The organism is Hansschlegelia plantiphila (genome assembly GCF_027922265.1).
Classification (GTDB): Bacteria; Pseudomonadota; Alphaproteobacteria; order Rhizobiales; family Methylopilaceae; genus Methylopila; species Methylopila plantiphila.
In genome coordinates this window covers 1-55,927 of the sequence record NZ_BSFI01000002.1, presented here as the reverse complement: position 1 = coordinate 55,927, position 55,927 = coordinate 1, and the positions used below count along the sequence as shown (strand labels likewise).

At 67.7% G+C, this 55,927-nt stretch carries 55 protein-coding genes, 1 tRNA gene and 1 pseudogene (1 of these 57 cut by a window edge); 31 read left to right on the top strand and 26 right to left on the bottom strand.

Annotation, left to right across the window (positions count from 1 at the left end; genetic code table 11):
* On the bottom strand, positions 1-1,464 hold the 5' portion of the coding sequence (locus PKE75_RS01685) for a PAS domain-containing sensor histidine kinase (protein WP_271166958.1). It extends 309 nt beyond the left edge of the window; 1,464 of the gene's 1,773 nt are visible here — the first part of the coding sequence; its start codon is at positions 1,462-1,464; its stop codon lies off the left edge, out of view.
* Between the two features lie 340 nt (positions 1,465-1,804).
* Between PKE75_RS01685 and PKE75_RS01680 the strand changes: the two genes are divergently transcribed.
* Complete coding sequence (locus PKE75_RS01680) at positions 1,805-2,191, top strand: DUF5330 domain-containing protein (protein WP_271166957.1); 387 nt, start codon at positions 1,805-1,807, stop codon at positions 2,189-2,191.
* Positions 2,192-2,271: 80 nt separating this feature from the next.
* Positions 2,272-2,712, top strand: coding sequence for a SufE family protein (locus PKE75_RS01675; RefSeq protein ID WP_271166956.1), 441 nt, complete (start codon positions 2,272-2,274; stop codon positions 2,710-2,712).
* Between the two features lie 122 nt (positions 2,713-2,834).
* Here PKE75_RS01675 and PKE75_RS01670 read toward each other — a convergent pair whose 3' ends face one another.
* Together PKE75_RS01670 and PKE75_RS01665 are read right to left on the bottom strand one after the other, a co-directional pair.
* Positions 2,835-3,605 carry a DUF6456 domain-containing protein gene (locus tag PKE75_RS01670; protein ID WP_271166955.1) on the bottom strand — a complete coding sequence of 257 codons (771 nt, stop codon included), beginning with the start codon at positions 3,603-3,605 and terminating at the stop codon, positions 2,835-2,837.
* Positions 3,606-3,675: 70 nt separating this feature from the next.
* Positions 3,676-4,830 carry an aminotransferase gene (locus tag PKE75_RS01665; RefSeq protein WP_271167251.1) on the bottom strand — a complete coding sequence of 385 codons (1,155 nt, stop codon included), beginning with the start codon at positions 4,828-4,830 and terminating at the stop codon, positions 3,676-3,678.
* Positions 4,831-5,265: 435 nt separating this feature from the next.
* Here PKE75_RS01665 and PKE75_RS01660 point away from each other — a divergent pair, with 435 nt between their 5' ends.
* Positions 5,266-6,333, top strand: a complete 1,068-nt coding sequence (locus PKE75_RS01660; protein ID WP_271166954.1) for an ATP-binding cassette domain-containing protein — start codon at positions 5,266-5,268, stop codon at positions 6,331-6,333.
* Between the two features lie 23 nt (positions 6,334-6,356).
* Here the strand turns inward: PKE75_RS01660 and PKE75_RS01655 are convergent, their stop codons facing one another.
* The 9 genes from PKE75_RS01655 to PKE75_RS01615 form a co-directional block, all read right to left on the bottom strand.
* On the bottom strand, positions 6,357-8,183 hold the full coding sequence (locus tag PKE75_RS01655; protein WP_271166953.1) for a sensor domain-containing diguanylate cyclase: 1,827 nt from the start codon (positions 8,181-8,183) through the stop codon (positions 6,357-6,359).
* 320 nt (positions 8,184-8,503) lie between these two features.
* Positions 8,504-8,794 carry a hypothetical protein gene (locus PKE75_RS01650; protein WP_271166952.1) on the bottom strand — a complete coding sequence of 97 codons (291 nt, stop codon included), beginning with the start codon at positions 8,792-8,794 and terminating at the stop codon, positions 8,504-8,506.
* A gap of 151 nt (positions 8,795-8,945) precedes the next feature.
* On the bottom strand, positions 8,946-10,316 hold the full coding sequence (locus tag PKE75_RS01645) for a carbohydrate porin (RefSeq protein WP_271166951.1): 1,371 nt from the start codon (positions 10,314-10,316) through the stop codon (positions 8,946-8,948).
* Positions 10,317-10,457: 141 nt separating this feature from the next.
* Positions 10,458-11,444 (bottom strand): protein-methionine-sulfoxide reductase catalytic subunit MsrP, encoded by a 987-nt coding sequence (msrP, locus tag PKE75_RS01640; RefSeq protein ID WP_271166950.1) that lies wholly within the window; start codon positions 11,442-11,444, stop codon positions 10,458-10,460.
* Positions 11,445-11,551: 107 nt separating this feature from the next.
* Positions 11,552-12,073: a DUF992 domain-containing protein gene (locus PKE75_RS01635; protein ID WP_271166949.1), complete on the bottom strand. Its 522-nt coding sequence runs from the start codon at positions 12,071-12,073 to the stop codon at positions 11,552-11,554.
* A gap of 75 nt (positions 12,074-12,148) precedes the next feature.
* Positions 12,149-13,351, bottom strand: coding sequence for a pyridoxal phosphate-dependent aminotransferase (locus PKE75_RS01630; RefSeq protein WP_271166948.1), 1,203 nt, complete (start codon positions 13,349-13,351; stop codon positions 12,149-12,151).
* Positions 13,352-13,430: 79 nt separating this feature from the next.
* Positions 13,431-13,784: a DMT family protein gene (locus PKE75_RS01625; RefSeq protein ID WP_271166947.1), complete on the bottom strand. Its 354-nt coding sequence runs from the start codon at positions 13,782-13,784 to the stop codon at positions 13,431-13,433.
* A gap of 51 nt (positions 13,785-13,835) precedes the next feature.
* A complete protein-coding gene (locus tag PKE75_RS01620) occupies positions 13,836-14,744 on the bottom strand; it encodes an NAD(P)-dependent oxidoreductase (protein ID WP_271166946.1) in 909 nt (302 codons plus the stop codon).
* 92 nt (positions 14,745-14,836) lie between these two features.
* Positions 14,837-15,148, bottom strand: coding sequence for an usg protein (locus PKE75_RS01615; RefSeq protein ID WP_271166945.1), 312 nt, complete (start codon positions 15,146-15,148; stop codon positions 14,837-14,839).
* Between the two features lie 223 nt (positions 15,149-15,371).
* Here PKE75_RS01615 and PKE75_RS01610 point away from each other — a divergent pair, with 223 nt between their 5' ends.
* Entirely contained in the window at positions 15,372-15,878 is a 507-nt protein-coding gene (locus tag PKE75_RS01610; RefSeq protein WP_271166944.1) for a hypothetical protein, read from the top strand.
* Positions 15,875-16,345 (top strand): DUF488 domain-containing protein, encoded by a 471-nt coding sequence (locus tag PKE75_RS01605; RefSeq protein WP_271166943.1) that lies wholly within the window; start codon positions 15,875-15,877, stop codon positions 16,343-16,345. The genes PKE75_RS01610 and PKE75_RS01605 overlap by 4 nt, the downstream gene beginning before the upstream one ends.
* Positions 16,346-16,365: 20 nt before the next feature.
* Here PKE75_RS01605 and PKE75_RS01600 read toward each other — a convergent pair whose 3' ends face one another.
* The 4 genes from PKE75_RS01600 to PKE75_RS01585 form a co-directional block, all read right to left on the bottom strand.
* Positions 16,366-17,982 (bottom strand): molybdopterin-binding/glycosyltransferase family 2 protein, encoded by a 1,617-nt coding sequence (locus tag PKE75_RS01600; protein ID WP_271166942.1) that lies wholly within the window; start codon positions 17,980-17,982, stop codon positions 16,366-16,368.
* Complete coding sequence (locus PKE75_RS01595) at positions 17,979-18,665, bottom strand: XdhC family protein (protein WP_271166941.1); 687 nt, start codon at positions 18,663-18,665, stop codon at positions 17,979-17,981. Before PKE75_RS01595 ends, PKE75_RS01600 begins: the two co-directional genes overlap by 4 nt.
* A complete protein-coding gene (locus PKE75_RS01590) occupies positions 18,662-18,940 on the bottom strand; it encodes an XdhC family protein (RefSeq protein ID WP_271167250.1) in 279 nt (92 codons plus the stop codon). Before PKE75_RS01590 ends, PKE75_RS01595 begins: the two co-directional genes overlap by 4 nt.
* A gap of 108 nt (positions 18,941-19,048) precedes the next feature.
* Positions 19,049-19,861 carry a serine hydrolase family protein gene (locus tag PKE75_RS01585; RefSeq protein WP_271166940.1) on the bottom strand — a complete coding sequence of 271 codons (813 nt, stop codon included), beginning with the start codon at positions 19,859-19,861 and terminating at the stop codon, positions 19,049-19,051.
* Between the two features lie 370 nt (positions 19,862-20,231).
* On the opposite strand from PKE75_RS01585, the gene PKE75_RS01580 reads away from it, so the two are divergent.
* The 7 genes from PKE75_RS01580 to PKE75_RS01550 all read left to right on the top strand — a co-directional run bounded on the left by PKE75_RS01580 (position 20,232) and on the right by PKE75_RS01550 (position 26,017).
* Complete coding sequence (locus PKE75_RS01580; RefSeq protein WP_271166939.1) at positions 20,232-21,146, top strand: ABC transporter permease subunit; 915 nt, start codon at positions 20,232-20,234, stop codon at positions 21,144-21,146.
* Complete coding sequence (gene livM / locus PKE75_RS01575; RefSeq protein WP_428979091.1) at positions 21,143-22,465, top strand: high-affinity branched-chain amino acid ABC transporter permease LivM; 1,323 nt, start codon at positions 21,143-21,145, stop codon at positions 22,463-22,465. The genes PKE75_RS01580 and livM overlap by 4 nt, the downstream gene beginning before the upstream one ends.
* Positions 22,466-22,530: 65 nt before the next feature.
* Entirely contained in the window at positions 22,531-23,334 is an 804-nt protein-coding gene (locus PKE75_RS01570) for an ABC transporter ATP-binding protein (protein ID WP_271167249.1), read from the top strand.
* Positions 23,331-24,053 carry an ABC transporter ATP-binding protein gene (locus PKE75_RS01565; protein ID WP_271166937.1) on the top strand — a complete coding sequence of 241 codons (723 nt, stop codon included), beginning with the start codon at positions 23,331-23,333 and terminating at the stop codon, positions 24,051-24,053. Before PKE75_RS01570 ends, PKE75_RS01565 begins: the two co-directional genes overlap by 4 nt.
* A gap of 82 nt (positions 24,054-24,135) precedes the next feature.
* Positions 24,136-24,492: a DUF6867 family protein gene (locus tag PKE75_RS01560; RefSeq protein WP_271166936.1), complete on the top strand. Its 357-nt coding sequence runs from the start codon at positions 24,136-24,138 to the stop codon at positions 24,490-24,492.
* Between the two features lie 103 nt (positions 24,493-24,595).
* Entirely contained in the window at positions 24,596-25,696 is a 1,101-nt protein-coding gene (locus PKE75_RS01555; RefSeq protein ID WP_271166935.1) for a branched-chain amino acid ABC transporter substrate-binding protein, read from the top strand.
* A gap of 96 nt (positions 25,697-25,792) precedes the next feature.
* A complete protein-coding gene (locus PKE75_RS01550; RefSeq protein WP_271166934.1) occupies positions 25,793-26,017 on the top strand; it encodes an alkylphosphonate utilization protein in 225 nt (74 codons plus the stop codon).
* A 12-nt stretch (positions 26,018-26,029) separates the two neighbouring features.
* Here PKE75_RS01550 and PKE75_RS01545 read toward each other — a convergent pair whose 3' ends face one another.
* The 3 genes from PKE75_RS01545 to PKE75_RS01535 form a co-directional block, all read right to left on the bottom strand.
* A complete protein-coding gene (locus PKE75_RS01545; protein ID WP_271166933.1) occupies positions 26,030-26,764 on the bottom strand; it encodes a cytochrome c biogenesis CcdA family protein in 735 nt (244 codons plus the stop codon).
* Positions 26,765-27,031: 267 nt separating this feature from the next.
* The gene (locus tag PKE75_RS01540; protein WP_428979090.1) at positions 27,032-27,634 is read right to left on the bottom strand and encodes an NADPH-dependent F420 reductase; all 603 of its coding nucleotides are present in this window, start codon (positions 27,632-27,634) and stop codon (positions 27,032-27,034) included.
* Between the two features lie 88 nt (positions 27,635-27,722).
* Positions 27,723-28,457: an SDR family NAD(P)-dependent oxidoreductase gene (locus PKE75_RS01535; protein ID WP_271167247.1), complete on the bottom strand. Its 735-nt coding sequence runs from the start codon at positions 28,455-28,457 to the stop codon at positions 27,723-27,725.
* Between the two features lie 253 nt (positions 28,458-28,710).
* Here PKE75_RS01535 and PKE75_RS01530 point away from each other — a divergent pair, with 253 nt between their 5' ends.
* The 11 genes and pseudogenes from PKE75_RS01530 to PKE75_RS01480 all read left to right on the top strand — a co-directional run bounded on the left by PKE75_RS01530 (position 28,711) and on the right by PKE75_RS01480 (position 41,373).
* Positions 28,711-29,607: a LysR family transcriptional regulator gene (locus tag PKE75_RS01530; protein WP_271166932.1), complete on the top strand. Its 897-nt coding sequence runs from the start codon at positions 28,711-28,713 to the stop codon at positions 29,605-29,607.
* Positions 29,608-29,840: 233 nt separating this feature from the next.
* A complete protein-coding gene (ettA, locus tag PKE75_RS01525; protein WP_271166931.1) occupies positions 29,841-31,490 on the top strand; it encodes an energy-dependent translational throttle protein EttA in 1,650 nt (549 codons plus the stop codon).
* A gap of 269 nt (positions 31,491-31,759) precedes the next feature.
* Positions 31,760-32,542: a trans-aconitate 2-methyltransferase gene (tam, locus tag PKE75_RS01520; protein WP_428979089.1), complete on the top strand. Its 783-nt coding sequence runs from the start codon at positions 31,760-31,762 to the stop codon at positions 32,540-32,542.
* A complete protein-coding gene (locus tag PKE75_RS01515) occupies positions 32,542-33,144 on the top strand; it encodes an MOSC domain-containing protein (protein WP_271166929.1) in 603 nt (200 codons plus the stop codon). Before tam ends, PKE75_RS01515 begins: the two co-directional genes overlap by 1 nt.
* 57 nt (positions 33,145-33,201) lie before the next feature.
* Positions 33,202-34,227 carry an ArsR/SmtB family transcription factor gene (locus PKE75_RS01510; RefSeq protein WP_271166928.1) on the top strand — a complete coding sequence of 342 codons (1,026 nt, stop codon included), beginning with the start codon at positions 33,202-33,204 and terminating at the stop codon, positions 34,225-34,227.
* Complete coding sequence (metF, locus tag PKE75_RS01505) at positions 34,227-35,141, top strand: methylenetetrahydrofolate reductase [NAD(P)H] (RefSeq protein ID WP_271166927.1); 915 nt, start codon at positions 34,227-34,229, stop codon at positions 35,139-35,141. The genes PKE75_RS01510 and metF overlap by 1 nt, the downstream gene beginning before the upstream one ends.
* A 57-nt stretch (positions 35,142-35,198) precedes the next feature.
* Positions 35,199-35,429 carry a hypothetical protein gene (locus PKE75_RS01500; protein ID WP_271166926.1) on the top strand — a complete coding sequence of 77 codons (231 nt, stop codon included), beginning with the start codon at positions 35,199-35,201 and terminating at the stop codon, positions 35,427-35,429.
* 12 nt (positions 35,430-35,441) lie between these two features.
* Positions 35,442-39,222: pseudogene (gene metH / locus PKE75_RS01495) on the top strand (methionine synthase).
* Entirely contained in the window at positions 39,219-39,719 is a 501-nt protein-coding gene (locus PKE75_RS01490; protein WP_271166925.1) for a GNAT family N-acetyltransferase, read from the top strand. The pseudogene metH and the gene PKE75_RS01490 overlap by 4 nt, the downstream one beginning before the upstream one ends.
* Positions 39,720-40,334: 615 nt before the next feature.
* Positions 40,335-40,568, top strand: a complete 234-nt coding sequence (locus PKE75_RS01485; protein WP_271166924.1) for a hypothetical protein — start codon at positions 40,335-40,337, stop codon at positions 40,566-40,568.
* 163 nt (positions 40,569-40,731) lie between these two features.
* On the top strand, positions 40,732-41,373 hold the full coding sequence (locus tag PKE75_RS01480) for a hypothetical protein (protein ID WP_271166923.1): 642 nt from the start codon (positions 40,732-40,734) through the stop codon (positions 41,371-41,373).
* A 1,127-nt stretch (positions 41,374-42,500) separates the two neighbouring features.
* On the opposite strand, the gene PKE75_RS01475 is transcribed toward PKE75_RS01480, so the two are convergent.
* Together PKE75_RS01475 and PKE75_RS01470 are read right to left on the bottom strand one after the other, a co-directional pair.
* The gene (locus tag PKE75_RS01475) at positions 42,501-43,232 is read right to left on the bottom strand and encodes an RlmE family RNA methyltransferase (protein ID WP_271166922.1); all 732 of its coding nucleotides are present in this window, start codon (positions 43,230-43,232) and stop codon (positions 42,501-42,503) included.
* A complete protein-coding gene (locus tag PKE75_RS01470; RefSeq protein WP_428979088.1) occupies positions 43,229-44,347 on the bottom strand; it encodes a Ppx/GppA phosphatase family protein in 1,119 nt (372 codons plus the stop codon). Before PKE75_RS01470 ends, PKE75_RS01475 begins: the two co-directional genes overlap by 4 nt.
* A 278-nt stretch (positions 44,348-44,625) precedes the next feature.
* On the opposite strand from PKE75_RS01470, the gene PKE75_RS01465 reads away from it, so the two are divergent.
* From PKE75_RS01465 to PKE75_RS01440, 6 genes are all read left to right on the top strand, one after another.
* On the top strand, positions 44,626-46,290 hold the full coding sequence (locus tag PKE75_RS01465) for an L-lactate permease (RefSeq protein WP_271166921.1): 1,665 nt from the start codon (positions 44,626-44,628) through the stop codon (positions 46,288-46,290).
* A 105-nt stretch (positions 46,291-46,395) separates the two neighbouring features.
* Positions 46,396-47,712: a glycosyltransferase gene (locus PKE75_RS01460; RefSeq protein WP_271166920.1), complete on the top strand. Its 1,317-nt coding sequence runs from the start codon at positions 46,396-46,398 to the stop codon at positions 47,710-47,712.
* A gap of 112 nt (positions 47,713-47,824) precedes the next feature.
* Positions 47,825-47,898, top strand: a tRNA-Gln gene (locus PKE75_RS01455).
* A gap of 181 nt (positions 47,899-48,079) precedes the next feature.
* Positions 48,080-48,655: a J domain-containing protein gene (locus PKE75_RS01450; protein ID WP_271166919.1), complete on the top strand. Its 576-nt coding sequence runs from the start codon at positions 48,080-48,082 to the stop codon at positions 48,653-48,655.
* A gap of 23 nt (positions 48,656-48,678) precedes the next feature.
* Complete coding sequence (locus tag PKE75_RS01445) at positions 48,679-49,107, top strand: thermonuclease family protein (protein ID WP_271166918.1); 429 nt, start codon at positions 48,679-48,681, stop codon at positions 49,105-49,107.
* A complete protein-coding gene (locus PKE75_RS01440; RefSeq protein WP_271166917.1) occupies positions 49,104-49,520 on the top strand; it encodes an HD domain-containing protein in 417 nt (138 codons plus the stop codon). Before PKE75_RS01445 ends, PKE75_RS01440 begins: the two co-directional genes overlap by 4 nt.
* Here the strand turns inward: PKE75_RS01440 and PKE75_RS01435 are convergent.
* Complete coding sequence (locus PKE75_RS01435) at positions 49,503-49,787, bottom strand: hypothetical protein (protein ID WP_271166916.1); 285 nt, start codon at positions 49,785-49,787, stop codon at positions 49,503-49,505. The two genes, PKE75_RS01440 and PKE75_RS01435, sit on opposite strands and share 18 nt — an antisense overlap.
* A 495-nt stretch (positions 49,788-50,282) precedes the next feature.
* Between PKE75_RS01435 and PKE75_RS01430 the strand changes: the two genes are divergently transcribed.
* A complete protein-coding gene (locus tag PKE75_RS01430) occupies positions 50,283-52,310 on the top strand; it encodes an AAA family ATPase (RefSeq protein ID WP_271166915.1) in 2,028 nt (675 codons plus the stop codon).
* A 370-nt stretch (positions 52,311-52,680) separates the two neighbouring features.
* Here PKE75_RS01430 and PKE75_RS01425 read toward each other — a convergent pair whose 3' ends face one another.
* From PKE75_RS01425 to PKE75_RS01410, 4 genes are all read right to left on the bottom strand, one after another.
* The gene (locus PKE75_RS01425) at positions 52,681-53,400 is read right to left on the bottom strand and encodes an SOS response-associated peptidase (protein ID WP_271166914.1); all 720 of its coding nucleotides are present in this window, start codon (positions 53,398-53,400) and stop codon (positions 52,681-52,683) included.
* Between the two features lie 3 nt (positions 53,401-53,403).
* The gene (locus tag PKE75_RS01420; protein ID WP_271166913.1) at positions 53,404-53,910 is read right to left on the bottom strand and encodes a hypothetical protein; all 507 of its coding nucleotides are present in this window, start codon (positions 53,908-53,910) and stop codon (positions 53,404-53,406) included.
* On the bottom strand, positions 53,907-54,122 hold the full coding sequence (locus tag PKE75_RS01415; protein WP_271166912.1) for a hypothetical protein: 216 nt from the start codon (positions 54,120-54,122) through the stop codon (positions 53,907-53,909). The genes PKE75_RS01420 and PKE75_RS01415 overlap by 4 nt, the downstream gene beginning before the upstream one ends.
* 144 nt (positions 54,123-54,266) lie before the next feature.
* Positions 54,267-54,563: a hypothetical protein gene (locus PKE75_RS01410; RefSeq protein WP_271166911.1), complete on the bottom strand. Its 297-nt coding sequence runs from the start codon at positions 54,561-54,563 to the stop codon at positions 54,267-54,269.
* A 274-nt stretch (positions 54,564-54,837) separates the two neighbouring features.
* On the opposite strand from PKE75_RS01410, the gene PKE75_RS01405 reads away from it, so the two are divergent.
* A partial coding sequence (locus tag PKE75_RS01405) for a calcium-binding protein (protein WP_271166910.1) occupies positions 54,838-55,927 on the top strand: 1,090 nt, incomplete at its 3' end.

The following is a 55,927-nucleotide window of genomic DNA, read 5'->3' as shown; positions in this document are numbered from 1 at the left end:
GGCGCCGGCGCGGGCCTGCACCTCGACGTCGACCTCGCCGTCGCGGGGGGTGAACTTGATCGCGTTGGCCACAAGGTTGAGCAGGATCTGGGTCAGCGCGCGGCGGTCGGCCTGAATCATCGGCGCGTCGGGCGCGACATGGGCGGAGAGCCGGACGCCCGCGGCTTCAGCCTTCAGCGCCATCAGGCTCACGCAATGGTCGACGACGGGCTCGATCTCGCAGGGCTCGGCCAGGATCGCGAAGGCGCCGCTCTCGATCTTCGCCATGTCGAGGATCGAATTCACCACCTCGAGCAGATGCGCGCCGGATTTGTGGATCAGCGCGGCGTAGTCGGCGCGGCGCTCTGGAGCGAGCCGGCAGAGCTGCTCGTCCGACAGGATCTCGGAAAAGCCGATGATGGCGTTGAGCGGGGTGCGCAGTTCGTGGCTCATATTGGCGAGGAAGCGCGTCTTGGCGAGGCTCGCGCGATCGGCCTCCACGCGGGCGGCGACCAGTTCCTCCTCATGAGCTTTGCGGTCGGTCACGTCGCGGAACACCGCGACGACGCCCGCGCCGGCCCCATCCCCCTGCAGGCGACGCGCGCGCATCTCCGCCCAGACGAAGCGCGGCGCTTGGCCGAGGGCGGGCTCCGCGCGCAGCCGGATCTCGACCGCGACCGGCTCGACCTCCCCGGCGGCGCCTGCAAGCGTCCTCAGATAGGCCGGGCGGTCGGCGATGTGCACGCGGGCGAGAAGGCCGTGCTCCATCAGTTCGCGCGCCGACACGCCGAGCAGCGTCTGGGCCGCGGGCGACACGAAGGTCGCGGCCCCGCTCGCGGCATGGCGGGTGACGAGGTCGCGGACCGAACCGGCGAACAGCTGGGCCAGCGCGCGGGCGTCGCGATCGGAGCGCTCGCCGGCTCCGATCAGGGCTGCGGCCCGAATCGCGAGCGTGGCCGCGTAGAGAGCCGCGATCATTCCGCCAAGCGGGCCGAGCGGCGCGCCCAGCGCGACGCCGGACAGCGAGAGGCAAGCCAATCCGGCGACAGCCGTGAGCGCGACGATCGCAGCGTCACGAATCGCGCGGCGCGAACCGGAGAGCGCAGCTTCGATCAGCGGCAGAGCGAGCCACGGCGTCGCAAGGGAGAAAAGCCCGCCCGTCGTGGCGGCGACGATCGCAGCGATGCCTGCGAAAGCGACCGCCGACTGCAGACAGGCGCGGGTCAGATCGCCGGTCCGGGCGAGGCCGAGGGCGATGAGGATCGGCACGACCGGCCATGCGAAGGCTGCAAATCCGAGGCCCTGCGGCGCAAGGCCGAAGGCGAGCAGCGCGGGGATGACGGCGAACGGCGCGACGCCGAGGACGAGATGCGCCGCGATGAAGCCGCGGTGGCGCAGCGCGTCGACCGGGTCGGCCTCGGCGGTTGCGTGGACGCGGCCCGCGACCTGCTCGGCGAGCGCCAGCACTTTCGCGAACTGAAGCAACGCGCTCAACTCCACCAGTCGGCGCCGTGCGCGCCGCGGCGGCTTTCGACGCCCCTCGGGGCCGATCGCCGCCCCACGACAATCGCAGTCCCGGCTTAAGCGAACGCTAAAATACGAAGCATCTCGACCACGGATCACGAACCTTTCACCCGCGCCGCGCCATCGCCTCAAGACTTTACGAAATCTTTTCATCTCCTTTCAAATGAATGAAACCGATCATGAGATTTGCGCGGCGAAGCTTCAGCCGGATTTAGCCCGCCGATGCTAGCGTCGTCTGCATGGGGCCAGGAAACGCCGCCGCTCGGACGAGCGCGGGGCCCGAGAGAAAGAGGCGTTCGATATGTTCTTCCTGCTGCGCACGGCCTTCTGGGTGTCGGTCCTGCTGCTGGTGCTCCCGCTCGGAGGCGGCCGCGGCGAGGGCCCGAGCGTCGACGAGAAGGCGTCGATCGACGCAATGTCGGCGCTGGCCGCCGCAGGCGCCACCGTCTCTGACGTCAGCGGGTTCTGCTCCCGCCAGCCGGACGCCTGCGCAGTCGGCGGCGAGGCGCTGAAGCTCGTCGGCGAGCGCGCCGGCGCCGCCGGCTCGATGCTGCAGGGCTACCTCGCCTCCAAGCCCGAGACCGCAAAGGCGAAGCAGGTCTCGACGACCGCCGCTCCGTCCGGACGCGACACCCTCAACGCCTCCGACCGCAAGCCCGCCTGGCGAGGTCCCGGCCGCCAGGCCTGAGGCCGCCCGGCCGAAGCTTTTTCCTTTGCTGCGCGCGCGTTCCCGCACTACCTCCCGTGTCGCGCGGAGAGGCGGTTGCGATGAAGATCGACGAAATCATCGAGGGCTTCGAGTTCATCGACGACTGGGAGGAGCGGATCCGCTTCCTCATCGAACTCGGCCGCGATCTCGAACCGCTTCCCGCAGAGGCCCATTCGCCTGCGAACAAGGTCAATGGCTGCACCAGCCAAGTATGGCTTGAGACGAGCGTCGGCGACGGACCCGACCCCGTGCTGTCGTTCCGGGGAGACAGCGACGCGCATCTGGTGAAAGGGCTGGTCGCGATCACGATCGCGCTCTACTCCGGCCGCAGCGCGAGGACGATCCTCGCCACCGACGCCGGCGAAGTGTTCGACCGCATCCGCCTTCGCGAGCACCTCACCCCCCAGCGCTCCAACGGCCTTCGCGCCATGGTCGAGCGCATCAAACGCGAGGCCGCCTCCGCCGCGCGGGGCGAGCTGTCGACGGCGGGGGAGGCCTGAGCGCTCGCTTCGGTGAAGGGCGCCCCCGTCGCCCGCTCGCTTCGCTGGTCTTCACCTCTCCCCACAGAGAGGTCGGGCCGAAGGCCCGGGTGAGGGTCTTCCTCGCCTATAGCTTCGGCGGGTCACTCCCCGTCGATCTCCGGTCTGCTGTCCGGCGTTCCCCAGGCGACGATCCGTCCCTCGGCCCGCGGCGCCGCCTCGCCATAGCCGTAGTGGCGGGCGAGGCGGGCGAGCGCGAGGCCAAGCACCAGCTTGGCGCCGCGGGCCGGCCATCGGCGGTCGCGTTCGACCTCCTCCAGGCCCTTGAGGAAGCAGCAGACGTCGACCAGCGCCCCCGACAGCTCCGGACCGACCGCCTCCAGCGCGCGGCCGACGCGGGCGCGGGCTGCGACCACGGCGTCGGCGAAGTCGAGGCCCGCGCCGCCTGCGCCGCGTTTGCCGCGCGAAATCGAAGCCTCCCAGTTCGCCGTCACCCGCGGCGACATCTGCCCGCGGGTGAAGTCGGCGCGCAGGCGCTCGCCGGCCAGCACCTCGTGCGGCTGGAGCAGCGGTTGACCGTCCCTGCCCTTGCGGCGCGCGAGCCAGGCGAGCGGGCTTTCGTCGAGATCGACCAGCGTCGCCGGCCCGCCGCCGGGCGCCGCCCGAAGCCCGAGCGTCCGGTGCTGGGCGAGAAATCCATGCTCGCCGCCAGCCGTCCGGGCGGCGCGGGCGCGGCCGTCATCGGTCGCGACGAGACGGCCGTCGGCCCTCTTGGTCGCCAGTCCGCGCGACAGAAGCGCCGCAGCCGCCGCTGCGTTCGATGCGACAAGTCCCTCGGCGCCCGCCGCCACGATCCGGGCCAGCAGCTTCGCCGATCCGTCGGGAAGGCGGTCGAGGCTGGACTGGCGGGACATGAGCTGGCTCCGGACCATTATAGGATCGAAAATCTATATAGTAGGATTTTTTACCTGTAAAGCCGAAACCCTATCCTCCCCGTCCGCCGAACGCCGCCAGCCGGGCCAACGCGTCGTCCAGCGTCGAGTCGTGCTTGGCGAAGCAGAAGCGCGCGATCGTCGTCACCTTGTCCTCGGCGTAGAAGCTCGACACCGGGATGGCGGCGACGCCCGCCTCACGGATCAGCCGCTCGCAGAAGGCCAGGTCGTCGGCGACGCCAAGCGGCGCCAGGTCGACATTCAGGAAATAGGTGCCGGCGCTCGGCAGCGGCGAGAAGCCGGCTGCGCGGAGGCCGTCGGAGAACCGGTCTCGCTTCGCCTGCAGGCCGTCGCGCATGGCTTTGAACCAGCCGGCTTCCTTGGCGAGCCCATAGGCGACCGCCTCCTGCAGGCTCGGGGGCGTCGTGAATGTGAGGAACTGGTGAGCCTTGGCCAGAATCTTCAGGATCCCCGGCGGCGCGCAGACAAAGCCGACCTTCCAGCCGGTCATGCCGAAAATCTTGCCGGCCGAACCGATCTTCACCGTGCGGTGGGCGAGTCCTTCGACCGACAGCGCCGACACATGCGCCCGCCCGTCGAAGGTGACGTGCTCCCAGACCTCGTCCGCCACCACCAGCGCGTCGGAGCCTTCGAGCGCGCGGGCGAGCGTCTCGAGATCCTTGGCGCCATAGACCGCGCCCGCCGGGTTGAGGGGATTGTTGAACAGCAGAGCTTTGGTCTTGGGGCCGATGGCCGCGCGCAGCGCGTGCTCGTCCAGCCGCCAGTGCGGGGGCTTCAGGCTGACGAAACGCGGCGTCCCGCCCGCGCGCAGCACGAGAGGCAGATAGGCGTCGTAGAGCGGTTGCAGCAGCACGACCTCGTCGCCGGGTTCGATCAGCGCCAGCAGCGCGCCGGCGATCGCCTCGGTCGCGCCGGAGGTGACCATCACCTCCGTCTCCGGATCGAGCGCGACGCCCTGCCAGCGCCCATAATGCGAGGCGACCGCCCGGCGCAGCGCAGGCAGGCCCATCATCGGCGGATACTGGCTCCAGCCGTCGAGAACCGCCTCGGCCGCCTTGCGGCGCACATCCTCCGGCCCGGGATCGTCCGGAAAGCCCTGACCGAGATTGATCGCGCCGGTTTCGCGGCAAAGTTGGGACACCGCCTCGAAGATGGTGACGGGCAGGTTCGCATAGACGGAATTCAGGGAAGCCACGGCGCGGCGTTCTTTCTTTAGAACGATTTGATCGCCAGCACGACGGGTGCAGCGCACACGTCACAACTGTCTCGCAGATTAATAAGATGTGCTCCAATTCAACATCAAGCACATCTCCGGGAACGGCTCCAAGCATGGCCGAACCAACCTTCGATGGGGTTGACACGTTCGATCGAACGAACGAATTTCAGATCGTCAAGTGGACCCGATCTTGCCGCGCCGTCGTCATTACGGCGTCGCACCGCTGGACGATGATCCGGCGCGTCGCCAAACGCGTCGCGGCTTAACCGGAAGCGACGCCGATGGCGAACGTATCGAAACGTCAGAGCTGTCAAAGCTCCTCCTGAACCGGCGCCGTCCGCGCCGCGTCGTTTCGCGTCGTCCCGCCCTTTGGGCCTATTTGAAGTCGTTACTCCGGAGTTCGCCATGAACGCTCCGCTGCGCCTTGCGCATCCCCCGGCAATTTCCGGCTCGCTGCTGGCTTTCGCCAACGTCCATAAGGCCTATCGCTCGCGCGACGGCCGTGAGCGGATTGCGCTCGATGGCGTCTCATTCGAGCTCGCCTCCGGCGAAGTGCTCGCCTTGATCGGCTCCGCGGCCTCAGGCAAGTCGGCGTTCGCGTCGCTCGCCGCCGGGATTGAACAGCCGAGCGCAGGCGTCATCGCGATCGACGGCGCTGAGATCGGCGCGGGCGGCGGACGCCGCGATATCGCCCTGCTCGGGTCGCGGCCCGATCTGCCGCATTCCCGGCCCGTTCGCGAGATCGTCACCGAACGGCGCGAGCGCACGCTTGGCGCGACCTATGACGCCGTCCGCAAGATCGACCGGCTGCTCGACCTGCTCGAGATCGGGGACGACGCAGACCGCTACGCCGACGAACTGTCGGACGGGGCTCGACGGAAGGCGGCTCTCGCCTGCGCGCTTGCGGCGGAGCCGCGGCTGCTGATCCTCGACGAGGCGACGTCGGCGCTCGATCCCGAGATCGAGGAGACGTTCCTCGCGGCGCTTTCGCGGGTCAATGCGCAGACCGGCGTGTCGATCCTGCTGATCACCCACGACATGACGGCGGTCACGGCGCTGGCCTCGCGCGTCCTGGTGCTCGACGCCGGACGCATCGTCGAACAGGGCGCGACCGCGAAGATCTTCGCCCATCCGGCGCACGCCGTGACCCGGCGCTTCGCGGCCGCGGCGACCGGCGCGGTGCTTCCGCCCTTCATCGTCGACAAGCTTTCCGACACGCCCTCCGCCGGCGGCCGGGCGCTGGTCCGCCTCGCCTTCGAGGGACCGGCGGCCACCAAGCCCGTGCTGACCAACGTCGCGCGCGAGCTCGGCTTCGATCTCGGCATCGTCGCGGGCTCGCTGGGAGCGGCGGGCGGAGAGCCCTATGGCGTGCTGATCGTGGCCGCGCCCGCGGACGAACCCTACTTCACCGCCGCGGTGGAGCGGCTGGAGGACGCAGGGCTCGGCGTCGAGGTGCTGGGCTTCGTCGCCTGATATTTGAGGCCGCGCCTGACCTTTCAGGCGACAACCTTGCCTGCTGCGCCTCCGAAGAACCGCCACGTGCCACGGCCGGCGCTCTTGGCGGCGTAGAGCGCGCGGTCGGCGCGGGCGACGAGCTCGTCGCCGGCCTGGCCGCCCGAGGTCGCGACCGCGACCCCGATCGACACCGTCGGGCGCAGCGAATGGCCGGCGCCTTCGAACGGCTCCGACAGCGCGACGTTGACGCGTTCGGCAAGCGCGTCGAACTCCGCCGCGCTATGACCGGTCGCGATCACCGCGAATTCGTCGCCGCCCAGCCGTGCGGCGACGTCGCCGATGCGGGCGGTCGCCTTCAGCCGCATCCCGATCGCGATCAGCAGCGCGTCGCCGGCGGCGTGGCCGAAGGTGTCGTTCACCGCCTTGAAGTGGTCGACGTCGATCAGCAGCACTGCGAGCCGCCCGCCCTGCCGGTCGAGCCGGGCCCCGGCCTTTTCGAGGTCGCGTTCGAACACCGCGCGATTGGCTAGTCCGGTCAGCGCGTCGTGGTTGGCGAGGTGCTCCAGCGCGCTCTCGAGCCGCTTGCGCTCGGAGATGTCGGTGTAGGTGCCGACTGCGCGGAGAGCCACGCCCTCGGCGTCGCGCTCCACCACCTTGCCGCGGTCGAGCACCCAGACCCAATGGCCGTCCTTGTGGCGGCAGCGCACCTCCGCCTCGTAGAACTCGGTTTCGCCGCGCACGTGTGCGTCGAAGGCGGCCTTCGCGAGGCCGCGATCGTCCTCGTGCATGATGGAGTCCCAGTGCGCGACCTCCGGGAACTCCTCGGCGCCATGGCCGAACATGCGGCAGGCTCGCTGGCTGAAGAAGCTCTCGCCTGAGCTCAAGTTCCAGTCCCACAACCCGTCATTGGCGCCCTCGAGCGCGTAGGACAGCCGGGTCGCGTTCTCAAAGAGCGCGCGGCGCGACCGTTCGCGCTGCGAGGCGATCGCGGCGACCAACAGCCCGGGCAGCGTGGTGAGGGCGAGCATCGCCTGCAGTGACAGCAGGACCCCGGCGTGCCCATGGTCGGCGGCTCCTGGCCAGAAGCCCGCGAGCGCGGCGGCCACCACGCATACAGAGAATACGGCTGCCGTAGCCGCCGTGTAGAACATGCCAAACCGCAGCGCGAACCACAGCAGCGCCGTGGCCGAGACCTCGATCAGCCAGAGCTGGCCGGTAATCGGCACCAGCAGGCCGGCGGCCGTCAGAGTGACGCTCGCGGCCGCGAGTTCGATTGCGCGCCGCGCGGTCGACGGCTCGGTGTGCGAACGGCGGCGGAACTCGGCGGCGGCGCGCCGCTGCTCGCGGCTTCGCCAGAACAGGAAGGGCGGCAGCAGGAGCAGGAAGTTGACCGAGTCCAGAAGCCACCACGACCAGATGAACCGGCCGATCGCGTCAGGGCCCTCGTTGAACGCCGAAGTGAGCGCGACCCCGCCGACGACGGCGGCGGGGATCGGCCCGACGACCGAAACGAAGAACAGCCCGAGCACCGTGCGGGTGCGCGTCGGCTCGTCCTGCGAAATTCCGCCCAGCCGCATCAGCAGAGCGGTCACACCGACGCAAAGCCCGTTCGCCAATCCCAGCGCAGCCGAAGGCGCGATCCCGTCGCCGACCATCCAGTGGGCGAGCGCGTTCGCGGCGCCGATCAGGACGATCTCCGGCCAGCCATCGACCCGCTTCAGCAGAATCAGCGCCCCGAGGGCGAGCGCGTTCGCGGGCCAGATGACGGCGGCCACGCCATGCGCCCGTCCGAAGACGACCGTCGCATAGGCGATTACGAAATAGGCCAGAGCGAGCAGGGCCGCCTTCATGATGCGCGCGGACGTCAACGCGTACCTCCCCGCCCGCCAGCCGGGCCGTTCAAACCTGTCATGCGACCACTACTATTCGGTTTAATCGAGCGCGCAAAAATTATGTGGGTTGCGAAACAAAACCGGCTTGTCGGCTAAGCGCCGCGCCGCAACGCGGTCGCCGCCGTCGGGAATCCGGCGGCGGAAACGGACTGAGCGGGGGTGTTCGTATAAAGCTGCCGGTGCGACGGCGCGGGGGCGCGCACGCCGCCCCCGGTCATCTCGGCCGAGCGGCCTGCGTTAATCCCGCCAACGCCCATCCGTCCCGTCAAGAGACAGGACGGGGGCGACGTACGGCCTTAGCGAGTCTGGATCACCGTCGTCGAACTCGGCGCCGGCTCCTCGACGTGCGTCGTCGTGGTCTGCTTGTCGACGCCGCCATCGGAATTCTTGGTGATCGTCTTGCGCTTCTCGACCGTGCCCTCGTCGGTCTCATGCGTCTTCACGGTCGTCTTGGACTCTGTGGTGGTGGAGGGCGGATCCTCGGTGATGACTGTCGTGCTCTGCGCGAGCGCGGGACCCGCCGCGAAAGCCGCGGCGATCAGCGCGGTCAGCGCGACACGACGGATGCGGGCGTCGGGATTGGTCATGCGTATCCTCCGGCGGAAATTTTCCGCTTCACTGTTCCCTTGGGACAGGGGAACGCGCCGGCGGGGCTGGGGTTCCTGCGATGGGCGCCCTGAGGCGAGGAGCTCGCCGAGATCAGAGCCGCGCCGGCCGCCGCTTTGCGGTGCGATGCGCTCAGAATCGAACGATCGTCGCGACCCCGAACACGGTCGCGTCAGGCAAGCGGCGGGCGGCGCCCTCTTCGGCGTCGATCACGCTGGCGCCGGGATTGACGACGTACTGCGCCGTCGGCTGCACGGTGAGGCCCGGGACGATCTCCGCGCGGTAGGTCGCCTCAATGACCGCTTCGAAGCCGTGCGGCCGGCGCCCGTAGCCGATCGCGGCGTTCGCCGCCCGGTCGGCTTTAAGCAGGCCCGGGGAGAAGTTGGCGTAGGCCGCGGCGAGGCCGACGACATCCCTCGGCCGACCGGGCAGAATCCCCGTCGCGACCACGCCGCCGTCGAAATAGAGGTCGACGGCGTTGCGGTCCGAAGGGCCGAGGATGGCGCGGGCGAAAACCCCAACGCCCTGTTCATCGGTCCCGCCGGGCAGGCGCCAGACCTGTTGGTCGACGACGCCGTAGACGTTGACATTGGAGCGATGGCGGCGCGGGTGGTCGTTCGAGCCGGGCGAGCCCAGCACCAGCCCGTCCGAGCCGCGCTCGACGTCGTCGAACCGGCCGAAATGCATGTAGCCGCCGAGCTTGATCGTCCCCGGCAGGCCTGCGGCGTCCTCGCCCTGGTTGTAACGGTACTGTCCCTCGACGATCGCCAGCGGCGGGTCGCCGATCTCGAAGTTGAGCCCGTGCCGGTTGCGCGTCTCCGGGTCGCCCTCGCCCTTGCCGGAGGGGTAGCCGTTGAACACGGCCGCCAGGATCGAGAGGTTCTCGTTCGGATCGAGCTTGAGGCGCACGCCGGGCGTCGCCAGCGGATAGGCCGGACCCCCAGCCGGCAGGTTCTCCGAGGGCGGTCCGGCCCATCCGAAGGTCGCATCGATGAAGGCTTCGCCGTAGTCGCTGGTGATGAACTCGACGTCGATCGCCATCTGACCGGCGCGGATCGCGACCTGCTCGGAGAATTTCTGCTCGTACCAAAGCTCGAACAGACGGGTGGACGGCCGCGCGCCGATGTCGTCAGCCGACATGAAGTTTCCGACATAACGCTCGGAGACGTCGCGGCCGTGGATCTGGAACATGTTGGCGTGGAGGCGACCGCCCTCGATCCCGACCAGTTTTTCCGCGTCGAGATCGACTGCAAGGGACAGCAGCCCGCTATAGGTCGTCCCCCGCTTCACGCCGCCGGACAGGTTCGCGCGCGGGTCGGAGAAGTAGAAAGCGGAGAACCGCACGCCACGATCGGCGAGCGTGTCGCGCGCCGCGGCGACGCCAGCGAAGGCCGGGACGTGGTCAAGGATCGACGGGCCGGCCTCGTCGTCCTCCGCGGCCAGCCCCGCGCCGCCAAGCGCCGCCGTGAGGACAAGAGCAAGCGCGCCCGCCCGAACACCCACACGCCCCCGCATCCGCCCCGCCGCTTATGAGAGTTTTCTTATGTCCAAACTCGCATAGCGAAGGGGTTCGCCTCAACGGTGATACCGCCATGGCCGCCGAAGCGTCGCTAGGTGCGGCGCGCGCGCATCACGCGTGTTCCGTCAGCGGTAGAGCTGCTCGCCCTTGATGTCCTTGTAGAGGCTGGCGACCTGCTCGGCGTAGCCATTGAACAGCTGCGTCGGACGGCTCTCGCCTGTGCCGATGAGCTTCTCCGAGGCCTGACTCCAGCGGGGATGCGCGACCTCCGGATTCACGTTCGCCCAAAAGCCATATTCGCCGGGACCGGCCACGGCCCAGAGGGTCGCCGGACGCTTGTCGGTGAACTCGACGCTGACGATCGCCTTCACGGACTTGAAGCCGTACTTCCACGGCACGACCAGACGGATCGGCGCGCCCATCTGCCTCGCGAGCGGCTTTCCATAGGCGCCGGTCGCCAGAAACGCGAGCTCGCTGGTCGCCTCGGCGATGGTCAACCCCTCCGTATAGGGCCAGTCGAACAGCGGGCTCGCCTGCCCTTCGGCGACGTCCGGGTTCAGGAAGGTCTTCATCACCACGTATTTCGCGGACGACAGGGGTTTCGCGAAGGCCACGAAGTCCTTCATCGGGATCCCCGACCACGGCAGCGCCATCGACCACGCCTCGACGCAGCGGTGGCGGTAGAGCCGCTCCTCGAGCGGCAGCTGCTTCATCAGGTCGTCGATCGCGACCTCGCGCGGCTGCTCGACCATACCGGAGATCTTGATCGTCCACGGCCGGATCGGGAGCGCCTGAGCGTCTTCGGCGATCGATTTCGACGTGCCGAACTCATAATAGTTGTTATAGCCGAGGTTGATGCTCTCGGGCGTGATCCCGCGATCAAGCTTGTAAGCGCCGCTCCGCTTGAAGGGGTAAAGGCCGGCGGACGGGTCCGGCGCCTGCGGGGGCGGCGCCTTCTTTCCGAAGCCGAACCATTCGGCCTTCGCCGCGCCGGGCGCGAAGGCGGCGGCCCCGGCGAGTGCGCCCATGAAGAGCCGGCGGTTCATCGCGACATGCTCGGGCGTCGCCTCCGATTCCGGAATCGCCCAGGATGGGGTGCGTCTGATCAGCATGGGCGTCGCTCCTTGGCTCGAAGACGTATCGAGGGAGGTACGCATGAAAACGGCCGGAGGTTACGCCCCCGGCCGGAAGACTGCTCACGATGGCGAGAGCGGAGGTCTCAGATTGGATCGAGCGTCAGCGACGAATAGCCGGCGGTGACGGAAAGCCCCGTCTGGCCTTCGACGCTGAGGGGCTGGAGCGAGATCGTCGCGGCGGAGCCGCCGACCAGCAGGCTCGCGCCGGCCCCGATCAGCGCCGCGGCGCTCGCCGAGGCGCCGCGATACTTGCCGGCGAGATCGCCCGGCCCGAGATCGTCGGAATGGGCGATCACCGCCCAGGCCATCACGCCCGGCCCTTGCGCGCCCACGTCGACGCCGATCTTGTTGACGTGGCCCATGTAGAGGTCGACCGCGTTGCGGCCGGCGGCCGGCCGGTAGACGCAGGACACGTCGCGGCGCGAGCCGACGACGTAGCCGATAGAGCTCGCCGTCTCGCAACGGAGCGTGCCGACCTGATAGCCGGAGACCGGCGTATAGCGCCGGGTGACGGTGACGGAGGGATGCGCGATGTCCGCGGCAAGCGCGGCGCCCGAAGCGAGGCAACCCGTGGCGAGGAGCGTGGCCTTAAGGAATGAATGCATGGAAAGGCTCTCCGATTCGTCCCCGGGTTCAGGAAACGCCCCAATCTGGACTTTCGTTCGACGCAACCCTGAGCTTCAGCGCAGCGATCCGCAGAACCGCTGGATACGGCGGCACGCCTCTTCCAGCGTCTCGTCGGCGGCCGCGTAGGAGATCCGGAAGTTCGGCCCGAGACCGAAGGCCGAGCCGTGCACAACCGCGACCCCTTCGCTCTCCAGCAACTCGCTGACGAAGTCCTCGTCGGTCGCGATCGTTCTGCCGGTCGGCGCCGTCTTGCCGATCGTTCCGGCGCACGAGGGATACACGTAGAACGCGCCCTCGGGCTTCGGGCAGTTCAATCCGCTCGCCTGGTTCAGCATCGAGACGACGAGGTCGCGTCGGCGCTCGAAGGCCTCGCGGAAGCCCGGCAGGAAGTCCTGCGGCCCCGACAGCGCCTCGAGCGCCGCCCATTGCGCGATCGTGCAGGCGCCCGAGGTCTGCTGCCCCTGCACCATCTCCATCGCCTTGATGAGCGCGTCCGGTCCCGCCGCGTAGCCGATGCGCCAGCCCGTCATGCAGTACGCCTTGGAGACCCCGTTCATCGTGAGCGTGCGGTCATACAGCCCCGGCTCGACCTGCGCGGGGGTGGTGAACTGGAAGCCCCCGAACACGAGGTGCTCGTACATGTCGTCGGTGAGGACCCAGACATGCGGATGCCTCAGCAGCACGTCCGTCAGCGCCTTGATCTCGTCGCGCGCATAGGCCGCCCCCGACGGGTTCGACGGCGAGTTCAGCAGAACCCACTTCGTCTTCGGAGTGATCGCCGCGTCGAGCGCTTCCGCGCGGAGCTTGAAGCCGTCCTCCTGCCGGGTGTCGACGATGACGGGCGTTCCGCCGTTCAACGCCACCATCTCGGGATAGCTCACCCAATAGGGCGCCGGCACGATCACCTCGTCGCCAGGATTCAGCGTCGCGACGAAGGCGTTGTAGAGGATCTGCTTCCCGCCGGTCGCGACGATCGTCTGCGACGGCTTGTAGTCGAGCCCGTTCTCGCGCTTGAACTTCTGCGCGATCGCCTCACGCAGCGGCGCGATGCCGGCGACCGGCGGATACTTGGTCTCGCCGCGGCGGATCGCGTCGATCGCGGCGTCCTTGATGTTCTGCGGCGTGTCGAAGTCCGGCTCGCCCGCCCCGAGACCGATGATGTCGCGCCCGGCGGCCTTCAGCTCGCGCGCCTTCTGGCTGACGGCGATGGTGGCGGACGGCTTTACGCGCGACAGCGCGTCGGCGAGGAAGGCCATGGCGTGCTCCATAGAAAATCGGCCGGACCCTAGGCGCCGCGCCGCCGCCGCGCAAGCGACGCGAGCAGGCCGTCGCCTTTTACGAGAAAGGCCCCCGGAACACGAAATACGCCCCAAGCGCGATCAGGCCGAACCCCACCGCATGGTTCATCGTCAGGCGTTCGCCGAGATAGGTCACGGAGAAGCCGGCGAACACAAGGAGCGTGATCACCTCCTGCATGGCCTTCAGCTCCGCCCCCGAATAGACGGCGCTGCCGATGCGATTGGCGGGCACTGCGAGGCAGTATTCGAACAGCGCGATCGACCAGCTCGCGAGGATCACGATCCAGAGCGGGGACTCCTTGAACCTCAGATGGCCGTACCAGGCGAAGGTCATGAAGACGTTCGAGAAGACGAGCAGCACCACCGGGGCGGCGGCGGAAAAGTTGGGCATCGGGGACTTCGCTCCGGTGGGCCGAAAGCGGCTGGATGGGCGCGCGCCTGGTCAGTCGGGCCGTTGGTCGGGCGCGGCGGTCAACCGCCGCCCGCTCGCCGCCTCCAGTTGCAGCAGCAGGGCCGAATGGTCGAGGCCGCCGCCGCCCATCGCGTCGCGCAAGGCGGCGAAACGCTCACGCGCGTCCTGCGTCAGCGGCAGCGTGACGCCGGCGTCGGCGGCGGCGGCGAGCGCTGTGTCGAGATCCTTGACCTGGGTGCGCACCATGCCGCCGGGACGGAAGTCACGCTCGATCATGCGGCGGCCGTGCTCCTCGAGGATGCGGCTCTCGGCGAAGCCGCCGCGGATCGCCTCGCGGACGGCTGCGGGATCGGCGCCGCCCGCCGCCGCCAGCAGCAGCGCCTCGGAGACGGCGCCGATGGTGACGCCCACGATCACCTGGTTCGCAAGTTTGGCGAGCTGGCCCGAGCCCGCCGGCCCGACCCGGATCGCCCGGCCGAGCGGCGCGAAGATCGGCCGGGCGGTCTCGAAGGCCGCCTCCTCGCCGCCGACCATGATCGCGAGCGAACCATCGCCTGCGCCCCGCGTGCCGCCCGAGACCGGCGCGTCGAGGTGGGAGACGCCTGAGGCCGCCAGTCGCGCGGCGTGGTCGCGGGCGAGCGACGGCGGGATCGAGCTCATGTCGATCACGAGGCCTCCGGGCTTCATCGCGGCGGCCGCGGCGCCGTCTCCGAACAGCACGTCCGTCACCGCGGGGCCATCCGCGAGCATGGCGATCACGACGTCGGCCATGGCTGCGGCTTCAGCCGGGCTTCCCGCCACGACAGCGCCGTGAGGCCGAAGCGCGTCGGCCTTCGACAGGGTGCGGCTCCAGGCGATAACCTCGAACCCCGCGCCGATCAGCCGCCGGGCCATGGGGGCGCCCATCAGGCCGATTCCGAGAACGGCGACGCGTGTCATGGGCGCGAAACTCTCTCAAGCGATCGCGCCCGATCACGGCGCACGGGCGTTATCGCGCGCCGCGGCCCGGAGAGGCAATTGGCGTTGAAGCCTCAGTTCAGGAGGAACTCCGCCCTCACCGGCTCGAAATCCGCCGGGCCGATCAGCGCCTTGTGCCCGACCCGGACCGAATGCAGCATCCCCTCGATCTCGCGACGCCACCAATCGAGAAAGCCGCGCAGCACCGGGTAGTCGGGCGCCTTGTCATATTGCTGCCAGAGGAAGGTTTGCAGCAACGCAGGGTGATCCGGCATCCGGTACAGGATCTCCGCCGTAGTAAGTCCGTATCCGTCGATCTGGCGCTTGAAATCCGCGCACGATCTTCCGCCGTCATGCTCGTTTCTTGGCTGCCCGCATCCGCTCATCGGCCATGCTCCATCGCTTCGACAGCGCGGTTGCCGACGCGCCGCACGAATACTTTGTGACGCCTTACCCGTTCATGACAATACCCGCGGGTTAACAAGAGGTTAACCACCAGATTTTGGCAGCAGCGGCGCATGAGTGCTGCACACGACTGTCGATCGCGGCCCGCCGCGCTAGCTTCGCCTTGAGGCCGGGGGCCTGGGGTCCTTGTTGGAGATCGCCTGCATGCGCATGGTCCTCGCCGTCGCGCTCGCCCTCGCGGCAAGCGGTGCGAACGCCCAAAGTTGCTTCCGTGAATGCCTCGGCGGCAAAATCGACTCCGGCTCCGACGACGCCGCGACCCGGGACGCCGCGCGCGAATGCCGGGAGACCTGCGACGGCGAAACGCGCGCCGCGCTCGACAAGGAAGGCCTGTCCGCTCGCCTCGAAGGCTGCCGCGCCGAGCCTCTGTCGCTCGCTGACTTCCGCAAGGTGCGGTCCGCGAGCCCCTCCTATTACGTGCAGGCGAACGTGTTCGTCTGGGACGCGAAGAACCCCTTTCCCGACCGCGTGTTGACGAAGATCGAGGTGACCGCGCAGAATCTCGATCTGAACGAGATGGGCTTCACCGGGACGGGGCTGGTCCCGCCCTCCGGCGTGGGGACGTTCGTGATTCCCGGCTTCTTCGACGGCTACCCCGCCGTCCGCTTCGCAGCGAAAGTGCAGACGATCTGGGCCTGTTCGATCAAATGAGCCGCCTGTTCACCATCGGCTACGAGGGCGCGACGCCGAACGCGCTTGCGGATGCGCTCGCGACCGCAGGCGTCGAGACGCTGGTGGACGTGCGGGCGGTCGCGAATTCGAGGCGCCCCGGCTTTTCCAAGCGCGCGCTTTCGGCCGGGGTCGACGAACGGGGCGTGGGCTACCTGCACCTGCGCGCGCTCGGCACGCCGGCCGAAGGCCGGGCCGCCGCGCGCAGCGGGCGCCACGACGACATGCGCCGGATTTTCGCCGCCCATCTGGAGACCGAGGCCGCGCAGGAGGAGCTCGCCGCTCTCAAGGCTCTCGTGCGGACCGGCAGGAAGCTCTGCCTGCTCTGCTTCGAGCGCGAGCCACAGCACTGCCATCGCCTGATGATCGCCGAGCGCATCGAGGTCGACGACCCGAGCCTCGCGATCGAGCACCTCCACGCTCTGCCCGCGAGCTTCGAGCGGCCCTGAGGCCGGCCCGACGCGAGGCCTCACCCCTCGGCCCTGAGCGCCGCCAACGCTTCGGGGGTGTCGACGTCGAGCAGCGCGCCGGAATCCTCGACGGCGACCTCGCGCACCGCCTCGCCATGCGCGCCGAGCAAGTGGCGGCCGCCGACGTCGCCTTCGACGCGCGCAAGCTCGGAGAAGAAGCGCCGGCCCCACAGCACCGGGTTGCCCCGCCTGCCCTCGCGGGTGGGCGCGACGACATGCGCGCCGGACGCCGGATCGAACGCCGCCACGAGACGCGTCACGAGGGCGGAGGTCACCCGCGGCATGTCGCCGAGCAGCACGACCGCGCCGTCGACTGAATCCGGCAGCGCCTTCAGCCCGGCGCGGAGCGAGGTCGAGAGGCCCTCCGTGTAGCGGAGGTTGGTCGCGAACCGCACCGGCAGGCCGGCCAGCGCCTCCTTGACCGAGCCCCCCTGGTGACCGGTGACCACCACCACCTCGGCGAGAGCCGCGCCCAGCGCGGCCTCCACCGCGTGGCGAACCAACGGGCGGCCTTCGACGATCTCGAGCAGCTTGTTCGGGCCCCCCATTCGGGTCGACCGGCCGGCGGCGAGAACCACGCCTGCGACCTTCGGCGCCTTGGACGGCGCGGCGCGGTCGTCCCGGGGCTGCGGGCGCGAGACGATCTCCATCAAAAGGCCGCCGACGCCCATGCCGGTGATGTCGCGGCTTGCGATCGGCAGGCCGGCGAGAAGGCGGTTGAGCACCCAGTCGAAGCCGTTCTCCTTTGGGCTCCTCGCGCATCCGGGCGCGCCGAGCACGGGGCGGCCGTTGAGCCGCCCGAGAAGCAGGAGATTGCCGGGATCGACCGGCATGCCGAGCCGATCGACAGCGCCTCCCGCCGCCTCGATCGCCGCCGGCACGACGTCCCGCCGGTCGGTGATCGCGGAGGCGCCGAAGACGATGGTGAGATCCGGCTTCTCGATGGCGAGCTCCGACAAAGCGCGGGTCAGCGAAGCCTCGTCATGCGCGACCCGCCGATCGGCGAACAGCGCCGCGCCCGCCGGGGCCAACCTCCGTTCGAGCACCGTCATCGTCTTGTCGATGACCTTCTGGTCGAGGCCGGGCAGCAGGGTCGAGACAGCCGCGATCCGCCTGAGCGCGAACGGCGCGACCTTGACGAGCGGACCCATCGCCCGGGCCAGCGCCTCGGCGCGGGCGACGATCGCCTCGTCGAGCGCAAACGGAATGATCTTGACGGTGGCGAGCATTGCGTCTTCGCCGACCGAGGCGTGCTCCGACAACGTCGCCAGGGTCACGGACTCGTCGATCTCGTTCAGCGCGTCGACCGCGGTCCGGTCGATCAGCAGCACGCCCGCGCGCTCAGCGAACAGGTTGGAGCGGCCCGTGAACGGATCCTCGACCCGGACGTGCGGGCCGGCGAGGGCCCGCGCGATCCGGTGCGCCGCCTCGTTCTCGGTGACGTCGTCCGGCCCGAGTTTGGCGGCCACGATCTCCAGGACGCCGCGCCGGCCGAGCTCCGCGACGTCGGTCGCGGTCACGCGGCCGCCCTTCCTCAGAACGTAGCCGTCGACCCGGATCGCGTGCGCAGCGACAGCGCCTTCGGCGCGGGCGAGCGGGAGAGGCCCGAACTTCATAAGCGTTCCCCCGGCCGGCGCAGCGCCGCGGTGATCTCCGCGATGATCGCGACGGCGATCTCCGCGGGTGAAGCTGCGCCGATCGGCAATCCGATCGGCGCGCGGATGCGCCCGAGCGCCCCCTCGTCGACGCCGGCGGCTATCAGACGCTCGCGCCGGGCGGCGTGAGTCTTCCGGGAGCCCAACGCGCCGACATAGAAACAGCCGGCGGCGAGCGCCGCGATAAGCGCCGGATCATCGATCTTCGGATCGTGGGTCAGCGCCGCGAAAGCGGTGAACGCGTCGAGCCCGACGGAGGGCGACGCCAGATCGAGCCATTCCGCCCGCAGGTCAACATCCGGAAAGCGCTCAGGGCTGGCGAAGGCGGTGCGGGGATCGACGATCGTCACCTCGTAGCCGAGCGAGGTCGCGATCGGAGCCAGCGTCTGGGATACGTGAACCGCCCCGACGATCACGAGGCGCGGCGACGGCAGATGGACGTTGAGGAAGACGTCCTCGCCACTCGACTCCTTCGCCATGCAGCTCTTGCCGGAGACGAGCGCTCTGCCGATGGCCTGCGCCAACGGGTCGGCGGAAGGGTCGAGCACGAGGCGCTGGTCGCCGGTGCGGAGATCCGTGACCACTGTCGCCGCCTGACGGGCCGCCCTCGCCGCGTTCAGGCGGCTGAGCAGATCGAGCCTCACGCCAGTTTCTCGACGAAGACCTTGATCCGCCCGCCGCAGGACAGGCCGACCCGCCACGCAGTCTCGTCGGCGACGCCGAATTCGAGCAGGCGCGGCTCGCCGCTCGCGATGACCTCCGCCGCTTCTCCCACCACCGCGCCCTCGACGCAGCCGCCGGAGACGGAGCCTTCGAAGGCGCCGTCGGCGTCGATCACGACATGGCTGCCCGCGGGCCGCGGGGCGGAGCCCCAGGTTTCGACGACGGTCGCGATCGCGACCGAGCGGCCTTCGCGCATCCAGGCTTCGGCGGTCGACAGAATGTCCAAAGAGGGCGGCTTTCGGGATCGATGGCGACTGCGTTCAGATAGTCCGGCCGCAGTCGCGCGACAACGCGTCGCCGTCGCCTATGGCCCAGGCGGCGCGACAAGGCCGAGATTCGTCATCAGGGTCCGCGTGCGGGATACGGCGTCCTCGACCGACCGGTCTCCCGCGCCGGTCTCGACCACGGCGAAGATCGTGCTTCGCGGCCCGCGGTCGACCCAGCCCACGGCCCACGCCGCGCCCCGGCACGAACCGCTCTTGACCGCGAAACTCGCGTCGCCGATCCGCTCGGCCGGGACGATCTCGACGGTGCGCGCCTGCGACTCCGCGGTCGTCGGCAGTTCGCCGCGCTTCAGCCTGGCGAGGAATTCGACCTGCTCGACCGCGCTCAGAGTAAGCGCAGGACCGCCGTCGTCGCGTCCGGGCGGGATCGGCGCCGCGCCGGTTTCCGCATCCCCATAGCGCATTGCCCCAAGCGCCTTGGCGAAGGCGTCCGGGCTCACCCGGCGCACGACCTCTTCTGAAACCCAAGGAACCGATCCGCGGAACGCGTCGCGCAGGCTCACTCCATCCGGTGGATCGCCCTCGATCGCCGGATTGCGCTTCAGCGGCGCGTTGGCGTCGGGCACGACACCGCGATCCAGCGCGATCACCGTCGCGGGGATCTCCAGGGTGGCGCAGGGCGGCAATCGTCTCGCGCATTCGAGGCCGTCGGAGGTCGCGGTCTCCGCGCCGGGCGCGACGTCGCGCAACGCCGCGCAGGCCTCCACGCCCGCGAAGGCCGAAGCGAAAGCGGAACGCAGGTCGGCGGGCCCTTCCGCCCGCGCGGACGGCGCCGCCGACGAGACCAGAACGCAGACAATCAATACGGCCGTAACGCGCACGCCGGTCGCCATCCCGCCTATTCCGAGCCTCCGCCCGTCACGTCGCCGCCATGTCGTTGATTTTCCCCGCTTTGCGCTGATTCCGATCCGCGGAACCGAAGCCGCGTCCAGTCTGCGCCTGATATGGGGCGACAGATAGGCCGTGATTACCCGACGTGTAGCCAAGCCTCGCGACGGCAAAAGAGAGACGCTGGCCCGCTGTCCCGGATTTCAGGAGATCTGCGCCGCTGCTCGCGTTGTGACCGGCCACCGGGCTTGCTAAGACTGCCTCCGAAGCGTGCTCGCCTGCCGAACAGGCGCCTTGTCGGGCGGGGCGCTTCTTGGGGTGTGGACCGGCGCGGGCGCAGCGGGCGCGAACCGAGCGGAGGCTTCTGAACCGCCGATGGAATATTTCGCGCAGCAACTGATCAATGGGCTCACCCTCGGCTCGATCTACGGCCTGATCGCGATCGGCTACACGATGGTCTACGGCATCATCGGCATGATCAACTTCGCCCATGGCGACGTGTTCATGGTCGGTGGATTCCTCGCGCTCATCGTCTATCTCGCGCTTGTCTCGCTCGGGATCACCTTCGTGCCGCTCGCGCTGATGATCGTGCTGATCGTCGCGATGGCGCTGACCGCGCTCTACGGCTGGACTGTCGAGCGCGTCGCCTACCGGCCGCTGCGCGGCTCGTTCCGCCTTGCGCCGCTGATCTCGGCGATCGGCATGTCGATCTTCCTGCAGAACTATGTGCAGGTCGCTCAGGGGCCGCGCGTGAAGCCGCTGCCCCCGGTCGTCACCGGCGGCTATCAGTTCGGCGTGCCCGGCGGCTTCGGCGTCAACATCTCGAACGTGCAGATCATCATCATCGCGACGACGGTCGCGCTGATGACCGGCTTCACGCTGCTCGTCGCGAAGACGCCGCTCGGCCGCGCCCAGCGCGCCTGCGAGCAGGACCGCAAGATGGCCTCGCTGCTCGGCGTCGACGTCGACCGGACGATCTCGCTGACCTTCGTGATCGGAGCGGCGCTCGCCTCCGTCGCGGGTCTGATGTACCTGCTCTATTATGGCGTGGTCGACTTCTACATCGGCTTCATCGCAGGGGTGAAAGCCTTCACCGCCGCTGTGCTGGGCGGCATCGGCTCGCTGCCGGGCGCGATGGTCGGCGGGCTGCTGATCGGCCTGATCGAGACCTTCTGGTCGGCCTATTTCTCCGTGGAATACAAGGACGTCGCGGCGTTCTCGATCCTGATCGTGGTGCTGATCTTCATGCCCTCGGGCCTGCTCGGCAGGCCCGAGGTCGAGAAGGTATGACGGTGGCGGAACACGACGCCGTCACCCGATCCGAACCGCCCGCCTTCGCCGCGGCCCTGCGCGACGCTTTCGTCGCCGCCCTGATCGCGCTCGGCCTGGCCGCCCCGATGATGGGGCTGATGGCGACGCCCGGCCCCGAGGGCCTGAAGCTGGAGCCGCACTGGCAGCGCGTCGCGATCGCCGTCGCCGTGGTCTTCGTCGGACGGCTGATCCTCAACCTCACGATCTGGCGGCCGGGCGTCCGCAAGCCGAAGACGGCGAACTCGCCGCGGACCGACGCGATGCTGGCGCGGATCGCCAAGCTGCTGGCGCCCGCCGCCATCGTCATCGCGGTCGCCCTGCCCTTCCTGCCCGGCGTCGAGCGCTACACCGTCGATCTCGGCATCCTCGTCCTGACCTACGTCATGCTCGGCTGGGGGCTCAACATCGTGGTCGGGCTCGCAGGGCTCCTCGACCTCGGCTACGTCGCCTTCTACGCAGTCGGCGCCTATTCCTACGCGCTGCTCGCCCAGCATTTCGGGCTCGGCTTCTGGATCTGCCTGCCGCTCGCCGGCATCCTGGCCGCCTTCTGGGGCGTGATCCTCGGCTTCCCCGTGCTCAGGCTCCGGGGCGACTATCTCGCGATCGTCACGCTCGCCTTCGGCGAGATCATCCGCATCGTGCTGCTGAACTGGTACTGGTTCACCGGCGGCCCGAACGGCATCGGACAGATCCCCCGGCCGAGCTTCTTCGGGCTCGAGTTCAAGCCGGGCCCGGACGGCTTCGCGGCGACCTTCGGGCTGCAGTTCTCCGGACTGCACCGGATCATCTTCCTCTACTACCTCATCCTCGCGCTCGCCCTGATCACCAACTTCGTCACCATCCGGCTGCGCCGCCTGCCGATCGGGCGGGCCTGGGAGGCGCTGCGCGAGGACGAGATCGCCTGCCGCTCGCTCGGCATCAACACCGTCACCACCAAGCTGACGGCGTTCGCGCTCGGCGCGATGTTCGCAGGCTTCGCAGGCTCGTTCTTCGCTACGAGGCAGGGCTTCATCAGCCCCGAGAGCTTCGTCTTCATGGAGAGCGCGCTGATCCTAGCGATCGTCGTGCTCGGCGGCATGGGCTCGCAGTTCGGCGTCGCGATCGCGGCGCTCGTGATGATCGGCGGCTTCGAACTGTTCCGCGAATTCAAGGACTACCGGATGATCGTGTTCGGCGCGGTCATGGTGCTCATCATGGTCTGGCGCCCGCGCGGCCTCGTCTCGTCCCGGACGCCGTCGGTGTTCCTGAAGGAGAAGAAAACGATCGCCGGCGCCCTCGTCCAGGAGGGCCACGGTTGACGGTGAAGCCGCTCGACGCGCCGACGCTGCCGCCTGACGTGCTCTTGCGCGTCGAGCGTCTGACGATGCGGTTCGGCGGGCTCGTCGCCGTCGACGACGTGTCGTTCGACGTCAGACGCGGCGAAATCACCGCGCTGATCGGGCCGAACGGCGCGGGAAAGACTACCGTCTTCAACTGCATCACCGGCTTCTACAAGCCGACCGTCGGCCGCCTGACGCTCGACCGCGACGGCAGGCCGTGGCTGCTGGAGCGCTTGCGGGACCACCAGATCTCGCGCGAGGCCGGTGTCGCCCGCACCTTCCAGAACATCCGCCTGTTCGGCGGCATGACGGCGCTCGAGAACCTGCTCGTCGCCCAGCACGCTCCGCTGATGAAGGCCTCGGGCATGACGGTGCTCGGCGTTCTCGGCGTCGGCGGGTTCGGCAAGGCCGAACGTGCGGCGATCGAGAAAGCCAGACGCTGGCTCGAGCGCATCGGCCTTGCCGACCGCGCCGACGATCCGGCGGCCGACCTGCCCTATGGCGACCAGCGGAGGCTCGAGATCGCGCGCGCCATGTGCACCGACCCCGTGCTGCTCTGCCTCGACGAGCCGGCGGCCGGCCTCAACCCGCGCGAAAGCGCTGATCTCAACGCTCTGCTGCGCTCTATCCGCTCCGAGGACGGCGCGGCGGTGCTGCTGATCGAGCACGACATGAGCGTGGTGATGGAAATCTCCGACCACGTCGTCGTGCTCGATTACGGCCGCCTGATCTGCGACGGCGCGCCGAAGTCCGTTCGGGAAGACCCGAGGGTGATCGCGGCCTATCTCGGCGTCGAGGACGAGGAGGTTTCGGCCGTCGAGCGCGAGATCGAGGAGACCGCCTCGTGACCGGGCCGCTGCTCGCGATCCGCGGCGTCACGGCCTATTACGGCGCGATCGCCGCTCTGAAGGGCGTCGACGTCGACGTCGCGAGCGGCGAGATCGTCACGCTGATCGGCGCAAACGGCGCCGGCAAGTCGACGCTGATGATGACGATCTTCGGCAGCCCCCCCGCCCGCGACGGCTCGATCGTGTTCGACGGGCAGGACATCACCCGCACGCCGACCCACGAGATCGCGCGGCTCAAGATCGCCCAGTCTCCCGAGGGGCGGCGCATCTTCGGGCGAATGACCGTCACCGAGAACCTGCAGATGGGCGCGGCGGTCACCAAATTCGCGCATTACGACGAAGATCTGCGTCGCGTATTCGACATCTTCCCGCGGCTGAAGGAGCGCGCCGGCCAGCGCGGCGGCACTCTGTCCGGCGGCGAGCAGCAGATGCTCGCGATCGGCCGCGCGCTGATGAGCAGGCCGCGTCTGCTGATGCTCGACGAGCCCTCGCTCGGCCTCGCTCCCTTGATCGCGAAGCAGATTTTCGGCGTGGTCGACGAACTCAACCGCACCGAGGGGCTCACCGTCTTCCTCGTCGAGCAGAACGCCTATCACGCGCTGAAGCTCGCCCATCGCGGCTATGTCATGGTCAACGGCCGGATCACGATGAGCGGCGCCGGACGCGAACTGCTGGAGCGGCCTGAAGTCCGCGCGGCCTATCTTGAGGGCGGCCGCTGATGAGCTCGTGTCTCGTGAGAAGCGGCGGCCGGCGCCTCTCCACGACGGCGGCCAGCGGCCCGACCTGTTTCAGGAGCCATCCATGGGCCTGATCTGGGAAATCTCCTTCGCGGAATTTGTCTTCGTCACTCTGATCCTCGGCGGCGGCGCGGCGTGGATGGCCGGCCGGGGCGTCGCGAGCTCGTGGGAGCCGTCCTGGAAGGCTGCGCTCTGGATGATCCCGCTCGGGCTCGCGGTTCGGTTCATCCACTACGCGCTGTTCAGCGGCAGCCTGCTCACCCTTCATTTCTTCGTCGTCGACCTCGTCATCCTTGTCGGCTTCGCCCTCGCCGGACATCGGGCCACGATGGCGCGCCAGATGACGCGACAATATTCGTGGCTCTACGAGCGCGCCGGACCATTCGCGTGGCGCGCGAGATCCGGCGCCGGCCCAAGGTGACAGGAACCGCGCGACGCGGCATCAATAACAGCGACGGCGGAAACAGAAGCCGCCCGCGCCTGCAGACGAAAACGTGAACCGAGACCTGAAGGGACGTTGGGACATGAAGAGACATCTCGCAGCCGCGGCCGGAGCGGCGCTTGCCCTCATCCTCGCGGCGCCCGCCTATGCCGACGTGGTCATCGGCATTGCCGGCCCCATGAGCGGCGAGAACGCCGTGTTCGGCGGCCAGATCAAGAACGGCGCCGGGCAGGCGGTGGAGGACATCAACGCCGCGGGAGGAATCAACGGTGAGAAGCTGGTCGTGAAGATCGGCGACGACGCCTGCGACCCCAAGCAGGCGGTCAACGTCGCGAACCAGCTTGTCGGCGACGGCGCGAAGGTCGTGATCGGCCATTACTGCTCGGGCTCTTCGATCCCAGCCTCGTCGGTCTACGCCGAAGAAGGCATAATCGAAATCTCGCCGGCCTCGACCAATCCCGCCTTCACCGACAAGCGCCCCGGCCCGACGATCTACCGCGTCTGCGGCCGTGACGACCAGCAGGGCGCCATCGCCGGCAAGTATCTGCTCGAGCACTTCAAGGACAAGAAGGTCGCCGTCGTCCACGACAAGTCGTCCTACGGCAAGGGGTTGGCAGACGAAACGTTGAAGACCTTCCAGGCCGGCGGCGGCAAGGAAGCGATGTATGAGGCGATCACGCCGGGCGAGAAGGACTATTCGGCGCTGGTCTCCAAGCTGAAGCAGGCCAATGTCGACGTGGTCTATTTTGGCGGCTACTACCAGCAGGCCGGCCTCATCGTCCGCCAGATGCGCGACCAGGGCCTGCAGGCGAAGCTGATGGGGGGCGACGCGCTGCAGTCGACTGAATTCCTCGGCATCACCGGCAAGGGCGGAGAGGGCGTGATGTTCACCTTCCCGCCGGACCAGACCAAGCTGCCGGAAGCGGCTGATGTGGTTCAGAAGTTCAAGGACAAGAAGATCGCTCCGGAAGGCTTCACGCTTTACAGCTACGCGGCCGTCCAGATCTGGGCCAAGGCGGCCGCCGCGGCGAAGTCGACCGAGGGAACTGCGGTCGCGGCTGAAATGAACAAGCAAACCTTCAACACCATCGTCGGAGACCTGAAGTTCGACGACAAGGGCGACCCGACGGTGGCCGGCTTCGTGTTTTACGAGTTCAGGGACGGCGGCTACAGCCAGCTGTAAGCCAGCCTCAGCCAAACACGAGACGTGATCGAAAGGCCCGCCGATCCGGCGGGCCCTTTTTACTATCTGCAGCATGCGACTTAAAGGAAATCATCGGTGAGCGACGAAGACATCACCCGCGACAGCAACGGCGCGGAGCTCAAGGACGGCGACAGCGTCACCCTGATCAAGGATCTCAAGGTCAAAGGATCCTCGGAGACCATCAAGCGGGGCACTTTGGTGAAGAACATCCGTCTCACCGCCAAGCTCGACGAGATCGAGTGCAGCACCAAGCAGGTCAAGGGCCTCGTGCTGCGGACGGAGTTCCTGAAGAAGGCGTAACGACGCCCGTCCTCACCCGAGCGAGGCGAGCCCCGGGAACGTCTCGATCAGCCAGAACGAGACGGTCGACGTCCAGCCGGTGAGAAACGCGATCCCGGTCAGCACCAGCAGGCCGCCCATCACCTTCTCGACCGTTCCGAGATGCGAGCGGAAGCGCTTGAGGAACCGGACGAAAGGCCCCATCGCCAGCGCCGCGATCAGGAACGGGACGCCGAGTCCCGCCGCATAGACCGCGAGCAGCCCCGCGCCCTTCGCGACCGTCGCCTCGGAGGCGGCGACCGCGAGCACGGCGGCGAGCACGGGACCGATGCACGGCGTCCAGCCGAAGGCGAAGGCGAGCCCCATCACATAGGCGCCCCAGAGCCCGACAGGTTTCTCCACCTCGACGCGGGTGTCGCGCATCAGGAAGGGAATGCGGAGCGCTCCGAGGAAGTGCAGGCCCATCACGATGATCGCGAGGCCCGCGAGCGTCGCGAGCAGCGGCGCGTGGCTGAGCAGAAGTCCGCCGATCGCGGACGCCGTCGCGCCGAGCGCGATGAACACGGTCGCGAACCCCGCGACGAACAGAAGAGCCGCGAGCAGCGTGCGCGCGACGGCTCTGCGCGGCGCGTCCCCCCCGATCAGGTCGTCGAGCGTGGCGCCCGCGAGAAAGCACAAATAAGGCGGCACCAGCGGCAGCACGCAGGGGCTGAGGAAGCTGATGGCGCCCGCGCCGAACACGGCCGGCAGCGTGACGTTCGAGATCATGCGGCAGCTTTCGCACGCCGGACCGTCCGGCGAGCGGGCGGCTTAGCGCGAAAGGGGGAGAGACGGAAGCGGGCGCAAGGGGATGTGATTGGGGAAGAAGTCGCCGTCCGGCTTGGGCACGCCGCGTGCCGCAGTAGGAGGACGACTGCGCTCCGCGCCTTTCGGCTTCATGAATCATTTCAGTGATCGCACTTCGGGTTTGGAGACCTGGCTTCCAATCGCGTCAGCGCCTGGGCGAGCAGCATACCTGACAATGGACAGTGGTCGTTACTGCTCCTTCTTGAACAGGTCCTGGAAGATGAGCGGACCCCAGGTGCGGCCGCGTGCGTGCACCAGCCAGCCCCCCTCGTTGAGCTTTCCCAGATTGACGGGTGCGAACCCGAGTTGTTTGGCCAGGGCCGCCACGGGAGCGATCGCGTCATCGTCGTCGCTCGACAGAAAGACGACCCGGCGCCCGCCCTCGACGATCGGATCGGCAGCCAGCGTTGCCGCGATCAGGTGATTGAAACCTTTCACGAGCTTGGCGTCGGTGAACGCCTTTGCGACGAAGGCGGAGGATGGGAGGCCGTCCAGCTCTTCAGGGACTGCCGGAAACGCATTCGTCGCGTCGATGACCGTCTTGCCTTCCCAGCTTGGCAGGGCCTTCGCGACCTCGCGATGCTCCGCGAACGGGACCGCCAAGATGATCATGTCGGCCTCGAGCGCATCCCGCAGAGACTTGGCGACGACCGTGGGCCCGATCGCCCGAGCCTGCGGCGCCAACGCCTCGGGCGGCCGGCGGCTTGCGACCGTCACGTCGATGTTTCTACGGGCGAAGGCGTGGGCGAGAGCTTGGCCGATCTTACCGAATCCTACAATTGCGTAGCTCATAATGCTTCTCCGATCCGTGTTGATATTGAGTCCGGGCCTTTCAACGGCGCGGGGTTATTCGAATGGGCGCCTGGCCGGGAGCGGGGCGTCAGAGTTGCGCAAGGCCGCCGTCGACGGCGAGCTCGCTGGCAGTCATGAAGCTGCTGTCCGGTGATGCGAGAAAGGCAGCCGCAGCTCCGATCTCTGCGGGATCGGCCATGCGCTGGAGCGGGGTCATCGCGGCGAAGACCTTCTGGCCTTCCTCGCCGAGCGCTTCCTTCGCGAGTTCGGTCGCGGTCGCCCCGGGCGACAGTACGTTGACCCGGATGCCGGTGCCCTTCAGGTCCTCCGCCCAGGTCCGCGCGAGGTTGCGCACGGCCGCCTTGCTCGCGCTGTAGGCGCTCATTCCCGGCGCGCCCGTGGCGCCGGCGCTCGATCCGGTCAGAATGATCGAACCGCCCGCGCGCATCAGCGGCAGCGCCTTCTGGACCGTGAAGATCGTACCCTTCACATTGGTGTCGAAGGTTTCGTCAATGTGCTCGCCGGTGATTTTGCCGAGTGCAAGTTGGCTTCCCGCGCCGGCATTGGCGAAGACGATGTCGAGGGCGCCGCGCTCGGTCTTCACGGCCGCGTAAAGCCGGTCGAGGTCGGCCTCATCCGAGACCGAGCCCCTCACCGCGCGGGCATGGGGGCCGAGGTCGGCCACAGCGGCGTCGAGCGCGGTCTGTCGGCGGCCGAAGATAAAGACGAAGGCGCCTTCCTCGATGAAGCGCTTTGCTGCGGCACGGCCGATGCCGGTGGCGCCGCCCGTGATGACTGCAACCTTACCCTCAAGCCTTCGCATGACATCTCCTTTGGGCCCCGTCCTCGATTGTTCGAGAGGCCCGGGGCCCAAACATGAGTTCGGCGGAGCCGGGCGTTGAGTGCTGAAGCGCGCACATCGGTGGTGCGAAATCGATCCGGCCTGAGCACCGACGCCGGCCACGGCGGTTCGCCGGAATTCGGCAGGCGCGCGGGCCGAGATAAGACCGTCCGACTGCTATTCAATGTGTTAGATACGGGCTTGGAAAGCGCACCGCTCGGTGCCGGATCGCACCATGATCGACTGGGATGACGTTCGCTATTTTCTCGCCGTCGCGCGCGGAGGCTCATTGCGGGCCGCCGCCGGGCGCCTCGGGGTGAACCACTCGACGGTGCTGCGGCGCGTCGGCCAGCTCGAGGAACGCCTCGGGGCGCAGATGTTCGAAAAGCTTCCCGCGGGCTACCGCCTAACGGCTGCGGGCGAGGAGGTCCTCGAACTCGCGAACCAGATGGAAGCGTCGTCGCACCAGCTGGAGACACGCGTGCTGGGTCGCGACCAGAGCGTGCGCGGACTTCTGCGGGTGACGCTGGCGCCGACCCTCGCGACACACCTGCTCATGCCGGACTTCGCCGATTTCGCGCGCCTGCATCCGGAGATCGAGATGGAGATCGTGTCGTCCGGCGAACTGGCGAATCTGACCAACCGAGAGGCCGACGTCGCGATCCGCGTCGTCTATGACCGCAAAACCCTGCCGCTCAATCTTCACGGCCTGAAGGGGCCGGAGCTGTTCGGCGGCGTCTACATGTCCTGCGATCGACTGGCCGCGTGGCGTGAGGGCGCGCCGGATCCCATCCGGTGGATCGTCATAAGCATTCACGGAATTCCGGATTGGGCGAGCACGGGCGAGATTGGCGCCGCGGGAGTTCCGTTCAGGACCACGGACGCCGAGGCGCAGATCGTCGCCGTACGGCAGGGGCTCGGGATGACGACACTGCCGTGCTTCATTGGCGACGCCGACCCCCTGCTGGTGAGGGTTCCGGGCGCCGACCTCCACATGTACGGGACGGTTTGGCTCCTCACCCAGGGGGAGACACGCAAGACGAAGCGCGTGCGGCTCTTCACGGAGTTCGTATCCCGCAGGCTCGCCGCGTATGCTCCGCTTCTCGCGGGGCTGTCCATATCGCGCGACTGACGTCCGGCAGGTCGCCGGCGACGCTTGCAGTGGCCAAGCGCCTGCAAGCGCACATTCCGAACTCCGACATGGGCCAGGAAGCCAACTCTCGACGCTGGGAGCCCTGCGGACGCGAACGCGCGTCCCGGGGTTCGCCGCCCCTTGCCGCTCGCTCCGGCGCTGCGCTAGAAGACCGCCAACCCTCGACATCCCGCGCCGGCCGAAGCAGGCCGCGCCAACCTCCAGGCAAGCGCATGGCCCGCGAATTCATCTATCACATGAGCGGCGTGTCGAAGGCCTTCGGGCCCAAGAAGACGCTCGACAACATTCACCTCTCCTTTTACCCGGACGCCAAGATCGGCATCCTCGGGCCGAACGGCGCCGGCAAGTCGACCCTGCTGAAGATCATGGCAGGGATCGACAAGGAGTACACCGGCGAGGCGTGGGCGGCGAAGGGCGCGCGCATCGGCTACCTCGCCCAGGAGCCGCAGCTCGATCCCGCCAAGACGGTGCGTGAGAACGTCATGGAAGGCGTCGCGTCCAAGACTGCGATCCTCGAGCGGTACAACGAGCTCGCCATGAACTATTCCGACGAAACGGCCGACGAGATGACCGAGCTCCAGGACAAGATCGAGGCGCTCGGCCTCTGGGACCTCGACTCGAAGGTCGACCAGGCGATGGAGGCGCTGCGCTGCCCGCCCGACGACTGGGACGTGGTCAAGCTGTCCGGCGGCGAGAAGCGCCGCGTCGCGCTCTGCCAGCTGCTGCTCTCGGAGCCCGAGCTGCTGCTGCTCGACGAGCCGACCAACCATCTCGACGCCGAGACCGTATCCTGGCTCGAGAACCATCTCCGCAATTATCCGGGCGCGATCCTGATCGTCACCCATGACCGCTACTTCCTGGACAACGTCACGAGCTGGATCCTCGAGATCGACCGCGGCCGCGGCATCCCCTACGAGGGCAACTACTCCGCCTGGGTGGTCCAGAAGCAGAAGCGGATGATCCAGGAGAACCGCGTCGAGGAGGCGTTGCAGCGCACGCTCCAGCGCGAGCAGGAGTGGATGGGCAACAGCCCGAAGGCGCGGCAGGCCAAGAACAAGGCCCGCATCCAGCGCTACGACGATCTCGTCGCGAAGGCGTCCGAAGGCGGCCCCACCACCGCGCAGATCGTCATCCCGATCGCCGAGCGGCTCGGCAACAACGTCGTCGAGTTCGATCACCTCTCCAAGGGCTTCGCCGACAAGCTGCTCATCGAAGACTTGACCTTCAAGCTGCCGCCGGGCGGCATCGTCGGCGTCATCGGCCCGAACGGCGCCGGCAAGACCACGCTGTTCCGGATGATCACCGGCCAGGACACGCCCGACGCGGGCGACATCAAGGTCGGCGAGACCGTGCAGCTCGGTTATGTCGACCAGTCGCGCGACGCGCTCGATCCGAACAAGAACGTCTGGGAGGAGATCTCGGGCGGCACCGAGATCATCCACCTCGGCAAGCGCGAGGTGAACAGCCGCGCCTATGTCGCCGCCTTCAACTTCAAGGGCGCGGCGCAGCAGAAGAAGGTCGGCGACCTCTCGGGCGGCGAGCGCAACCGCGTGCATCTCGCCAAGATGCTGAAGTCCGGCGCCAACGTCCTGCTGCTCGACGAGCCGACCAACGACCTCGACGTCGAGACTTTGCGGGCGCTCGAAGAGGCGCTCGAGGAATACGCCGGCTGCGCCGTCATCATCAGCCATGACCGCATGTTCCTCGACCGCATCGCGACCCACATGCTGTCGTTCGAGGGCGACAGCCATGTCGAATGGTTCGAGGGCAACTTCCAGGACTACGAGGAAGACAAGAAGCGCCGCCTCGGCCCCGACGCTGTCGAGCCCAAGCGCATCAAGTACCGCCAGTTCGCGCGCTGAGGGCATGGCGAAGCCGCCGTTTCGCGCTATCTGGCTCGGCCAGGGTCGGAGCGGCGGCATGAGCGTGACGAACATCGATCGGGCCAGGAGCAGTCTTTCAAGACGGATCGAGCCGCCACGCGCGGCGACGAGGTCGTCGTCGCCCGCTCTGCGCGCGGGCTCGGCGCGCCGGCGGATCGCGTGATCGTCACGCGGGCGCAGCGGCGCGGCCGGCCGATCGTGACGCGAGACCACGCCTTTCAGCGATGCGGCGTCCAGGTGATCTCGACGTGACCCTCAAAGAGGACTGGTCCGCCGCGACCTATCTCCACTTCGAGGACGAGCGGACGCGGCCGGCCGCCGATCTGCTCGCGCGCATTCCGTTGAAGGACGCCGCCCGGGTGGTCGATCTCGGCTGCGGGCCGGGAAATTCGACCGAACTGCTGACGCGGCGGTTCCCTGAGGCGGAGACGACCGGCGTCGATTCCTCGCCCGACATGCTGTCCGCCGCTTCGAAGCGGTTGCCGGGCGTGCGCTTCCTGGAGGCCGACGTCGCGAGCTGGGCGCCGGACGCGCCGGTCGACGTGATCTTCGCCAACGCCGTGCTGCAGTGGTTGCCTGACCACGAAGCGCTGCTGCCCCGGCTGATGCAGCTGCTCGCGCCCGGCGGGGCGCTCGCCGTGCAGATGCCGGACAACCGCTCCGAGCCGTCGCACGTCGCGATGGCCGAAGTCGCGCGCGACCCGGCCTGGGCCTCGCGCGTGGCGAACGCCGGCCGCGCCCGGACGGACATTCTCTCGACCGAGGGCTATTACGACCTGCTCGCGCCGCATGCGGCCTCGGTCGACGTCTGGCGCACCACCTATGTCCATCCGCTGGACGGCGCGGAGTCGATCGCCGGCTGGTGCCGTTCCACCGGTCTTCGGCCCTATCTCGATCCGCTCGACGAGGCGGAGCGCGAGCGCTTCCTCGCGCTCTACACCGAGCGGTTGCGGGCCTTCTACCCCGAGCGCTCCGGCGGAAAGGTGCTGCTGCGCTTTCCGCGCCTGTTCATGGTGGCGGCACGCCGCTAGTGGCCGACCTCTTCGGAGACGACCAGCTCCCGCCGATCCGTAGAGCCCGCTCGCTCGTCGCCCGGCTGGCCGCGACGCTGGCGGCCATCGACGGTTCGCCGTTCGAGACCGAACCCGTCCGCTCGATCGATCTCGCGCTCGACGGCGTCGCCGGCGATCGGCATGCCGGCTTCACCCGGCCCGCCGGCCTGCGCGAGCCGTGGTACCCGCGCGGCGCCGAGATCAGGTCCGGCCGGCAGATCTCGATCGTGTCGGTCGAGGAGCTGGACGCGGTCGGCGCGGCGATGGGGACAGCCCGGATTGCGGCCGGCTGGATCGGCGCCAATCTGCTGATCGAGGGGCTGCCCCGGCTGTCTTTCCTGCCCCCGGGAACGCGGCTGTTCTTCGAGGGCGGCGCAGCGATCGTCGTCGAGGCCCAGAACGCGCCGTGCCGCCATGCGGGCCGCGCCATCGCGCGCCATACCGGCCGGCCGGGCGATGAGGTCGCCTTTCCGAAGATCGCCAGACGCCTTCGCGGACTGGTCGCCTCCGTCGAGCGCCCGGGGACGGTCGTCGCCGGGACAGAGCTCAAGGTGCGGCTGCCCGAGCAGTGGATCTATTGAGAACCCAATGCCACTCCGCCGTTGCGTTCGTCGCCGCATTCATATAAAGACATCTTTATGTCTTTCTCGGACCGCCATCCCTCCCCTCTCAGCGTCGATGCGGCGCTGGCCGGGCTGCGCGCCGCGGGCGAACCGACGCGGCTGAGGATCCTTGCGCTGTTGGCGGAAGGCGAGCTTTCCGTATCCGACCTCACCGAAATTCTCGGCCAGAGCCAGCCACGTATTTCGCGCCACCTGAAGCTGCTTGTGGAGGCCGGGCTGGTCGAGCGCCATCGCGAAGGCGCCTGGGCGTTCTTCGGACTGGCCGAACCGTCGTCGGGAAGCTCCGCGTTGCGTATGTCGCTCGCTTATCTCGACCGCTCGGACAGCGCACTCACGCGCGACCGCGAGCGCCTGGCGGAGGTGCGCGCCGCGCATCACGCCGCGGCCGCTAACTATTTCAGCGCCAACGCCGCGCGCTGGGACGGCGTGCGCAGCCTCCACGTGGCCGAGGCCGCCGTCGAGAAGGCGGTGCTGGACGCCGTGGGCCACGGACGCATCGAAACCGCGCTCGACCTCGGCACGGGCACCGGGCGGATGCTCGAACTGATCAGCCGCCATGTCGGCCGTGCGGTCGGCGTCGATTCGAACCGGGACATGCTTGCGCTTGCGCGCGCCAATCTGGTTCGCGCGGGGGTGTCCAACGCGCAGGTCCGGCAGGGCGACATCTTCTCGCTTCCGGTGCCGGGCAACGCGTTCGATCTCGTCATCGTGCACCAGGTGCTGCACTTCCTCGACGACGGCGCGCGCGCCGTACGCGAGGCTGCGCGCACCTTACGCGCAGGCGGGCGGATGCTGATCGTCGACTTTGCGCCGCACGGCATCGAGGCGCTGCGCGAAAGCCACGCCCATCGCCGCCTCGGCTTCGCTCCCGAGACGATCGGCGCGTGGCTCGATGCGGCGGGGCTCGACCTCGTCAGCCATGTCGACCTCCCGCCGCCGGACGGCGCGGCCGACAAGCTCACCGTTTCACTCTGGCTCGCCCGCGATCCGCGCATCGCGTCCGACGCCGAGCTTTCTCCCTCGAGCCTCGAGGTCGCATGATGCCGAACGATCGCCTGTCCCGCGCCGGCCGCCGGCCGATCCGCGTCTCCTTCGAGTTCTTTCCGCCGAAGACGCCCGAGATGGAGGAGACGCTCTGGCGCTCGATCGAGCGGCTGGCGCCGCTCGGCCCCACTTTCATGTCGGTGACCTACGGCGCCGGAGGCTCGACGAGGGAGCGCACCCATCAGACCGTCGAGCGCATGGTGAAGGAGACCACCGTTCCGCCGGCTGCGCATCTCACCTGCGTGTCCGCCACCAAGGACGAGGTGGACGCCGTGGTCGACGGCTATCGCGAGGTCGGCGTCCGTCACATCGTCGCGCTCCGAGGCGATCCGGCCGGCGGCGTCGGCTCGAAGTTCGAGGCGCACCCCGGCGGTTACCAGAGCACCGCAGATCTCGTCGCCGGCATCCGCAGACGCGCGCCGGAGATCGAGCTCTCCGTGTCCGCCTATCCGGAGAAGCACCCCGAGAGCCCAAGCATCGACGCCGACTTCGACGTGCTGAAGGCCAAGGTCGACGCCGGAGCCAACCGGGCGATCACCCAGTTCTTCTTTGATAACGCCCACTACCTCCGCTACGTCGACGAGGCGCGCAAGCGGGGCGTCCATGTGCCGATCGTGCCCGGAATCGTCGCGGTCTCGAACTTCAAGCAGACCGCAAACTTCGCCGCAAGGACGGGCGCGAGCATCCCGGACTGGCTCGCGGCGCGCTTCGAGGGCCTCGATAACGATCCGCAGACCCGCCAGATGATCGCGGCCGCCGTCGCCGCCGAGCAGGTGCTCGACCTCGTCGACCACGGCGTGAAGGACTTCCACTTCTACACGATGAACAAGGCCGACCTGGTCTACGCCGTCTGCCACCTGCTCGGGCTCCGGCCCACTGCAGGCGCGGGCGCCAAGGCGGCGGCGGCTTGAGGCTGCAATTCGCCCGCGGAAGACACATCTTAGAACGACGTGACTAGGGAGTGTCCGATGGCTGAACCCGACAATCTCGTCCTCACCCTGCTGCGCGAACTGCGCAGCGTGATGGACTCCCGTTTCGACGCCGTGAACACGCGTTTCGACGCCGTGGACGCCCGCTTCGCCGAGCAGGACAGGAAGCTCGAAGCGATCCGCGAGGCGCTGAAGAGCGAGACGATCCTCGGCCGATACGTCGTGAACGGCGTCGACGACCGGCTCGACGCCATCGAAGCGCGAAGCTGAAAGGCGCAGATCATGAGCGACACCGAAACCAAGATCCGCAAGCTCGCCGCCGAGCGCATCCTCATCCTCGACGGCGCGATGGGCACGATGATCCAGCAGCGGCGGTTCTCGGAGGAGGACTTCCGCGCGGCGCGCTTCGCCGACTGGGAGCGGGATCTGAAGGGCAACAACGACCTGCTGATCCTCACCCAGCCGGCTGCGATCCGCGACATCCACCTGCAGTATTTCCGCGCCGGCGCCGACATGGTGGAGACCAACACGTTCTCCTCCACCACGATCGCGCAGGCCGACTACGGCATGGAGGCGCTGGCCTATGAGCTCAACGTCGAGGGCGCCAAGCTCGCGCGCGAGGCCGGCGACATCGCGGCGAAGGAGGACGGCCGTCCGCGCTTCGTGGCGGGCACGCTCGGGCCAACCAACCGCACCGCGTCGATCTCGCCGGACGTCAACAATCCGGGCTTCCGCGCGGTCACCTTCGACCAGCTGGCGGAGGCCTATGGCGAGGCCGCGCGCGGCCTGCTCGACGGCGGCGCCGACATCCTGCTGGTCGAGACGATCTTCGACACGCTGAACGCCAAGGCCGCGATCTTCGCGATCGAGCAGATCTTCGCCGACCGCGGCTCTCGCGTGCCGGTGATGATCTCGGGCACGATCACCGACCTCTCCGGCCGCACGCTGTCGGGCCAGACGCCGGCCGCGTTCTGGAACGCGTTGAATCATGCGCGGCCGCTGTCGATCGGGCTCAACTGCGCGCTCGGCGCCAAGGAGATGCGCGGCCACATCGCGGAGCTCAGCCGCGTCGCGAACACGCTGATCTGCGCCTATCCGAACGCGGGCCTTCCCAACGAGTTCGGGCTCTACGACGAGAGCCCCGAGGCGATGGGCGAGCTCGTCGGCGAGTTCGCCTCGTCGGGCCTCGTCAACATCGTCGGCGGCTGCTGCGGCACGACGCCGGCGCATATCGCGGCGATCGCGGACGCCGTGAAGGGCAAGGCCCCGCGCAAGATCCCGGAGATCGCGCCGAAGATGCGGCTCTCCGGCCTCGAGCCGTTCGAACTGACCGCCGCCTGAGACCGCCCCGCCCGACCAACGCGCCCCGAACGCAGGATCGTCCATGACCTCCGCCGCCTCCCGCTTCGTCAATGTCGGCGAGCGCACGAACGTCACCGGTTCGGCCAAGTTCCGGAAGCTGATCACGGCCGGCGACTATGCGGCGGCGCTCGACGTCGCGCGCGAGCAGGTCGAGAACGGCGCGCAGATCCTCGACATCAACATGGACGAGGGCCTGCTCGACTCCGAGAAGGCGATGGTCGAGTTCCTCAACCTGATCGCGGCCGAGCCCGACATCGCGCGCGTGCCGGTGATGATCGACTCGTCGAAGTGGTCGGTGATCGAGGCCGGCCTGAAATGCGTCCAGGGCAAGCCGATCGTGAACTCGATCTCGATGAAGGAGGGCGAGGAGGCCTTCATCCATTACGCGAAGAAGGTGCGCGCCTATGGCGCCGCCGTCGTCGTGATGGCGTTCGACGAGGTCGGCCAGGCCGACACCTTCGAGCGCAAGACGGAGATCTGCGCCCGCGCCTACAAGATCCTGACCGAACAGGTCGGCTTCCCGCCGGAGGACATCGTCTTCGACCCGAACGTGTTCGCGGTCGCGACCGGGATCGAGGAGCACGCCAATTACGGCGTCGACTTCATCAACGCCACCAAGTGGATCCGCGAGAACCTGCCGCACGCCCACATTTCGGGCGGCATCTCGAACCTGTCCTTCGCGTTCCGCGGCAACGAGCCGGTGCGCGCGGCGATGCATTCGGTGTTCCTGTATCACGCGATCGCCGTCGGCATGGACATGGGCATCGTCAACGCCGGCGCGCTGCCGGTCTATGACGACATCGACCCGGAGCTGCGCGAGCTCGCCGAGGACGTGGTGCTCAACCGCCGCGCCGACGCGACCGACCGGCTGCTCGCCGCCGCCGACAAGTTCAAGGGCGGCAAGCAGGAAGCGCGCGTCGTCGACACCCGCTGGCGCGAGCAGCCGGTGATCAAGCGGCTCGAGCATGCGCTGGTCCACGGCATCACCGAGTTCATCGACGCCGACACCGAGGAGGCGCGCAAGGAAGCGGCGCGGCCGCTCCACGTCATCGAAGGCCCGCTGATGGCCGGCATGAACGTGGTCGGCGACCTGTTCGGCGCAGGAAAAATGTTCCTGCCGCAGGTCGTGAAGTCGGCCCGCGTGATGAAGCAGGCGGTCGCTTACCTCATGCCCTTCATGGAGGAGGAGAAGCGCCTCAACGGCGGCACCGAGCGCTCCAACGCCGGCAAGATCCTGATGGCGACGGTGAAGGGCGACGTCCACGACATCGGCAAGAACATCGTCGGCGTCGTGCTCCAGTGCAACAATTACGAGGTGATCGACCTCGGCGTCATGGTGCCGGTGCAGAAGATCCTCGCCGCCGCGAAGGAGCACAATGTCGACGCCATCGGGCTCTCCGGCCTCATCACCCCCTCGCTCGACGAGATGGTGACGGTCGCCTCCGAGATGGAGCGCGAGGGCTTCGACATCCCGCTGCTGATCGGCGGCGCCACCACCTCGAAGATCCACACCGCGGTGAAGATCCACCCGGCCTATAAGCGCGGCCAGGCGGTCTATGTGATCGACGCCAGCCGCGCCGTCGGCGTGGTCTCGCAGCTGCTCGCGAAGGACGCGAAGGCGGCTTACGTCGCCGACGTCCAGGCCGACTACGCCCGCCTCGCCGAGAACCACGCCCGCGCGCAGGAGGACAAGGTCCGCTCGCCGATCGCGGCCGCCCGCGCCAACCGGCTCGAACTCGACGTCTCCCAGGTCCAGCCGAAGCCGTCCTTCCTCGGCACGAAGGTGTTCAACGAGATCCCGCTTGAGACGCTGATCCCCTATATCGACTGGACGCCGTTCTTCCAGACCTGGGAGCTCAAGGGCCGCTACCCCGAGATCCTGACCGACGCCAAATATGGCGAGGCGGCGAGGAACCTGTTCGACGACGCGACCGCGATGCTCAAACAGATGGCCGCCGAGAAGTGGCTGGAGGCGCGCGCCGTCATCGGCTTCTGGCCGGCCGCCGCCCGCGGCGACGACATCGTGCTGTTCAAGGACGAGGGGCGGACCGAGGAGCTCGGCGTGCTCCACACGCTGCGCCAGCAGATGTCCCGCACCAAGGAGCGGCCCAACCTCGCGCTGTCCGACTTCATCGCGCCCGAGGGTTCCGGCGTCCCCGACTATATCGGCGCCTTCGCGGTGACCGCCGGCATCGGCGAGGAGGCGGTGACCCAGCGCTTCGCCCGCGCCAACGACGATTACGGCGGCATCCTCGCCAAGGCCCTGGCCGACCGTCTGGCGGAAGCCGCCGCCGAATGGATGCACCAGCAAGTGCGCCGCGAGCACTGGGGCTACGCGCCGGATGAGAGCCTCGCCAACGAGGACCTGATCGCCGAGACCTATCAGGGCATCCGCCCCGCGCCGGGCTACCCCGCCCAGCCCGACCACACCGAGAAGGGTTTTCTGTTCGAGCTGCTCGACGCGCCGAAGGCGATCGGCCTGACGCTGACGGAATCCTACGCGATGTGGCCGGGCTCGGCGGTCTCCGGGCTCTATTTCAGCCACCCGCAGAGCCGCTATTTCGGCCTCGGCAAGATCGACCGCGACCAGACCGCCGACTACGCCGCCCGCAAGGGCTACGAATTGCCCGACATGGAGCGCTGGCTGGCCCCGGTGCTGAACTACGACCCGAACCGGGTCGCCAAGATCGCGGCGGAGTGAGGGGGGGGGCGATCGCCTCGCGCGTCGCGATCCGCCCTGCCCGGTCGCCGCAGGATATCGAGGACGCGGCGGCGCTGTTCGCCGCCTATGCCGACGCGCTCGGCCTCGATCTGACGTTCCAAGGCTTCGCCGACGAACTCGCGACCTTGCCCGGCAGATTCGCGCCGCCGACCGGCGAGCTCTTCCTCGCGCACGACGCCGGCGGAGCGCCGGTCGGGTGCGTCGCCCTCCGCGCCATCGCGCCGGACGGCTGCTGCGAGATGAAGCGCCTCTACGTCGCGCCGGAAGGCCGGGGGGCCGGTCTCGGCGCGGCGCTGATCGCGACCGCCGTGGCGCGCGCGACGACGCTCGGATATCGCGAGATGCGCCTCGACACCCTGCCCTCGATGCAGGCCGTGCTCGCGCTCTACCGCGCCGCCGGCTTCACGACGATCGAGGCCTATTATCCGACGCCGATCCCGGACACGGTGTTTCTCGCAAAACGCCTGCGAGGGTGAGGGCCGCTATTTCGGCCCCGGCACGATCGCGGCGAGATCGCCGACTACGCCGCCAGCAAGCACTATGAGTTGCCCGACATGGAGCGCTGGCTGGCCCCCGGTGGTGAACTGCGACCCGAACCGGGTCGCCAAGATCGCGGCGGAGTGAGGGGGCTTAGCGCTACCTCCCCAAATTCGAGTTTCGCTACAACCGTCTCGCCGCTCGCGGTTTTAGCGACGTTAGACGCCGCGACCAGGCCTTCGAGGTCATCGCTGGAAAGCGGATCACTATCGGAGGAATGGCTGCAGTCAGTTACGCCCCAGCAGAACCTCAGGAAACTCCTGCGCAGCGGCAGAAACGGTATTGAGACATAAGGAAATTCTTATGTCTCAATACGAAAATTTGCTTGTGCGCGCATGTTTTCTGGGTTCGCGATCCTCGAGCGAATCAGCTTACATCTCAAGGTTGATCTAGACGGGTCGGCGGTCGCCGGGGCGTGGGACCCCCGGACGACCGCCTGTCAGTCGAACCGCACCCAACGAGTCGGGCGGCGGAAGTGGCATCAGAGCCAAAGGGAGGAGACTCTCGATGGTGCCTCTGGTCAAGCCCGACGCTTAGCTAGAGGAGCCATTTGGATGGCGTTGTATAAGTACGGCAACAATCTCGATCAAAGCACGCACACGAACTTTGATACAGAACGCGCGCCCGGCTTTATAAGTCCTGACTCGGGCATTTATCGGTGCGTCCATTGCGGCGATGAGATCGCCGCAAACAAGGGCAATCCGTTGCCGCCGCAGAACCACCATCAGCATAGTAGCGGTCAGCCGATCCGCTGGAAGCTGCTGGTCTGCACCGTTCAGAAGGCCTAACGCGCTTTAAACGTCTTAACTTGAGCGGACCGGACAAGTGCTCGCAGTGCCCTGTACTTGTCCGTTTCGCTTAAGGCGGATTCTTGAGATCGCGATTGGCGGCGCTGAGCATACGCTTCAGTACCTAGTTGCGACTGGTCATCAGAGCGCTGATCGTACCGACATGTCCGAACCTTTTATCTCTCCGCTAACCATACCTAAGTGCCTCGATCGCTTAGAAAAGGCGAAGGAAGCCCTCTATCGATTGCGGAATGCCAATACCTTCGAGGAGTTTGGCAGTCACTGGGCTTCTTTCCTGATACACACAGGCGGAATTTTAAACGCGCTTGATGCTGGGTCTAAAATGAGCCCGCAGGGGAGAGAATGGTATGGGGGCGTCAAGCGCAAAGGACGCGCAGATCCTTTAGTTGCTTACATGCACCAATCACGAAATACCGAAGAGCACACAACTGAGCAAGTTACCGCCCCTAGGCCGCCTCTCCCGTTCGGGCTCCGAGATCAGGACACTGGAGAGATCGACTGGGACATGGGCATCGACTGGGGAAGTGGACGCCCCGGAGAAGGAAACGAAATAACTTACGACCGTAAACCAAACTACTATGATCCATCGCGAAAACGGCAGATGATCATAGGTGGCCCAACAGGCCCATCTTTAAGGCCGGTAATGGACCGGTCCAAAAGAGTTTACTGGCCACCCGATGAGCATGAAGGAAAAAGGCTTCGGGAGAGAGACCCGATAAGCTTAGCATCAATATATCTACAGTATCTTGAGCAGCTTATAGAAACGGCGTCTGAAATAGCATGACACCAAAGCCCTAACTCAGTCATAAGATAGCCATCGCGAGAGATTAAAATCTTCTCGTGCAGATCAGCTTTGTATTAATTCCGGGAACGGTCGCATTATAATCTCAGGCGTGATTTCAAGCTATTCAATTCCGAGCGGCGATCCTATCATCGCGAATGTCGGCCGCCAGCACAGTTTCTACATGCAGTTGTAGGAAGAAATTCCTTGACATTTCTCCATTCCTCCTGCACGGTCTCCGCGTCCTTCCCCGTCACGGGAGGCGTGTCCGGACCGGCCGGCCATGCGGGGTGAGGAGCGGCGCCTGCGGCGGGGATGACCGGATGTCCCGGCCCCGGGGCGTCCGTCTGCGGCGCCCGCGGGGCTCGCGCGTTCCTTGAGGGGGTCTTCTTCCCTTGAGGGCGATGTTTGCTCCGCCCGTGCAGAGGACCGCCCGCATTACGACGGGCGCGCCTTTCGTGGCGTAAGGACGCGTGGCGGCGCGGGATCTGGCGGCCGGCTCCAAAGGCCGGACGGCTCGGCCCGTCGCCCGAGGCGAAGACTCATCGAGGCTTCGCCGGGAAATCATGAGCGCCCGAGAATTCGTCCGCAGTCGACGCGAAATCGCCGCGCGCGGAGCGCCGGGCGACCGACAAAACGGAACTGCCCCATGACGGTGGCCCGGCGCTCTGCGCCTTCCCCGTTGAGTTCGTGGCGTAAGCCAAAGCGAGGACCGAGCGAGCCGCGGGCGATCGAGCCGGCGGCGGCTTTCCCGCGCCGTCATTCGGCTGGAGCGTGAGCGGAATGCCGGAATCCAGACGCGCGACGAGGCCGGAAGAAGCGCGACGGCGGGCAGCGCTCGTTCGCGCAGCGTCGCGGCTCTGGATGCCGGGACAAGCCCGGCATGACGGCGGAGGGGAAGCGGCATGACGGCGGAGGAACCCGACACGCTGGCGGAGGGCTGAGACGGGGAGGCCGCGGCGGTCGCCCAACGCGCCGTCATTCCGGCTGGAGCGAAGCGCAATGCCGGAATCCAGACGCGCTACGGAGGCAGGAAGAAGCGGGTCGGTCGGGCGGCGCTCGTTCTCGCAGCGTCGCGGCTCTGGATACCGGGACAAGCCCGGCATGACGGCGGCGTTCCAACCAGGAGGCTAGTCGTCGTCCGCCTGCGCTGCCCGCCCGCGGAAGCCGGTCGCGAGCACGTAGAGCTCGGAGGAATCCTTGCGGCTCGACGGCGGCTTGACGTGCATGACCTTGGCGTAGTCGCGCTTCAGCGTCTTCAGCAGGTCGCCCTCGGCGCCGCCCTGGAACACCTTGGCGAGGAAGGCGCCGCCGGGGGCGAGCACTTCGGCGGCGAACATCGCGGCGGCCTCGACCAGCGCCATGATGCGCAGGTGGTCGGTGCGCTGGTGGCCGACGGTGTTCGCCGCCATGTCGGAGAGCACGACGTCGGCCTTGCCGCGGAGGCGCTCTTTCAGGATGTCGGGGGCGGAATCGTCTAGGAAGTCGAGCACCATGAAGTCGACGCTTGGCATCGGCTCCATCTCCAAGAGGTCGATCGCGACGATCGCGCCCTTGCCGGTCTTCGAGCCGATGCGGTCGGCGGCGATCTGGCTCCAGCCGCCGGGGGCCGCGCCGAGGTCGACGATCTTCTGGCCGGGTTTCAGGAATTTGTGCTTGTCGTCGATCTCGATCAGCTTGAAGGCCGCGCGCGAGCGGTAGCCCTCGCGCTTCGCCGCCTGGACGTAGGGGTCGTTGAGCTGGCGGGCGAGCCACAGCGTCGAGGCGTGGCTGCGCTTCTTCGCGGTCTTGACGCGCACGTCGAGGTTGCGGTTGGCGCCGCCGGTCGCCTTGCCGCCGGCGCCGCCGGAGCGCGTGCTCAACTGCGCCGTCCGCGGCGACGCGGCCCCCGCCGGCGCCAGACGCCGTCGGCGCGCATCATCTCGACCAGGATGCCCTCGCGCAGGCCGCGGTCGGCGACCCGGAGGCGCGCCACGGGGAAGGCGCGGCGGATGGCTTCGAGCACCGCGCAGCCCGCGAGCACGAGGTCGGCGCGGTCGGGCCCGATGCAGGGGTTCTGGCAGCGCTGGTCGTAGGACATCTCGCGCAGGGATTCGACGACGCGGGTGACGTCGGTCGAGGCCATCCACTGGCCGTCGACGAGGCGCCGCTCGTAGCGCGGCAGGCCGAGATGGACGCCGGCGATGGTCGTCACCGTGCCGGAGGTTCCGAGCAGGTGGATGTCGCTGAGCGAGGCGGCGAGCGTCTCGCGCTCGGGGAAGGCCTCGAGCAGCCGCTCGACCTCGCCGACCATGTCCTCGAACACCTCGGTCGAGACCTTCACGCCGCCATAGCGCTCGGCCAGCGTCACGACGCCGACGGGCAGCGACACCCAGGCGCGCATCGCGAGATTCGCCGGGCCGGCGCCGCCCTTGCGCTCCAGCCACACGACCTCCGAGGAGCCGCCGCCGATGTCGAACAGGATGACGCCGCCGGCCTCTGGGTCGGCCAGCGACACGCAGCCGGCGGCGGCGAGCCTGGCCTCGGTCGCGCGGTCGATGATCTCGAGATCGAGGCCGGCGTCGTTCCTGACGCGCTCGATGAAGTCGACGCCGTTCGCCGCCTGCCGGCAGGCCTCGGTCGCGATCAGCCGGGCGCGGGTGACGCCGCGCGCCAGCATCTTGTCGCCGCAGACCTTGAGCGCCGCGACCGCGCGCCCGATCGCGTCGTCCGAGAGACGGCCGGTGTGGGCGAGCCCTTCGCCGAGCCGCACGATCCGCGAAAAGCTGTCGACGACGCGGAAGCCGCCGTCGCGGTCCGGCCGCGCCACCAGCAGCCGGCAGTTGTTGGTGCCGAGATCGAGCGCCGCATAGGTCTGGGCGGGCACGCGGACGGCCGCCTCCCGGACGGCGACCGGCATGACGGCCGTCGCAGCGGCCTCGCCCGTCGCAGGCTCCGATCGCCCGGCGCCGCCGAACGATGCGGTGGAATAAGACAACGGCTACCGCCCCTCCGCCCTTTCCCGCGCCGCGCCGGTGATTCGGCGCCCGCGCAGGCCTGGGCTGCGACATGTGACAATTCGGCGCCGAGCATAACAGCGGCGCGCCCCGCCGCAAGGACGGCGGGCGCGCCTTCCCGCGCCGATCGTCCGGAATGCTGCGAAAGTTGAAGGGAATGATGCGAACGACCGGCAGGACGGAGGCGCGGGTTCGGCTACCATCGCGCGGCGTGAAGAGGCTCCGAACCTTTTGAACGACGGAGCGCGGGGAGGACGCAATGGTCTGGCAGCAGGTATACGACCCCTTCGGCAACGCCGTCATATCGACGCTCGTCGCCGCGATACCCATCATCGTCCTGCTCGCAGGAATCGGCGTGTTCGGCATGAAGGCGCATATGGCCGCCCTCGCCGGCCTCGCCGCCGCCCTGCTGATCGCGGTGTTCGGGCAGGGCATGCCCGTCGACAAGGCCGGCATGACCGCGCTCTTCGGCGCCGCCTACGGTCTGCTGCCGATCGGCTGGATCATCATCAACATCATCTTTCTCTACCAGCTCACCTCGGAGAAGGGCTACTTCAAGATCCTGCAGGACTCGATCGCGGGCATCACCGACGACCGCCGGCTGCAGCTCCTGCTGATCGCGTTCTCGTTCGGCGCGTTCTTCGAGGGGGCGGGCGGGTTCGGCACCCCGGTCGCCGTGACGGGCGCGATCCTGATCGGCCTCGGCTTCTCGCCGCTTGCGGCCTCCGGCCTGTCGCTGATCGCGAACACCGCTCCGGTGGCCTTCGGCGCGCTCGGCACGCCGGTGATCGCGCTCGCCGGCGTCACCGGGCTGCCGCTCACCGACCTCTCCGCGATGATCGGCCGCCAGCTGCCGTTCTTCTCCGTGCTGGTGCCGTTCTGGCTGATCGTCGCCTTCGCCGGCTTCCGCGGCATGTTCCAGATCTGGCCCGCGATCCTGATCGCCGGCGTCGCCTTCGCAGTCCCGCAGTTCCTGGTGTCGAACTACCACGGGCCCTGGCTGGTCGACGTTGTGGCGGCCATCGCATCGATCGGCTGCCTCACGCTATTCCTGCGCAAATGGAGCCCGCGCGAGATCTGGACCTCGGCCGACGGCTCGGCTCCGACCCTCGCGGGTGGCTCCGGAAGCGTCCATGTCGGCGGGAATCACGAGCGCTCCGAAGTGCTCAAGGCCTGGATTCCCTGGCTGATCCTGTCGGTCGTCGTGTTCTGCTGGGGCATCCCGCAGGTGAAGGCGTTCCTGGACGGCGTCTCGATTCTGAAGTTCCCGGTCGCGCATCTCGATCAGTTGGTGCAGCGCGTGCCGCCGGTCGTCACGGCGCCCAAGGCGGAGGCCGCCGTCTACAGCCTCAACTGGCTATCGGCGACTGGCAGCGGCATCCTGCTGTCGGCGATCATCGCCGGCTTCGTGATGGGCTTCTCGCCCTGGCAGATGGTCAAGACCTACGGCCGCACGCTGCACATCATGCGGTTCTCGATCCTGACCATCTCCGCGATGATGGCGCTCGGCTTCGTCACCCGCTACTCGGGCGTCGACGCCACGCTCGGCCTCGCCTTCGCCCAGACGGGCTGGCTCTATCCGTTCTTCGGCACGCTGCTCGGCTGGCTCGGCGTCGCGCTGACGGGCTCCGACACCTCGTCGAACGTGCTGTTCGGGTCCTTGCAGAAGATCTCAGCCGAGCAGCTCGGGCTTTCGCCGACGCTGATGGCCGCCGCCAACTCCTCCGGCGGCGTGATGGGCAAGATGATCGACGCCCAGTCGATCGTCGTCGCCTCGACCGCGACGCGCTGGTACGGGCACGAGAAGGAGATCCTTCGCTACGTGTTCCTGCACTCGATCGCGCTCGCATCCCTGATGGGGCTGCTTGTGATGGCGCAGGCCTATATCGCGCCGTTCACGCACATGGTGATCGGCGCGCCCTGAGGCGGCGCGGGCGAGCAACCGACGAGACGAAGGGCCGACGCCGAGGCGCCGGCCCTTGCCGTTCATTTCGACGCCCATAAGGATGGTGGTTTCAGGAACCTGCGCGTGGCCGCTCCGGGACGCATCTCGCTTCTGACGCTCGGCACGCGCGGCGACACCGCGCCCTGTCTGGCGCTGGCGCGAGCGCTTGCGGCCGCCGGCCACGACGTCACCGTCGGCGCGCTCGGCCGCTACCAGCGTCTGGTCGCCAAGGACAAGCGGCTGCGCTTCGTCTCGATCGGCGACACGCTCGACAGCTTCCTCGACAGCGACGTCGCGCGCCTGCTTGCCGACCAGGGCGTTCTGGCGCGCCTGAAGCTGCCCTTCATCATGCAGCGCATGATTTCCCGGCTGACCGCGGAGCTGATGGAAGGCTGCCGTCGCGCGATCGGCGACGCGGATCTCATCGTCCACCACCCTCTGCTGATCTTCGCGCCGGACCTCGCCCGCCACGCTGGAATCCCGGCGATCATGGCCGCCGCGCAGCCGGTGGCGCCGACCGGGGCGTTTCCGCTGTGCGTGCTCGGCCTTCCGGATGTCGGACGAACCCTTAACAGGGCGACTTACCGGTTGGTGGCGCTCGAGCGGATGATGACCGCCCACAGGCTCCGCGCTTTTCTGCGTGGAAGGGGCCCTCCGGCGTCGGCGCCTCCGGCTCTCTCGACCACGACCATGTTCGCCTACAGTCCCACGATCGTTCCGCGACCGCTTGACTGGGAGGACGGCGTCGTCGTGACGGGCTGCTGGCGCGCGAGGCCGCGGAAGCGATGGCGCTTGTCGTCCGAGCTCGAGGCGTTCCTCTCCGACGGAGCGCCCCCGGTCTATATCGGCTTCGGCTCCATGCCGTGGAACCCTCGCCGCAACCGCGATCTGATCGTGGAGGCGGTGCGTCTCTGGGGCGGCCGGGCGGTGATCGGCCGGGGCTGGGGCGGGGTTGAGACCGCGGACCTGCCGCGGGGCTTCTTCGCCGTCGGCGACACGCCGCATGACCTGATGTTTCCGAAGGTCGCAGCCGTCGTCCACCACGGCGGCGCAGGCACCACGGCTACGGGTCTCGCCGCGGGCAGGCCGAGCTTCGTTACGCCGATGGTGATGGACCAGCCGTTCTGGGGAGAGCGCGTGCACGCCCTCGGCGCCGGCCCGCCCCCCGTTCGGTTGGCGAAGCTCGATCCGCCACGACTGGCGGCAGCTCTCGAGGATCTGGTCTCGAACCCGTCCTACGCCGCAGCCGCCGGCGTCGTCGCTCAGGCCCTGGCGCGGGAGAACGGCCTCGCCGCCGCCGTTAGACTCGTCGAAAGCGCACTGGAGGAGATCGAGGCCGCACGGAGCGACGCGAGGGCCCCAACGGCACATGCGTCGCTCAGATCGGCTCAGCCCGCTTAGGCCTTGCCCGTGGCCGCACGAGCCGTTATGGGGAACGCCGACGCGAACCAGATGTTTGAATTCTGCGCGTCGCTGACGGATCGACCTTAGAGGGCGGCCATCAGACCCCTGCTGGGGGATAGTTTAACGGTAGAACAGCGGACTCTGACTCCGCTAGTCTTGGTTCGAATCCAAGTCCCCCAGCCAGCTCAACCCCCTCAGTTCTGAACAATTTTGGACGGGCCGCGGATTCCGTTTTTGCTCGGAAACGAGAGCAAAACCGGAACATCACGATTTCCCGGGAGCGCGAAAGTCGTCACACCCGCCATAAAGGGGTTCGCGGCATGTTCGCCCCCTCTCCCCTCCGGCTTTGGTGAGGGAGAGGGAGATGGCCGCCACCGCCTATCCGATTTCATGGCCTATGGGCTTTGCTCGGACCAAGCACCCCGAGAAGGGTCGCTTCAGCACCACCCTGCCCGCCGCTATCAAGAATGTGCAGGACAGCATCCGCCTGTTCGGTCAGGACAGCGGCAAGGCGATCCAGGGGCTCGTGATCTCGTCGAACTATACCCTCGGCGGGCTCAACCCACCCGATCCTGCCGTCGCAGTCTACTTCACATGGGATGGTCTGCAGGTCTGCATCCCGGTCGACCGATACACCACGCTCGCCGGCAACCTGCAGGCGATCCATCACATCGTGGAGGCGCGCCGCGTCGAGCTTAGGCACGGCACGTTGAACCTTGTGCGCGCCAGCTTCCAAGGCTTCGCCGCTCTCCCGGCTCCCGGCAGCGCCCGCCCCTGGCACGAAGTGCTGGGCGTATCGCCGGCCGCTTCGCGCGCCGACATCAATTCGGCCTTCCGGTCGAAGGCTGCCGCGGCCCATCCTGACGCTGGCGGTTCGCACGACGCGATGGCCGCCCTCACCGCCGCGCGCGACGCCGGGCTTAAGGCGGTGGTGTCATGAGCGGGCAGACGGCAGGATGCGGCATGATCCGCCCTGCCCTCCTCCTCGCGCTGCTCGCCACCCCCGCTCTCGCCGAGCCGCCGGCCGCCTTCATGGACTACGCACGCGCCCCGGCGGTTCGCGTGATCGACGGCGACACGATTGACATCGACGGCGAGCGCATCCGGCTGACGTCCGAGGATGGCCCGATCGACGCTCCCGAGATGCATCGCGCGAAGTGCCCACTCGAGCTGTTCCGCGCCCAGGCGGCTCGCGAGCGGCTGATCGCGATCATGGCGCCGAACGACTTCACCATCGAACGCCGCGGCAAGGACCGATACGGTCGGACGGTCGGCGTGATCTATTCGGAGGGGAAGGACGTCGGCGCGGAGCTTGTCCGCGAAGGGCATGCTCGGCCATGGCCGAAGCTGCGGAAGGCGGATCGGCCGGCATGGTGCGGGGGAGCGGAATGAGCACGATCGACCGAGCGATCGAGATCGCGACCGAGGCCCATGCCGGCCAGACTGACAAGGCCGGCGAGCCATACATCCTTCACCCGTTGAGGGTGGCCGCCTGTCTCCCGGAAGGCGAGGCCCGCATCGTCGGCGTCCTGCACGACGTCGTCGAGGACACGCCTTGGACGATCGAACAGCTTCGCGCCGAGGGCTTCTCTGAGGCGGTGCTCGCCGGCGTCGACGCCGTCACCCGGCGGGATGGCGAGAGCTACGGCGACTTCATCGTCCGTGCTGGCCGCGACCCGATCGGGCGAGAGGTCAAGATCGCCGACCTCGCCGACAACATGGATCTATCGCGGTTGACCGAGGTCACAGAGAAGGACCGGCGGCGGCGGGTGAAATACCAGGGCGCGCTAGCATTGCTCAGCTGACGTCCGAAACCGCTTCTTAGGCCCTCCCCGCAACCATGGGGCATGGCCAAGCCCCCTCGCTGTCTTCGGGAAGATCAACGCGGGATCGAACGCCTGATCGACATGATCGTCACCGGCGAGATCGGGCAGGGTCAGGTGAAGGGCGGCATGGACGCGCTGACGGCCGAGCGCGACCGCCTCGAGGGCGAGCTGGCGGACGCCGGTGCGGTCGTCGGCGAGAAGGTCGTGGCGAACGTGCAAGGACGGCTCGGCGCCCTGCTTGATCACGACCTGTTCCCTACGCGCAAAGTGTCCGGGGGGCGGTGGTGGCGGAGGTCCGCTCCACCCAGACCCCCGAGCATCCGACCCGCATTTCGCGATGCTTTTTGCAGCGCAGGAGCCCTTCTCAGTTCGCGGGTTGGGGGTCCGAAATTGTCGCGGGCCAAGCTAGCGGCACAATGGCTACAACGGCTATGAGGGCCAACACCCGACGTCAAAGTATCGGTGGGTTTCAGGGGGTTGATCTGGAATATGCGGCAGGCGCTGCGGGCGATCCGGGATTGAGCCAGGTCAGCGGGGTCGTCGAGCGCATGGTGGCGGGAGAAATTCCGAATGGTTGAAGGCGCAATCCTCCGCCAGCTCACCTAACGGCACGGCTGGTCTTGAGGGGTGCAACTTGGGGAATACGTTGATCATCTGGCGGCGCGAGTCCCTTTAGCCGCTTTGGCCTCGCAATCTGCGATGGCGGAGGTAAGGTTCCACCAACAAAGACGGGAGCCGAAGGTGCGCCTCAAATCAGTCCGGGTCCAGAACTACCGCAGCATTCGCGATACGGGCGAACAGCCCATCGAGATCGAGCACGGCAAGACAATCTTGGTCGGCCCCAACGAGGCGGGGAAATCAGCAATTTTGACGGCGATCCAGCAACTCAATCCGCCAACGGGCGTGAAGGGGTTCGACGCACTCCGTGACTATCCGCGGGCGCTCTACAACGACATCACGACCGGTAAGGTAGTTCCTTCCAAGACCCGTGTGGTCACCGGCGTATTTAGCCTCGACGATGACGATCGAGCGGCCTTGCCCGAAGGTTTCAAGGAGGTCGAGTACGAATTCACGCGCTACCTCGACAACCGCGGCACACACTCGCTTCGCAACGGGCCCTCGCTTCCGACGCTTGGGTCGCTCAGGAAGGACCTGCTTCGACTTGCGGCGCATGCCAAGAGCCGCGTTCCCGCTCCCGCGGAAGGTGAAACAGCACAGCCCTCTCCGGAAGAGACGCTCGCTGCAGCCACGAAGGGCTGGCTCGAGAGCTCCGTCATCAGCGGGGATCTTAGCAAGGTCCTCAAAACGTGGCTCGACGAGATCGCGGTCATCATGGACCCGAACGACGAGGAGCAGGAGAAGCGCCATGTGTCGCTTTGGGAGGCCTGCGGCGTTGCCGGGAAGAAAGCTACCGCCTTAGAAACACTTGAAGAGCGTTTGCCGACCATCGTCCTCTTCAGCAACTATTTTAGGGTCCGGCCGGAGATCCAGCTCGCCCACCTCGCGGAGCGTCTCGAAACACACTCGCTGGACGACGACGCCTACGACTACGGCAACGTGTGCCTTCTAAAGTTGCTGGGTTTTACCGCCCGGGAGCTGTCAGACCTCGGTCGTGTCGATGAACCACAGCCCTCTGACAAGAAAGCGGTCGAAGCCAACCGGGACAAGCTGGACAAGCGCAAGTACCAGTTGAACAGTGCGTCGGTTCGCCTGACCGGCGAGATCAAGGATGTGTGGAACCCTGACTCGTCGCGGGGCGAGGCCGATCGACTCCGCGTCGGCGCCGATGGCCAGTACCTCAAGGTGACCGTAGAGGACGAGCTCGGCGTCGAGATTGAGCTGCACCAACGGTCCGAAGGCTTCCAGTGGCTGGTGTCCTTCTTCGTGGTGTTCTTCGCCGAAGCCGCCGGGAAGCACGCGAACGCCATCCTGCTGCTCGACGAGCCCGGCATCAGCCTTCACGCCCTCAAGCAGCGGGAATTCCGGACGACGATCAGCCGCCTCGCGGCGAAGAACCAGACGATCTACACGACGCACTCGCCCTTCCTCGTCGGACCTGGCGAGTTGGACATTGTTCGCGTGGTCGAGCTCACCGACCGAACTATCGGCACGAAGGTCCACACGACTGTTGCTTCAGGGGACAGCGCCGCTCTGCTGCCCCTCCAAGAGGCGCTGGGCTACGACCTGGCCCAGAGCTTGTTCGCTCAGGAACGGAACCTCGTGCTCGAGGGGCTTACGGACCACTGGTATCTCGAGGCGGTGGCGGCCCTCCTCACAGAAGCTGGCGAAGCGAAGCTTAACCCGAAGATCGCCCTCGTGACGGCGAGCACCGCGGGCAAGGTCGTCTACTTCGCGACGATCCTCCACGCGCATAGTCTCAAGGTTGCTGCCTTGCTCGACTCGGACGCGGCGGGCGATCAGGCGGCGCAGCAGGACACGCTCGTGCATCGCCTCGGCAACAAGCGGATCCTGAGGACAAAGGATTACATCACCGGTGTCGCCAAGGCGGAGATCGAGGACCTACTCCGGGATACGCTCCCGATCGTCGCGCGCGACAAGCTTGGTTGGGACGTTATAGACCTCGTCGCCCAAAGGCCGGGCCAACCCTTGGTCGACATCTTCGCCGGAGCCGTGACAGACTTCTCTAAGTACAAGCTCGCCAAGGCCTTCGTGCGCTGGTCCCGAGACAACGATGCGTCCGCTCTTTCCGACTCCGAGCGGACGAACTGGAGCAAGCTGGTCACGGCTATCAACGCCGCCCTGAAGTAGTGTGGACGCGCGGCCGGAATCGAAAGCGCCATGCTCAGACGCACTCGGAGACCGATATGGGTCAAGGGGCGACTCTTCACCGTGGCGCCCTATCTAGCCCCGCTCGCCGGCGCTTCGCCGGGCCGGCGCATACGGTCTAAGGTTGCCGTCTGTCAAAGGGCCTCGGCCTCCCTACCGATCGGCGTACCAGCGCTTCGCGTCACGATCGTTGGGAGCGCGCCAGAGCACCGGCGTCCGCGCTCCGCAATGGGAGCACACAAGCCGCCTGCTGAGGGCCGCCAGGGATTCTCCGGCCTCGGGGCTCCCCGAATTGAACAGTCGCCGCCACCCGCAGCGCCCGCACTCTACGCATAGCGGGCCGGCAGGCTCGTCAGCCATCCTTCTTATCTCCGCGCGCGACGACCGTGAGCATGTCGTCCGGCAGGGGCCTCTGGAGCGCGTTCGCTTCGCTCCAGTCCGCCTGCAACCACACGTCGATCTCCTCGGGCGTCGTGAGAATCACGGGCATCGCCTTCGGATGGATCGGCGCGACGACGGCGTTCGGCTCGGTCGTCAGGAAGCCGTAGAGATCGCACGTCACCTCGCCCTCTGACTTCTTCCGGACGCAGGTCCAGTTCGTCCAGAGGCCCGCGAACACGGCGAGCGGCCGGCTCTCGTCGAGTGCGAACCACACCGGCTGCATTTTGCCGTCCGGACCGCGCTCATATTCCGAGAAGCTCGTCAGCGGAACGACGCAGCGGTTCGTGGGGCCGAGCCATCGGGTCCAGTGCTGGGAGGCGACGTTGCGGATGTTGGTCGTGCCGATGTCGGGCTCGGCCTTCAGCAGCGCCCCGAAGTCGACGGCGTGCCCCTTCTTCTCGAGCGCGGCCGCGCGCTTCTTCGTGGCCTCGAAGATCGCTCGCTGCGACGACGGCATGCCCCAGCGCGCCAGCACGAGCTCGCGCCCCTGGGCCGAGTTCCGCACGATCGGGGCGGGATAGTCCGGGAAGATTCCAGGCATGGGCGGCAGGTTGCCCGTCCGGTCGACGAGCGCGCGCGTCAGCGCGCGGATCGCCGCCTGGCCCTTGGTGAGCGAGTACAGGTTGCACATGGCCTACTCTGCCGCCTCCTGCTCTCCACGGCGAGCGTTCGGATGGGTCTTGATCAAGCGGCTGCCCTGCTTGAGATCGATCCTGATCGTGGCGTCGCGCGCGAACGCTTTGATCGCGGCGCCAAAGGCCGCATAGGCAATGTCGAGATTGGACGACGCTGCGACCACCCGGCCGAACTGGCCGCCCTGCCATTCCTCCACGACGAAGTTGGGCTCGAGGTCGCGCGTGGCGCGCTCGGGCTCCGGCTTGGCCTGCACGGCCCCGCCCGGCCCCGGCGGCGAGAACACGACAGTCACCCGGCGTGACCCGCACTGCGGGCACATCATCCGCTCGCTCAAGCCTGAGAGCGGAAAGCTCCGACCGCGAGTCCATGCGATCGACGCGAGATCCAGCGCCTCGCTCCGCAGGCATTGGCGGATCGACTTCATGCCGTCCCGGCGGCCCTGGGCGCACTTGACCCTGATGCTCCAGCCCGCGCGCAACGCCTCCCCGAGCGTCTCGACGCTCAAGGGAGACGCCGCAGGGGCTGACGCCCGCGGACGAAGCCGAGCGACGTCCCGCGAGCTGCGAGCGCCCTCGCTTCCTCGCGTTCCTGCAGTTGCACGATCAAGCCGTAGATCGCGTCTCTCGGGTTCCCGCCCGCCTGCCGAATCGCCTCGTCGACGGCCGCCTCGCGGTCGCCTACGCTCGTCTCCTCGAACATCTGCTCGGCTGCGCCCATGGCTCGATCCCTCTATCCGAGGACATGGATTCCATGAGAACGAAAACGGAACAAGGGGCATGAGGAAGGACGGTCGCGGGCACAGCGACGATGACGTCGAGCCGTGGCCGGTCATCTCGACCGTCCTTGCGATCGTGACGATCGTTATGCTGGGCTGGCTGCTGGCCGGTCGGCCGACGTTTGGGCTTTGGTAAGATCGTCGGAAAGACCGGCGATCCGCTCGTCGAGCATGTCCCGGATCGCGAGCGCGGTACGACTATCCAGAGAGAGTTCGAGAAAGGCCGCGCGGAGTTCACGCGCAGCCGCGAGTTGGCCGCGAGGGTCATCCGCCCACCGGGCAAGATAGTCGTCGATCGAAGCCGCCGCCTTCGCCTCCGCCTGGGGCGCATTTATCAGCGCGGCGACCGAAAAATCGGCCAGACAGTCCAGGAGCGCGATCATAACGACGGGATGATATTCGGCGCCCCCTGAACTGCAATATGCAAGAACGCAAAAAGCGCCCCGCCCCGGCCGAAGCCGAGACGGGGCGCCGATGCGATGACGAGAGGACGTTCGCTAGAGGCGTCGCGCCTCTGAGGAACGCGCCTCCCTAACGATTGGCCTTCGTGCGAGCTCCGCAGTTCTAAAGTCCGTGGCGACTTTTATCGTAAAACGTGCATGGAATCCTGCACCGCACGCGGCCATGGGGGCGCCGCACACATCCGGAGCATTCACTATGGCTACGATCACCGACAGCGATGAAGGTCATGTCCTTAATGGTGACGCCACCAGCTCTAATATTATCTTGGGCAAGGGGGGAAATGATACTATCTATGGAGGAGCTGAATTCGATAACCTGAGCGGTGGAACTGGCAACGATTCTATTTCATCTGGAATTGGAGATGACTACATTTCCGATGAATCGGGCAATAATACTCTTTCCGCCAGCTCCGGCGACGACACCGTCGACGTGGGCTATGCAGGCCTCGGGCTGGCGGCGACCAACAAGATCTACGCCGGCACCGGTGACGACTTCATCTATGCGGGCGGGCAGGTCGACCTGATCGACGGCGGCCGGGGCGAAGACGTTGTCAGCTACTCCTTCATCTCGAATTCGGTTGGTGTGACGGTGAACCTCCTCACCGGCAAGGGCTCGGGCGGTTCCGCCGAGGGCGACACCTACATGGGCGTCGAAGACGTCGGCGGATCCTTCTATGCCGACGTGATCATCGGCAACGGCGCCTATAACGTGCTCGCCGGCGGGGTCGGCGACGACCGCATTCAGGGCCGCTCCGGCGGCGATTACCTTGACGGCGGCGATGATTTCGACACGCTCGACTATCGCGACAGCACGGCGGGCGTCAGCATCGATCTGCTCAACGGGACGGCCGCGGGCGGCGCGGCCCAGGACGACCAGATCGTCAACTTCGAGGCGGTCTGGGGCAGCGACTTCGCTGATACGCTCCAGGGCGACGGCGGCGGGAATGCGCTGAACGGCTTCGCCGGCGGCGACCAGCTCGATGGCGGCGCGGGCGCCGACACCCTGACCGGCGGCGCCGGGGACGACGTCTATGTCGTCGACGACGCGGGCGACCGGGTGGTCGAGGCGAACGGCGAAGGGACGGACGCGGTCATGAGCTCCGTCTCGTTCTCGCTCGCGGGACAATACGTCGAGAAGATTACCCTCACCGGCTCAACGGACATCAATGGGACCGGCAACAGCCTCGCCAATACGATCGTCGGAAACAGCGGCGTGAACATTCTGAACGGCGCGAGCGGCGCCGACACGATGTCAGGCGGCAAGGGAAACGACGACTATTACGTCG

What these genes read in the sequence shown, in the direction of transcription:
- PKE75_RS01670 (WP_271166955.1), bottom strand. Translation starts at nt 3,605, where the DNA reads ATGTCCCGCCAGTCCAGCCTCGACCGCCTTCCCGACGGATCGGCGAAG.
- PKE75_RS01545 (WP_271166933.1), bottom strand. Translation starts at nt 26,764, where the DNA reads ATGATCTCGAACGTCACGCTGCCGGCCGTGTTCGGCGCGGGCGCCATC.
- PKE75_RS01450 (WP_271166919.1), top strand. Translation starts at nt 48,080, where the DNA reads ATGGCCGCCACCGCCTATCCGATTTCATGGCCTATGGGCTTTGCTCGG.
- PKE75_RS01585 (WP_271166940.1), bottom strand. Translation starts at nt 19,861, where the DNA reads ATGGCGACCGGCGTGCGCGTTACGGCCGTATTGATTGTCTGCGTTCTG.
- PKE75_RS01675 (WP_271166956.1), top strand. Translation starts at nt 2,272, where the DNA reads ATGAAGATCGACGAAATCATCGAGGGCTTCGAGTTCATCGACGACTGG.
- PKE75_RS01530 (WP_271166932.1), top strand. Translation starts at nt 28,711, where the DNA reads ATGATCGACTGGGATGACGTTCGCTATTTTCTCGCCGTCGCGCGCGGA.
- PKE75_RS01500 (WP_271166926.1), top strand. Translation starts at nt 35,199, where the DNA reads ATGGCTGAACCCGACAATCTCGTCCTCACCCTGCTGCGCGAACTGCGC.
- PKE75_RS01660 (WP_271166954.1), top strand. Translation starts at nt 5,266, where the DNA reads ATGAACGCTCCGCTGCGCCTTGCGCATCCCCCGGCAATTTCCGGCTCG.
- PKE75_RS01560 (WP_271166936.1), top strand. Translation starts at nt 24,136, where the DNA reads ATGGGCCTGATCTGGGAAATCTCCTTCGCGGAATTTGTCTTCGTCACT.
- PKE75_RS01605 (WP_271166943.1), top strand. Translation starts at nt 15,875, where the DNA reads ATGAGCCGCCTGTTCACCATCGGCTACGAGGGCGCGACGCCGAACGCG.
- PKE75_RS01650 (WP_271166952.1), bottom strand. Translation starts at nt 8,794, where the DNA reads ATGACCAATCCCGACGCCCGCATCCGTCGTGTCGCGCTGACCGCGCTG.
- msrP (WP_271166950.1), bottom strand. Translation starts at nt 11,444, where the DNA reads ATGCTGATCAGACGCACCCCATCCTGGGCGATTCCGGAATCGGAGGCG.
- PKE75_RS01485 (WP_271166924.1), top strand. Translation starts at nt 40,335, where the DNA reads ATGGCGTTGTATAAGTACGGCAACAATCTCGATCAAAGCACGCACACG.
- PKE75_RS01540 (WP_428979090.1), bottom strand. Translation starts at nt 27,634, where the DNA reads ATGAGCTACGCAATTGTAGGATTCGGTAAGATCGGCCAAGCTCTCGCC.
- metF (WP_271166927.1), top strand. Translation starts at nt 34,227, where the DNA reads ATGCCGAACGATCGCCTGTCCCGCGCCGGCCGCCGGCCGATCCGCGTC.
- PKE75_RS01600 (WP_271166942.1), bottom strand. Translation starts at nt 17,982, where the DNA reads ATGAAGTTCGGGCCTCTCCCGCTCGCCCGCGCCGAAGGCGCTGTCGCT.
- PKE75_RS01410 (WP_271166911.1), bottom strand. Translation starts at nt 54,563, where the DNA reads ATGATCGCGCTCCTGGACTGTCTGGCCGATTTTTCGGTCGCCGCGCTG.
- PKE75_RS01610 (WP_271166944.1), top strand. Translation starts at nt 15,372, where the DNA reads ATGCGCATGGTCCTCGCCGTCGCGCTCGCCCTCGCGGCAAGCGGTGCG.
- PKE75_RS01680 (WP_271166957.1), top strand. Translation starts at nt 1,805, where the DNA reads ATGTTCTTCCTGCTGCGCACGGCCTTCTGGGTGTCGGTCCTGCTGCTG.
- PKE75_RS01630 (WP_271166948.1), bottom strand. Translation starts at nt 13,351, where the DNA reads ATGGCCTTCCTCGCCGACGCGCTGTCGCGCGTAAAGCCGTCCGCCACC.
- PKE75_RS01415 (WP_271166912.1), bottom strand. Translation starts at nt 54,122, where the DNA reads ATGGGCGCAGCCGAGCAGATGTTCGAGGAGACGAGCGTAGGCGACCGC.
- PKE75_RS01555 (WP_271166935.1), top strand. Translation starts at nt 24,596, where the DNA reads ATGAAGAGACATCTCGCAGCCGCGGCCGGAGCGGCGCTTGCCCTCATC.
- livM (WP_428979091.1), top strand. Translation starts at nt 21,143, where the DNA reads ATGACGGTGGCGGAACACGACGCCGTCACCCGATCCGAACCGCCCGCC.
- PKE75_RS01480 (WP_271166923.1), top strand. Translation starts at nt 40,732, where the DNA reads ATGTCCGAACCTTTTATCTCTCCGCTAACCATACCTAAGTGCCTCGAT.
- PKE75_RS01635 (WP_271166949.1), bottom strand. Translation starts at nt 12,073, where the DNA reads ATGCATTCATTCCTTAAGGCCACGCTCCTCGCCACGGGTTGCCTCGCT.
- PKE75_RS01625 (WP_271166947.1), bottom strand. Translation starts at nt 13,784, where the DNA reads ATGCCCAACTTTTCCGCCGCCGCCCCGGTGGTGCTGCTCGTCTTCTCG.
- PKE75_RS01580 (WP_271166939.1), top strand. Translation starts at nt 20,232, where the DNA reads ATGGAATATTTCGCGCAGCAACTGATCAATGGGCTCACCCTCGGCTCG.
- PKE75_RS01570 (WP_271167249.1), top strand. Translation starts at nt 22,531, where the DNA reads ATGCGGTTCGGCGGGCTCGTCGCCGTCGACGACGTGTCGTTCGACGTC.
- PKE75_RS01535 (WP_271167247.1), bottom strand. Translation starts at nt 28,457, where the DNA reads ATGCGAAGGCTTGAGGGTAAGGTTGCAGTCATCACGGGCGGCGCCACC.
- PKE75_RS01590 (WP_271167250.1), bottom strand. Translation starts at nt 18,940, where the DNA reads ATGCGCGAAGGCCGCTCGGTCGCGATCGCGACCGTCGTCGAAACCTGG.
- ettA (WP_271166931.1), top strand. Translation starts at nt 29,841, where the DNA reads ATGGCCCGCGAATTCATCTATCACATGAGCGGCGTGTCGAAGGCCTTC.
- PKE75_RS01620 (WP_271166946.1), bottom strand. Translation starts at nt 14,744, where the DNA reads ATGACACGCGTCGCCGTTCTCGGAATCGGCCTGATGGGCGCCCCCATG.
- PKE75_RS01445 (WP_271166918.1), top strand. Translation starts at nt 48,679, where the DNA reads ATGATCCGCCCTGCCCTCCTCCTCGCGCTGCTCGCCACCCCCGCTCTC.
- PKE75_RS01440 (WP_271166917.1), top strand. Translation starts at nt 49,104, where the DNA reads ATGAGCACGATCGACCGAGCGATCGAGATCGCGACCGAGGCCCATGCC.
- PKE75_RS01465 (WP_271166921.1), top strand. Translation starts at nt 44,626, where the DNA reads ATGGTCTGGCAGCAGGTATACGACCCCTTCGGCAACGCCGTCATATCG.
- PKE75_RS01615 (WP_271166945.1), bottom strand. Translation starts at nt 15,148, where the DNA reads ATGAGCGGATGCGGGCAGCCAAGAAACGAGCATGACGGCGGAAGATCG.
- PKE75_RS01510 (WP_271166928.1), top strand. Translation starts at nt 33,202, where the DNA reads ATGTCTTTCTCGGACCGCCATCCCTCCCCTCTCAGCGTCGATGCGGCG.
- PKE75_RS01425 (WP_271166914.1), bottom strand. Translation starts at nt 53,400, where the DNA reads ATGTGCAACCTGTACTCGCTCACCAAGGGCCAGGCGGCGATCCGCGCG.